Below are 57,671 nucleotides of genomic sequence, written 5' to 3' on the forward strand. Positions count from 1 at the left end.
CACCAGACCGAAGTCCGTGCTGCCGTTCGACTTGCATGTGTAAGGCATCCCGCTAGCGTTCAATCTGAGCCAGGATCAAACTCTTCAGTTTAATCTCTGTATTTGTTTCGTATTCTTGGTCTGAATAAATCCAAACCAGGTCATACGTCGCTACTCAAAGGAAGTGAGGTATGTTCTTAAACTTGACGTCTAAGGTACTTCACTTCTAGTGAGCACTTGATTTCTTGTGCTTGCGATCCAGGCCGAAACCCAAACCGCTGCACTCGCATCAAGCGCCCACACTTATCGGTTGTTTAATTGTTAAAGAGCGGTACTGCTAAATTCTGTACTACTGGTTTCTGCTTTCAACTTCGACCAACTTCGCTTTCGCGTCGTCGCTGTCGTTGCAGCAGAGAAACGAGATTATGAAGAAGTTTTTATCGCTTGTCAAGCCAGCTTCGCATTTTGCTTTGCTTTCTTGCTGCGACCTCTTTAGGTCTCGCCAGGACTTTCGTCCTATCCTAGTAGCTATCGAAACATCAGGGTAAACCCTAATTTTTCAGCAACTACCAAGCCCAAGACTATAGCACAATTTTTGCAGATCTTGCAACTGGCTTCTGCCTAATTTGCGTCGATCCTTGCAATAACCGCGAAGCGCTCATTTCTGATTGCCGTTGCGGCAGGCGATGCCGGGATGCCCCGCCTCGCCTGTTGCACTTGCTTGGCTTCGCGTCTCAAAAACTGTGTGAGCTGCGAAGGAGCGAGACTATAGCACAGAATTTTGCGCTGTCATGGCGGCGTCGCAAAATTGTTGTTGGCCTCTAAGGTTTCCAGCCGATCTGCCCTGCTCCGTCGACAGCGGCATGGCTTGCGAACGGTCTTCCCTATATATATAGAGGGCGGCAGCCCCTGATGGCGGACTAGCATGTACGTTTACTATTCGCCTATACGCCGCATCTCATTGGAGACAGACCCGTTATGCCCCCTGCGATCGCCATGAGCGAAGACATCCTGATCAACGTCACCCCGTTCGAAACCCGTGTTGCGCTGGTGGAACAAGGTTCGGTTCAGGAACTGCACGTCGAACGAAGCATTCAACGGGGCCACGTCGGCAACATTTATCTGGGACGGGTCGTCCGGGTGCTGCCAGGGATGCAAAGCGCCTTTATCGACATTGGGTTGGAGCGTGCGGCGTTCATCCATATTGCGGACCTTCGTGAGAATCGCGCCGAACGCAGTCAAGGGCTGACGCCCACGCCGATTGAAAAGCTGATTTTTGAGGGACAGACCCTGATGGTGCAGGTGGTCAAGGATCCGCTTGGCACCAAGGGCGCGCGGCTTTCCACGCAGATCAGCATGGCGGGGCGGATGCTGGTGTACCTGCCGCACGATCCGCATATCGGGATTTCGCAAAAGATCGATTCGGAGTCGGAACGCATCCAGCTCCGGGAACGTCTGCAAGCGTTGATGCCGTCTGATGAAAAAGGCGGGTTCATCGTGCGCACGCAGGCCGAGGGCGCCAATGACGCTGAGCTGACGGCGGACGTGGAGTATCTGCGCAAGCTGTGGACGAGTGTGCAAGCGTCGGCCCGCACGCAACCCGCCCCCGCGCTGTTGCACCAGGACCTGACGCTGGCGCAGCGCGTGCTGCGTGACATGGTCGGGCCCGATACCGGGTCGATTCTGGTCGATTCGCGGACGACGACTGCCGCGATGCTGGAATGGGCGCGAGTCTACACGCCGTCGGTGGTGGACCGCATCCAGCATTACAGCGGCGAACGGCCCTTGTTCGATACGGCGAATGTGGATGACGAGATTGCGCGCGCACTGTCGCGCCGGGTCGACTTGAAGTCGGGCGGCTATCTGATCATCGACCAGACGGAAGCGTTGACGACGGTGGACGTCAACACGGGTGGCTTTGTGGGCGGCCGCAATTTCGATGACACGATCTTCAAGACCAACCTCGAGGCGGCGCAGGCGATCGCGCGCCAGCTGCGTTTGCGGAATCTGGGCGGCATCGTGATCCTGGACTTCATTGACATGGAGGAACAGGAACACCGTGACACGGTGCTGGCGGAACTGAAGAAGGCGCTGTCACGCGATCGGACCCGCATGACGGTCAATGGCTTTACGCAGCTGGGTCTGGTTGAAATGACGCGCAAGCGCACGCGCGATTCGCTGGCGCATCAGCTTTGTGAGCCCTGCCCCATGTGCGAGTCGCGCGGCAATGTGCGCACGCCGCGCACGGTCTGCTACGAAATCCTGCGGGAGATTCTGCGAGAAGCACGGCAGTTCAACCCGAAGGAGTTTCGCATTCTGGCTTCGCAGGAAGTGGTCGACCTTTTTCTGGAAGAGGAAAGCCAGCACCTGGCGATGCTGGGTGACTTCGTGGGCAAGCGGGTGTCGCTGGAAGTGGAAGCGACGTACTCTCAGGAGAAGTACGACATCATCCTGGTATGACGGCATCAGATGAATGCCTAGTCATCGGACCGAATGAAGAGCCGCGCACGTTTGCGCGGCTTTTTTATTTCTTGCTTCACGAGATCCACGAGTTCACGCGGCGCAAACGTGACGCCGTTGAAGACCGCATCCTGGCCGGCGAGCCGGGCTGTGAACCGCACGGCGAGCCGTTCTTCACCGCGCTGCCCGTGCAATGCGATAGCGAATGTGACGAGGCCTACCTGATTCGCCCATACGCTTCAACTCGATATGTATGGATTTTGTGACTTAACGCTTCGTTTGCAATGAATTCTGAAACCGATGGCGGCGACTAAGGGTTATCGATAAGCTGCGGGCGCTTTGCCGGGTGGGTAACCGCCTCGGCGCTTTTCCCTAGTCAATCGGAGGTCATTGCAATGAAGTCCCTATTCCGTCCGTTCCTGGTGCTGATCGCGGCCCTGCCGCTGGTGCTGGCCGCCTGCGGCGACAAGGAGCCCGAACAGCGCGCCGCGTTCACGCAGTTCCTGCAAACGCGCATCGTGGACAAGCCGGGCGTGCGCGTCCCGAAACTGACGGATGAAGAAAAGAAGTCGTTTGGCGATTACGCGGCCCAATACGCGGTGATCACCGACTTCAACGCGGGCATGGACGCTTCGGTCAAGCCGTTGTCGGGGATCCTGCAGAAGGGTCAGGTGCGCTCGGTGAACGATATCGTGTCGCGTCGCGAGGACCTGAAGACGGTTCGTGCCGGTCTGAACGACATGAATGCGGCGCTGAAGGAACACCGTGCCAAGGCCGACGCGGCGCGCGCCCAGCTCAAGCAACCTGAAGACCTGAAGGTCGTGTACGACAAGGCTTACGAGAAGACCATCACCCTGCCGGCTGATACGTTTGCCGATGTGCTGCCGCAGATCAACGCCACCTACGACGTCGCCCTGAAGGTTGCCGATTACGTCGAAGCGAACAAGTCGAAGATCGAGATCTCCGGCAACAGCGTGTCCGTGACGGACCCTGCCGTGCAGGCCGAGCTGAACAAGCTGCTGCAAGAGATGAATGCGCAGGCCAAGAACGTGCAGCAGGCCCAGACCCGTTTGCAAGCCGTGGTGATGGGCCGCTAAGCGCCGCTTCAATACCCGACACTGCGCATCGCCCCGCCGCCACCTGAAGGTGCGGCGGGGCTTTTTCATGCCGGCGCGGTTATCACGCCGGACGCCGCAACCACGCGGTTGCGGCCGGATGCCTTCGCCTGGTACACCGCGGCGTCGGCGGCTTCCACAAGCGCCGCCGATCCATCGTCTCCCTGTGGCAAGGCCGTGGCCACGCCGATGCTGACGGTGACGATACCGCCTTCGTTGTCCTCATGCGCAACGGCCAGCTCCGCGACCGCGCGCCGGATGCCTTCGGCAATGTCCTGTGCTTGTTCGAGGCCGGTCTCGGGCAGCAGCACCACAAACTCCTCGCCCCCGTAACGGGCCGCCAGATCGCGCGGTCGGCGGGCCCTTTTCTGAAATGTGAGGGCCAGCGTCCGGAGCAGCACGTCGCCTTCCTGGTGACCATACCGATCGTTGTAGCGCTTGAAGTGGTCGGCATCCAGAAACAGCAGCGACAACGGCGTGCGATCGCGCCGCGCGGCCGCCCATTCCACTTGCAGCGTGTCGTCGAAGGTGCGCCGGTTGGCGATGCCGGTCAGCCCGTCTGTCTGCGCTTGACGCGCCAACTGTGCTTCGAATGCCTGCCGCCAGCGCATCTCGCGCCTGAATAGAACGATCTGCGCCATGACCGAGGCAAAGAGCGCCAACGTAATGGGCACGATCAGCGCGGCGCGCCGCACCCACGGTTCAAGCAGGTCATCGACGGCCAGCGCAACGTCGATCACGAGCGGCGTGCGCTCGATGGCGTCGAACGCGTAGAGCCGATTGACGCCGTCGTGCGACAGCACACCGACAAATGCGCCCTCGCGGCCGATCAGGTATTGCTGGAAGTCGAGCGGCACGTCGATGCCGCTGCCGGCGTCGGCGCTGGAGTACGGATTGCGCAAGAGAACGGCGCCGTCGTTGCGAAAGACCGTGATGGCATCGTGCGGACCGATGGACACTTCGGCAAAGCGGTCGCGGAAATATGCCGTGCGCAGGGACCCGGCCACCACGCCGCCAAAACTGCCATCGGGGTTGGTGATGCGCCGGCTGATGGCGATGCTTTCATCGCCGCCGCGCAAGCGGCTGTTGTACGGCCGGCTGACGAAGAGTCCCGTGTCGTCGGCGTCCCGGTGGACCTGGAAGTAATCGCGGTCAGCGAAATTGAGCTTGGGCGGCGTCAAGGCCAGCGAGTCGTAGCGTATGTTGCCTTGGGCGTCGAGCACGACGATGGCGCCCAGATACGCGGCCGTGGCTGAACGGTCGAAGAGGAACCGGTGCAGCGATTGCGGGTCGAGGTCGGCAATGCCGGGGTCTTGCAGGCGCTCGACCACGCCTTGCAGCGAAAGGTCGTAGACGTGCAACGTGCGGCCGATGTCCGCGGCGAGCACGCTGGCCAGGTTGCGGGCCGATACGTAGGCGGCTTCCCACGTGACGCGGCGATCCATCCATAACAGGGAAATGGCCGCTGCACAGATACCGATGGCGACGAGGCCGGCCAGCGCGTACAGCGTGCGGTGCACGATCCCGCGGGATTTCAATACGGCGCTCCTTCGCGATAGCGTTCGGGGTGGCGTAGTTCATCTGCAAGTTCTGCATGATGATGCCGGTGTCCGATGCCGGGCGCAAGGCATCGCCGCCCGGGGCACGGAACCGTGGGCGGCGATCAGCGCGGGTGGCGGTATTGATGGCGGGATGGGGCCGCAGGTGACGCGGCGCAAAGCTGGCGACGGGCGCGGCGCGAAGCTGGTGACGGGCGCGGCGCGAAGCTGGTGACGGGCGCGGCGCGCCCGAGCCGAATTTCAGGAGACTGCGGCGGCGATGCGGAAGGGAAAGGCCTTGGCGCCGCGCGCCTTGTCGGTTTCGCGGTGGGCGTTGATGGCCCATGCGGGCCCCACCGCGCCGGCCTGCGCCATCAACTGGCGCGTCAGCACCCCCGAGAACCCGCAGCGAAGCGTCATGGCCTGACGCCGGGCAAGCTCGATTCCGATGACGTGCGACGTGGTCGAATTACGGTCCGTTTGCAGCATGGCAGCCCCCTGGCAAAAAGCGCTTCCTGAGTGAAGCGTCATGCGGATTAATCTACCCTAGCCGTTTGATTTTGCGCGTGAAATCATGCGTAAAGTAATGCAAAGAAGCCGAAATGCGCGCCGAAAAACAACCGTCAGGCGGATGGACTTGCGGCGGCGTCGCCGGTTTCGCGGTCCGGCCGGTCGTTTATGCCATCCGGTTGACCAGTCATATTTCCGTAGAGCAATGAGCGGCCGGCGAACAGCCCGCCCGCCACCTCGAGGTCGAAGCGTTCGGTGTCGCGTTGCCGGACGTCCTGGATGACCTCCTCGGCCTCGTCCGGGGGCACGCCGATGGCGCGCAACGCCGCTTCGCCGAACACCAGCGCCGATTCCAGCGTTTCGCGGACCTGGAAATCCACGCCCTCGCGGGCAAGCGCCAGTGAATGAATGCGGTCGTAGGCCCGCACCACCAGGCGCACCAGCGGAAATTCGGACTTGATGAGTTGCACCATATGCGTGGCGGCTCGCGGGTCGTTGATGCACACGAGGATGGCGCAGGCATTCTCGGCGCCCGCCGAACGCAGCATGTCGGCACGCGTACCGTCCCCGTAATACACCTTGACGCCCCATTTCGCCGCAGCGCGAATCGCGTCGGTATCGGTGTCGAGGATGGATACCTTGACCCCGCGGGCCAGCATCGCCTGGGTCACGATCTGGCCGAAACGGCCAAAACCCACGATCAGCGCGCAACCGTCCAAGTCCCGCGCCACGTCCACGCCGTCCATGGAGGGCACGGGCTTGGGCAACAGCCAGCGCAGCGCCAGGACGCAGAGCGGCGTGAGCGCCATGGAAATGATGACGACCGCTGTCAGCACCGCGCCGGTATGCGCATCGAAGATGCCTTTTTCCGCCGCCGCGCTGTAGAGCACGAAGGCGAATTCGCCGCCTTGCGCCAGCAACGCGCACCGGGTGATCGCTTCGGCATGCGTCGCGCGAAGCAGCCGCGCCACGACATACACGCCCACGGACTTGACGGCCATGAAGACGACGACGCCCGCCAGGATGAGCGGCCATTCGCGCGCCACGGCCAACAGGTCCAGCGACATGCCCACGCCCAGGAAGAAAAGGCCCAGGAGGATGCCGCGAAAGGGTTCGATCTCTGCCTCGAGCTGATGGCGGAACGTGGACTCGGACAGCAGGACGCCAGCCAGGAATGCGCCCATGGCCATGGAAAGTCCGCCCAGTTCCATCAGCAGCGCCGCGCCCAGCACGACGAGTAATGCCGCCGCGGTCATGACTTCGCGCGCGTGCGCCGCGGCCAGCAGGCGGAACAGCGGATTGAGCAGCCACCGGCCGGCGGCCAGCAGCGCCAGAATGCAGCCGACCGCGATGGCCGCCTGCAACCAGGGATCGCCATCGCTGCCGCTGCCCGCGGGCGCCAGCAAGGCAGCCAGCGCCAGCAGCGGGACGATCGCCAGATCTTCGAGCAGCAGGATGGAGACGATGCGCTGGCCCTGCGCGCTGGTGGTCTCGTCGCGCTCGGCCAGGATCTGCATCACGATGGCCGTGGACGACAGCACAAAACCCATTGCCGCCATGAACGCGGCGGCGCCCGACAGGCCGGCCAGCAAGCCCACGCCCGTGAGCAGCGCGCCGCAGACCAGGACCTGCGCGACGCCCAGCCCGAAGATCTCGCCGCGCAACTTCCACAGGCGCGACGGCTGCATTTCGAGGCCAATGATGAACAGAAACATCACTACGCCAAGTTCCGCGACGTGCAGGATGGATTTGGGATCGGAGAAAAAGCCGATGCCGAAGGGGCCGATCGCCAGACCGGCGGCCAGATAGCCCAGGACCGAGCCCAGCCCGAGGCGCTTGAACAAGGGGACGGCAATCACCGCTGCGCCGAGCAGAACGACGACGTTAAGGACTTGATTGCCTTCGGAAGGCAGGGCCATGGAGCGCTCCTGGTTGCATGGCGGGCCGAAGCGCCTGGGACGCCGCCCAGCCCGCTACGCACGGGCTGGGGCCATTTTCCGGCAAACCACGGGATTGGCAAACAGGAACTTCGGCAATGAAAAACCGCCCCGAAGGGCGGCGGCTGGGGAACGACGCGCGACGGCTCAGTCTTCCCGGAACTGCATCTTGTACAGCGAGGCGTACAGGCCGTCGGCTGCCAGGAGTTCGGCGTGCGGCCCCTGTTCGACGATCCGTCCGGCGTCCAGCACGATGATGCGGTCGGCGTTCTGCACGGTGGACAGGCGGTGCGCGATGACCAGCGTGGTGCGGCCCTTCATCAGGCGCTCCAGCGAGGCCTGCACCTGGCGTTCGGATTCGTTGTCGAGCGCGGACGTGGCTTCGTCCAGGATCAGGATGGGTGCGTTCTTGATGAGCGCGCGCGCGATCGCCAGGCGCTGGCGCTGGCCGCCGGACAGGCGCGCGGCGTTTTCGCCCACCGGCGTGTTGATGCCCTGCGGCAGGCCTTCAACGAACTCGAGCAGGTTGGCGGCGGCGAGCGCGTCGCGCACTTTTTGCTCGCTGGACTTGCCCAGCGCGCCGTAGCCGACGTTAGCCGCGATGGTGTCGTCGAACAGCACGACGTCCTGGCTGACCAGCGACAGGTGCGAGCGCAGGCTGCGCAGCGTCAGGTCGTCGACGGGCACGTCGTCCACGAGGATCTGGCCACTATCGGCCAGCACGAAGCGAGGCAGCATGTTGACCAGCGTGGTCTTGCCACTGCCGGACCGGCCCACGAGGGCGACGGTCTGGCCGGGTTCGACCACGAAGGAAATGTCGTTGACCGTGTCGCGGTCGGCATCGGGAAAGCGATGCGACACGTTGCGGAATTCGACCTTGCCGCGCACGGGCTCGGGCAGTTCCTTGGTGCCGGTGTCGTTTTCCGGCACCTGGTCGATCAGCGTGAACACGCTTTCGGCCGACACCAGCATCTTCTGCATGCGGGCGGCCACGTTGGTGAGGCGCTTGATGGGGTCGAAGATCTGGGCCAGCGCGGCCATGAACGAGGCGAAGCTGCCCACGGTGAGCGAACCGCTGTTGGCCTGACTGAGCGCCACGGCGATGACCGCGCCCACCGAGATGGAGATGCAGACCTGGGTCAGCGGGGTCAGGGCCGCGTCGGCGGTGGCCGTGCGCATGGCGAAGCGGCGCAGGCGTCGGCTGACGAAATCGAAACGGCCGCGTTCGACTTCGTAGCCGTCGAACAGCTTGATGACGCGCTGGCCGTCGATGCCTTCGCCGACCACGCGGGTCAGCTCGGCATTCATGTTGACGGTTTCACGGTTGATGCGGCGCAGGCGCTTGATGAAGAAGCGCGAGATCATGACCGAGACCGGCAGCATGACCAGGATGATCAGCGTCAGCACCCACGACATATAGAGCAGGACGCAGATCAGGGCGATGACCACCAGGGTTTCGCGCACCAGCACCGTGATGACGTCGGTGGCGTAACCGGTAACGTTGCCGGCGTCGATGGTGAAGCGGTTCAGGAGGCGGCCGGTGTCGCCGCGCTTGAAGTCCGCGTCGGGCAGGCCCAGCAGGCGCTCGAACATGTCGCGCCGCATGCCGAGCAGCACGTTGTTGGCCACCCAGGCCAGCAGGTAGTCGCTGAAGAAGTTGCAGATGCCGCGCAGCAGGATCAGGCCGACGACCGCCAGCGGCAGCGCCCAGACGTAATACGGTTTGGCGCCCGAGAAACCGCCATCGAGCAGGGGCTTCATGATGACCGCCAGCACAGGCTGCGTGGCTGCGGCGCCCGCCATCAGCAGGACAGCCGCCAACAAACCCTTCCAATAGGAACCCACGCGGCTGTAGATCCGGGACCAGAGTTCGGATTTGACGGGTTGGGAGCCCGCTGGCGCATTCCGTGCGGCAGAATTCAAAGGGATCACTCGCTTTTATACAATTGTGCCCAGGATTGTACCGGCTGCGCGCGTGCGCGCCGTCCCCGCCCCCTTAGCCCTATCCGCGCCCGTGCGCCCTTCCATGTCCGATATCAGTTGCCTGTATGTCCGCCTGCCCAACTGGGTGGGCGATGTCTGCATGAGCCTGCCCAGCCTGCGTGCCCTGGCCGCAAGCGGTCTCCCCCTGGTCCTCTGCGCCCGTCCCTGGGCCCGCGATCTGCTCGATGGCGTGGACAAGCTGGATTTCATTCCCATGCGAGGCAAGGTGGGCCCGGACCGGGCGGCCGTCAGCGCGCACCGCCGGGGGCTGGGTGCGCAAGGCCGCCGCGCCCGCGGCCTGCTGCTGCCGGATTCCCTGTCCAGCGCGCTGGTGTTCCGCCTGGCCGGCGTGCCGTCGGCGGGCTATCGCGACGATGGGCGCAGCTTCCTGCTGCGCTGGCCGTTCGCCAAGCCCGCCCAGCCGATGCACGCCGTCGAGTCCTGGCATCACCTCACCTGCGAAGCGCTGACCCGGTGGAATCTGCCGAGCGGTCCGGCCAAGCCGGGGCCGACGCTGGACCTGCCGCTGACGGCGGCGCACGAGCGCGCGGCCGGCGAGGCGCTGGTCCAAGCCGGGCTGGACGGCCGGCCCTTCGTCCTGATCGCGCCGACCGCCACCGGCCTGCACAAGGGCCGGATCAAGGTCTGGCCGGGATTCGATACACTGACGCGCGCCCTGCAGGCCCGCGGCCATACCGTGGTAATGTGCCCCCCTCCGGCCGAAACCGACGAAGCCCGGCGCAATGCGCCCACGGCGCAGTTGCTGCCCCCGTTGGGACTGGGCGCCTTTGCGGCCTTGACCGCGCGGGCCACGCTGGTGATCTGTAACGATTCCGGCGTGTCGCACGTGGCGGCGGCGGCATCGGCCCGGCAGCTCACGCTGTTCGGCGTGACGCAACCGCAGCGCACCGGCCCCTGGTCCCCGCGCGCGGTGTGCGTCGGCTCCGACCAGGCGTGGCCGTCGCAGGAAGAAGTGACACGGCAGGCCGAGCGCCTGCTGGATGGTACGTAGTAATCAGGACAGTCTCGAAATGACCTTTTCCAGCTATCTCACGAATCTGATCATTCCCTTCAACTTGTGCATCACTCTGGTGGTCCTTGGCCTGGTGCTGGGACTGTTCCGGCTTCGCAAGATCGGCTTGACCCTCGTTGCCGCGGGTCTGCTCTGGGCCTTGGCCTGGTCCTTGCCCGCCACGTCGCTGTGGGCCGGCGGCGCCCTGGAGAACCGGTATCCGCACAAACCGCCCACCGAAATGCCAACGGCAGACGCGATCGTGGTGCTGGGCGGCAACACGGCAAACGGCCGCGCCAACTGGTTCCTGCCCTATGACAAGGACACGGCGATCGTACGCGTGGACGCGGCCGCCCAGCTGTATCTGGCGGGCCGCGCGCCCAAGGTCCTGCTGTCGGGCGGCGCCCTGGAAGGCGACGTCAGCGAAGCCCGCGGGATGGCGCACGCGATCCGCCAGCAAGGGGTGCCAGAGTCGGCGCTGATCCTGGAAAACGCCAGCCGCACCACTTACGAAAACGCCACGCTGACCGAGGACCAGCTCAAGTCCCGCGGCATCGGCAAGGTGCTCCTGGTCACGTCCGCGTTGCACATGCCCCGCGCGATGGCGGCCTTTTCCAAGCAGGGCGTGGAAGTGATTGCCGCCCCCGCGCCGCCGCAGATCGTGGCGCCGGCTGACGGCTCGCTGCCGTTGTGGCTGCCCGACGAACGTACGTTCGACGCCAGCCGCTCGATCGTGAAAGAATACGCCGGGCTCTTTGTCTATTGGTTGCGCGGATGGGTATGAGCTTGGCCGCCGCCGCGCTGGAATGCCGCGCGGGATGCGGCGCCTGCTGCATCGCGCCGTCGATCACGCGGCCCATTCCGGGCATGCCGCACGGCAAGCCCGCGGGCGTGCCCTGTATTCAGTTGCTGCCGGACATGCGGTGCGCCATCTTTGGGCAGCCTTCCCGCCCGGACTTCTGCGGCGGACTGCAGCCGGAACACGAGATGTGCGGCTCGGACCGCGAACACGCCATCCACTGGCTGGCCGACCTGGAACGGGCGACAGCGCCGCACCACTGAAAACGGGGCTCGCAGCCCCGTTTTTTTTCAGTTGCGCTCAAGCAGCACCTGTTCGTACAGCGCCTCGAAGCGCGACGCTACGGTCTCCCAGCTTTGGTCCCGGGCGATTTCCAGGCCGCGCGTCGTGAGCGCTGCGCGCAGCTCGGGGTTCGCCCCCAGGCTTTCCAGCGCCTGCGCCAGCTGGGCGCCATCACGCGGGTCCGACAGGATGAGCGCGTCAGTGCCCGCCGTCAGATACTGCGCGAATCCGCAATAGACCGGGGAGCTGACAATGACCGGCAGGCCATGCGACATGGCTTCCAGCGGCGCCATGCCGTAGCTGTCGTTCAGCGTCGGATGGGCGTAGATGTCGGCTGCGTTGAAATACTGGCCGACGTCCGACGTAGGATCGATCAAGGTGACACGGGAGGCGACGTCGCCCGCGGCGCGGACTCGATCGCGCGTGGGTCCGTCGGCGCCTACGACCAGCAGCTTGTATTGGGGTGGCAGCAGCGCCAGCGCATCCAGCAGCGCCGGCAGGCCTTTGCGCAGCGGATTGCGCGCCACCAGCAGACAGCCGATCGTGTCGGCATCCCAGCCCAGCCGCGCCCGCAGGGCGGCGCGGGCGCCGTTGCCATCCGGTGCCGGCAGTTTGACACCCGGAGCGATGATGTCCACGGGAAGCTGCTCGCCGTAGCTGCGGTGGAGCTGGTCCATGATGAGGCCGGACACCGCGACCACGCGGCGCCGGGGGGTCTTGCGCACGCGCAGCCATTCCAGCGTCAGATAGGTGGCAAGGCGCGGACTGAGCCAGGCGGTCAGGCGCTGCAGCGGCTTGACCCGGGTGACGTGGTTGTAGCGGACTGGCGTTACGTGCATGACCTGGATCTCGCCCGCCCAGCCGTTCATGTGCGAATGCACGATATCGAAGCGGCCGCGCGTGAGACGGTCAGCGCGCCAGGCAAAATACAGCACCCGGGTCCAGCTTGGCAGCCACCCTGGAAACCGCACGGGCAAGAAATCGAATGGCAGATCGCTGTCGAAATCCCGGGCGACCACGGTGACGTCGTGCCGCTTGCCCAGCACACGCATCAGCTCGACGCCATACGCCTCTGCGCCTCCGAAACGATTGCCGAAGCGGTCCACCAACAGCGCAATGCGAAGCCGCCGATTATGGGCGCCGGCGGCTGTCTTCATACCGGGTGAGGCACTTCTGGAGAAAACGGATGATGTTGGTGGAGCGCGCCACCGTCACCCGCGGCAGACCGAAGGGATCGTCGGACGCCGCCGCCAGGCCGCGCTTGGTGAGCGTGGCATTGTCGTATCCAGCCTCGCGCGCCATGGCCTGGTGCTCCGGGCCGTGGTCGCCGTACGGATAACAGAACGCGGTGACCGGCGCACCGAGCGCCTGTTCGAGCTCGTCCTTGGACTCGACGATCTGGCGCCGCGCTTCTTCGGGCGAGAGCTCGGGAAGATGGACGTGGTCAAGCGTATGCGAACCGACTTCGTTGCCCGCCTGCGCCCATTCCCGCATTTCCTGCACGGTCATCAGCGGCGAAAACGGGATGCCCTTCTGGAGGTCCCACACGTTGCCGCCGTCGAACTGCCGAGCCACGAAATAGTTGGTGGCGGTGAACCCCAATTCGCTCAATACCGGCATCGCGTTGTGATGCACGTTGCGAAATCCGTCGTCGAATGTGATGCCGAATACCTTGCCCTGGCGCTCGCCACGGACATACGGCATGACGTCGCGCATGGACAGCCCGCGGTAACCGAGCCGGCGCATCCAGCGCATCTGCCGAGCAAAGCTATCAGGATGTACCGTCAATCCGCGAAACGGCGTGCCCTTGGGGTTGGGCTCGCCGATCTGGTGATACATAAGGATTGGAATAGACATAGCTCGACATTATATGGGTCACTGTCCGCCAAGCGTACGCTGATACACATCCACCGTAGCCTGCGCGAAACGCTCCAGGTTGAAGTCGCGCAAACTTGTTTCACGGGCCTTGCTGCCCATCTGTCGGACGACTTCCGGATTGTCCAGCATGTAGCGCAGCTTGGCGGTCATGGCGGGCACGTCGCGCGCCCGCACGATCCAGCCGTCCACGCCGTCCGTTACGTTCTCCGGCAGGCCGCCGGCATCGCTGACGAGCGCGGGCAGGCCCAGCCCCATGATCTCGCGGCAGGCAAACGACAGCGCCTCGCGGTAAGAAAGGACGAAGCCCGCATGGCAGGACGCCAGCGCCGCGCGCACGTCGTCGAGCAGCCCCGGAAACTTGACCTGATCGATCATGCCGAGTTCGCGCACCCGTGCAAGCTTGGCCTCGGTGGGCGGATCGCCCGCCACCATCAGCAAGATGCGTGCCTTGTCGGCCGGCGGCAGCGCGGCCGCGGCGGCCACCAGGTCCAGCCAGCCCTTGTCGTAGTCGGTGCCCCCGGCGCTGCCCAGCAGCAGCTTGCCTTGCCAATCCGGACCAAAGAAGAGTTCGCGCAGCTTGTCCAGGCTTTCGGGCGGCGGCGGCGCGAAGAAATTGGTATCGATGCCGTGCCGGATGGTGGTGATGGGGCGCTTGCGGTACGGCGACTGCTCCATCATGCCGCGGATGTAGTCGCTGACGGCGATGCCGTGATCCGTCGCCAGCGCCACCCGCAGCTTGTGTCCAAAACTGGAAAGCGGGTGATCGTTGTGCTTGGTGAACACGATGCGCGGACGGCGCCGCATGCCCAGCGTGGCCAGCATGACCTGCTTGTGGTCGGCCGAGCCGTTGGCGTGGATGATGTCGAACCGGCCCTCGGCGATCAGGCGCTGCAGCCGGGCGCGGTCCTTGAACCAGGACGACGGGCGGGTCGTGTAGCGCATGTCCACCACCGTCACCCCGGGGATGGCCTTGGCGTAGCGGTACAGCCGGCTGGTGCCGGGCACCGCCACGGTGATGTCGTGATCGCGGGCCAGCGCCTTGGCCAGGTTGATGATGTAGGTGACGTGCCCCCCGCCGTTGCCGGCGTGGAAGTTCGTGTAGAGGATCTTCACTTTTTGTTTTCTGCCAGGAACATCAGCTTCGAGTAGCGGAAGAAGCTGCCCGCCGCCGCGGTGACGGCCAGCACGAGTCCGTGGCGGCCATCCAGGAAACCGCGCCGGATCAGGTAGATGCGCACGAAGGTCCAGAAGCCGTGGCCCAGCGCCCCGAAGACCGAGGTGCGCTTGCCCTTGGCATACATCATGGCTGCGGCGTCGGACGAGTAACGGTTGACCTTGTTGATCAGCGCGTCCAGGTTGTCGTACGGATAGTGGTTGAAGTAGCCGCGCATCTGCAGGGGCCGGCCGTTGGCCGGCACCACCCGCTCGTGGACGGCGGCGTCGGTGAAGCGCGCCGTGCCGCGCTTGAAGAGGCGCAGCACGTAGTCGGGCCACCAGCCGCTGTGGCGGATGTCGCGCCCGCAGAAATTGGACAGGCGCGCGATCTCGTAGGCGTCGGCGCGGGGCGCGCGCAGCACGTCCTGGATTTCCTGCGCCAACTCGGGGGTGACGCGCTCGTCGGCGTCGATAGACAGCACCCAGTCGCCCGTCGCCAGATCCAGCGCGCGGTTCTTTTGCGGACCGAAACCTGGCCAGTCGGCGGTGACTTCTACGCGGGCCCCAAGCGCCTGCGCCAGTTCCACGGTGCCGTCGGTGCTGCCCGAATCCACGACGATGAACTCGTCGGCGAACGACACGGACTTCAGGCAGGCGGCAATATTTGCCGCTTCGTTCTTGGTGATGATGATGACTGATAGCTTCATCCGCGATTCCTAAGACGCTTTTTCCAGGCCTTCCAGGCGTGATAGCGCGGTCCCCAGAACGGGTCGCGCGACAGCCAGATCCGGCGGTTCAGCCAGGACCCGCCCAGATTGCGCACCGCGAAGCGATAGATATGGCCGGGATCCGTGCCGGGCAGGTTCTGGCCGAAAGGGTCGGTAGTGTACAAGTGCCGGAAACCGGCCTGCCGCGCGGCGGCCACATAGTCGGCGTCGAAATAACCCTGCGGCCAGCACAGGTGATCGCTCACGCCGCCAAGCCGGCGGATCAGGGTGTCGCGCGAATCGTGCAGATCCTGCGCGATGCGTTCGCGCTTGGCGGCCACATCCGCGCCACAGACCTTGTCCCAGCGGGTGTGCGTGTTGGTATGGGAATGGAACTCGAAGGTGCCGGCGGCCTGCATGGCCTCGATTTCGCTCCAGCGCAGCATCGCCTCGTCGGCGCGGCCCGACGCCACGAGTTCCTTGCAGGCGTGGTGATCGGGGGTCGGGGGCAGCGCGCCGCCCTGCCCCGCATGCGGCCGCACGGGGCCGTCGCCGATCCAGCCGGTGATGGTGAACAGGACCGCGCGCATGCCGTGGCGGGCCAGGACGGGATGCGCGTGCACCCAATTGTTCAGGTAGCCATCGTCAAAGGTGATGAGCACAGAGCGTTCGGGCACGCTGCCGCCGGCCAGGTAGGCGGCGAACTGCGCGGTGGTGAGCGACTGGTAGCCGGCGCGCGCCAGGCGCGCGATCTGCGTTTCGAAGACGTCGGGCGTCGCGGCGATCATGCCACCCGCCGGCGTGATGTGGTGGTACATCAGCACCGGAACGTTGGGCGCGTTCATTTGCGGCGCTCCGCCAGCCAGCGCGTATAGATCGCCTCCGTGGTTTCCGCAAGGCGCGCGGGAGAAAACACGCCCTCTTCCCAGACCATCTTGCGGCCGGCCTCGCCCATGGTGCGGCGTAGGGCCGGGTCGTCGATCAGGCGCTCGAGTGCGGTGGTCAAGGCGAGCGAGTTCTTGGGCGGGACCAGAAAGCCCGTCACGCCGTCCCGGAACATCTCGGATACGCCGCCGACGTTCGTGCCGACGACCGGCAGCCCGCTCGCCTGCGCCTCGACATAGACCGTACCGGAGGCTTCCTGTTGGGTGGCCAGCGCGAAGAGGTCGAATCCCGCCAGCAGATTGGGGACGTCGCGCCGCGTGCCCATCAGGTGGATCCGGTCTTGCAGGCCGCGCTGAGCAATGTACGCCTGGGTCTGCTCGAAGACCGGCGAACCGGCGCCCACGAACACCAGATGCAGCTTCGGACGCACGGCCATCAGCGGCGCCATGGCGTCGATCAGGTCCTTGTGGCCCTTGGTGGCGCGCATGACGGCCACACAGCCCACGACGATGTCGTCGTCGGCCAGGCCGAGTTCGTCACGCAAGGTGGAGTGCTCGACGGGCGCGGGCAGCACGATGGGCGAATACACGGTCGCGATCTTCTCGGCCGGGACGCCGCGGCTGATCAGGTATTCGCGCACATGGTCGCTGACGGCGGTGACGCGGTGCGGCAGGATGGTGTAAGACCACATCGAGCCGACCACGTTGGACAGGTGGCGGGTGCGCACGATGAGGGGCGTACCTGCCATGCGCCCGGCCAGGGCGGCGATGACCGTGTCGCGCCGGCTGTGGGTATTGAGCACGTCAAAGCGCCCCGCCTTCAGGATCTGGCGGACGGCGGGGACGCCCTTCAAATAGGCCACCGTCCCCTTCATATCGACGGCATGCACGGTGAAACCGGCATCCCGCAGACGCTCAGTCAGTTGCGCGCGCGGCTGGCAGATCGCTTCGACATGATGCCCGCGCGCCCGCATGGCATGCATTTCCTTGAAAATTCGTCCTTCCTGTCCACCAAAGGCGGTGGCGGCTTCCGAATGCACGATACGTAGACTGGAAGACATCAGTACGTGACCTCCACGCCGTCCGGTTTGGTCCAGGCGTTCAGGTTGGCGAGCAGCGTGTCGGCCATGCGTACGCGCCATTCCTCGCCTAGCCTGACCGTGCACAGGAAATTGTTCTTGGTGTAGACGATGTCGACCGGCACGCCTGGAATGCCGTTCTCGGGTTCGGCGCGGAACGGGTTGAGCATCTGGCGCAGACGGGCCGCATCGGCGCTGCCGTTGAGCTTGACGCGCAGCGACTTGGCGCGGGCTTCGCGCGCCAGCTGCAGGTCATAGAGCTGCTCGGCGACGATGCGCATGCCGCCGGAATAGTCGTCGTTGCTGACCTTGCCCTGCACGATGACGAGCTGGTCTTCGCGCAGCCGGTTGCGGTGCTTTTCAAAGAGTTCGTTGAAGACCGAGATTTCCACCTGCGCCGTGCCGTCGTCCAGCACGGCAAAGACCATCTTGCCGCGGCGGGTCATCATGACGCGCACGCTGGCCAGCACGCCGCACATCCATTGCAGGTCGCGCTGCGGCTCCACGCGGGCCAGCTGCATCGGCACGATGCGGCGCACTTCGTCGCGCCACGCATCGAACAGGTGGCCGCTGTAGTAATAGCCCAGCGCGGATTTTTCTTCGGTAAGTTTCTTGTGCAGATCCCACGGCGCGACCTTGGCCAGCTCGCCCGCGACCACGTCGCCGCTGTCGTCGCCAAAGAGCGAGGCCTGGTTGGCGCTGCGCGCGGCCTGCTCGGCCGCTTCCATGGCGGTGGGCACGGAGGCCAACATCGCGGCGCGGTTCGGCTCGATGGTGTCGAACGCGCCGGCCTTGATCAGGGCCTCGATGGTGCGGCGGTTGACGGCCTGCTTGCTGACGCGGCGGCAGAAGTCGAACAGGTTCAGGAACGGGCCGCCTTCCTTGCGCGCACGCAGGATGTCCTCGACGGCGCCCTGCCCGGTGCCCTTGACCGCGCCCAGCCCGTAACGCATGGTGCGCGGCGGCTTGCCTTTTTCGGTGTGCTTGTCAGCGACGGGTTCGAACCGGTAGCCAGAATGGTTGACGTCGGGCGGCAACACCTCGACGCCGTTGTCCTGGGCGTCGCGGCAGAAGATCTGGACCTTGTCGGTGTCGTCCATGTCCGAAGACATGGTGGCGGCCAGGAACTCGGTCGGGTGGTAGGCCTTCAGCCAGGCGGTCTGGTACGAAATTAGCGCGTACGCGGCCGAGTGCGACTTGTTGAAGCCGTAGCCCGCGAACTTCTCCATCAGGTCGAAGAGCTTGACCGCCAGATCCGGATCGTGGCCCTTTTCCTTGGCGCCCTGTTCGAACAGTTCGCGGTGCTTGGCCATTTCCTCGGGCTTTTTCTTGCCCATGGCCCGGCGCAGCAGGTCGGCGCCGCCCAGCGAATAGCCCCCGATGATCTGGGAGATCAGCATCACCTGTTCCTGGTAGACGATGACCCCGTAGGTGCTCTTGAGGGTAGCTTCCAGGTCCGGGTGGAAATAATCGACCGCCGCGCGCCCGTGCTTGCGGTTCACGAAGTCGTCCACCATGCCCGATTCCAGCGGCCCCGGACGATACAGGGCCAGCATGGCGATGATGTCTTCGAACGTATTGGGCCGCAGCTTCTTGAGCAGCTCTTTCATACCGCGCGATTCAAGCTGGAACACCGCGGTGGTGTTCGCGTCGCACAGGATCTTGTAGGCCGCCGGATCGTCCAGCGACAGCGCCATGACGTCGAAGTCGCGCTTTTCGGCGTTGAACTGGCGCACGTAGCGCACGGCCCAGTCCAGGATGGTCAGGTTGCGCAGGCCCAGGAAGTCGAACTTCACCAGGCCGGCCGCCTCGACGTCGTCCTTGTCGAACTGCGAGACCGCGCTGTTTTCCTGGCCCGGCTGGCAATACAGCGGGCAGAAGTCTGTGAGCTTGCCGGGCGCGATCAGCACCCCGCCCGCGTGCATGCCGATGTTGCGGGTCAGGCCTTCGAGCGGCTTGGCCAGGTCGACCAGCGCGCGGACTTCTTCTTCCTGCTCGTAGCGGTCCTTGAAGGCGGGCTCGTCCTTGAGCGTGCGCTCCAGCGTCCACGGATCCATCGGATTGAACGGGATCAGCTTGGACAGGCCGTCGCAGAACATGTAGGGCATGTCCAGCACACGGCCGGCGTCGCGCACCACGGCCTTGGCGCCCAACGTACCGAACGTGGCGATCTGGCTGACGGCGGCGCGGCCGTATTTTTCCTTGACGTAGTCGATGACCCGTTCGCGGTTGTCCTGGCAGAAGTCGATATCGAAGTCGGGCATGGAGACCCGCTCGGGATTCAGGAAGCGCTCGAACAGCAGGTCATAGCGGATGGGGTCGAGGTCCGTGATGCCCAGCGCGTAGGCCACCAGCGAACCGGCGCCCGAGCCCCGGCCCGGGCCGACCGGCACGCCGTTGTTCTTGCCCCAGTTGATGAAGTCCTGAACGATCAGGAAGTAGCCGGGAAAGCCCATCTGGATGATGGTCTTGCACTCCCAGCGCAGCCGCTCGTAGTACTGCTCGCGCTTGGACTCGCGTTCGGCGACGTCCGGGAACAGGAACTCCATGCGCTTTTCGAGGCCCTCTTCGGAGAGCTGGACCAGATAATCGTCCAGCGTCACGCCGTCGGGCGTGGGGAAATTGGGCAGGCGCGGCTTGCCCAGCACCAGGCTCAGGTTGCAACGCTTGGCGATTTCGACCGTGTTGGCCAGCGCCGACGGCACGTCGGCAAACCGGCGCGCCATTTCCCCGGAGCTGAGCAAATACTGCTCTTTCGAGAACCGGCGCACGCGGCGCGGGTTGGCCAGGATTTCACCTTCGGCGATGCAGACGCGCGCCTCGTGCGCCTGGAATTCGAATTCGTCGAGGAACTGCACGGGATGGGTGGCGACCACCGGCAGCCCGGCTTCCGAGGCCAGCCGCATGGCGGCCTGGCAGTAGCCTTCGTCGCCGTCCATGCCGGCGCGCTGCAATTCGACGTAGTAGCTGCCGGGGAACATCAGCGCCCACTGGCGCGCCAGGGCCAGCGCCGACACGGCGTTGCCGGCCTCGAGCGCCTGCCCGACGTCGCCGGCGCGCCCGCCGGACAGGGCGATGAGACCAGCCTGTCCTTGCAGCCATTCGCGGCGGATTTCGGCCCGGCCCTTGCCCTGGTTCGTCAGGAACGCCTTGGACAGCAGTTCGCACAGATTCAGGTAACCCTGGTGGTTGCGCACGAGCAACAGCAGGCGGAAGGGCTTCGCCGGATCTTCGTCGTTGGAAATCCAGACGTCGCAGCCTGCGATGGGCTTGACCCCCGCGCCGCGTGCACCCTTATAGAATTTGATCAGTCCGAACAGGTTGGATAGATCGGTCAGGGCGACGGCGGGCTGGCCCAGCTTGGCCACGCGCTTGATGAGGTCGGGGATACGCACCGTACCGTCCACGACCGAGAACTCGGAGTGGACGCGCAGGTGAACAAATGGGGTCGGGGTCGTTACGGCTTCGGACATGGCGGAATTGTACCCAGCGGCCGACCGCCCTAGAACAATCCTTGCATCAGAATCCGCCAGTTGCATCCCGCCCTGACGGGATCCGCCCGGGAGGCTTGTGGGACAATACCGCCCATAACGCACTACCCCGTCGCACGACGAGACATACCTATGAAATGGTTAATACCTGGGATCTGGCTGGCCGCCATCCTGTTCGCGCACTTCCGAGGCCGCGTCAAACTGCCCCTGGGACGGCAATTCCTGGACCATTCGGTGCTGCTGGCGCCGATCAACGCGTTCATGGTGCTGACGTCCCGCGTGCCCACGACGCCGTACCTGACGACCAGCGAAATCGCCGAACTGAAAGTGCTGGACGACAACTGGGAGACGATCCGCGAAGAGGCCATGCAGATGGCCGAGCTTCGCCGGATCAAGGCGGCCGACACCCACAACGACATCGGTTTCAACTCGTTCTTCAAGTATGGCTGGAAGCGGTTCTACCTGAAGTGGTACGACGCCCGCCACCCCTCGGCCGAGGAACTCTGCCCCAAGACGGTCGCCATCCTGAAGGGCCTGCCCAAGGTCAAGGCCGCCATGTTTGCCGAGCTGCCGCCGGGCGGCCAGCTCAATCCGCACCGTGATCCGTTTGCCGGGTCGCTGCGCTATCACCTGGGACTGGTCACGCCCAACGACGACGGCTGCCACATCATCGTTGATGGCGAGCACTACAGCTGGCGCGATGGCGAAAGCGTGGTGTTCGACGAGACCTACGTCCACGAGGCCTACAACAAGACGGGCGAGAACCGGATCATTCTGTTCTGCGACGTCGAGCGTCCGCTGAAGTGGCGCTGGGCCGAGGCCTTCAACCGCTGGTTCGGCCGCAAAGTCATGTCGGCGGCCAGCTCGCCCAACGACGGCGGCGACCAGACGGGGGCCATCAACAAGCTGACGCACGCGCACTGGGTGATCGACCAGAAGCGCAAGGCGTTCAAGAAGTGGAACCGCACGGCGTACAAGGCCACGAAGTACGGGCTGATCGCGTTGGTGATCGTCGGGTTCCTGGCGCTGTAAAGACGCCGCAAAAAGAACGGGCCGCAAAGCGATTTGCGGCCCGTTTTGCATGCGGCGTCAGCTAGCGCTTAGCGTTGCAACGATTCCCAGCTTTTCATCAGCCGCTTGACCGACACCGGCATCGGCGTGCGCAGCTCCTGGGCGAAGAGCGCGACGCGCAATTCCTCGAGCAGCCACCGGAACTCGTCCAGGCGGGGATCGGCCGCGCCTTTCAGCGCCGCGCGGGCACGCTGGTATTGCGTGACCAGCGGCGCCATTTCCGACACCAGCTTCGCGTCCCGCGCCGGGTCGGCGCGCAGTTTGTCGATGCGTGCAACCGCCGCCTTCAGGTAGCGCGGAAAGTGCGACAACTGCGCGTACGGCGTGTCGCGGATGAACCACTTGGGCATCAACGCACCCAGTTGCTGCTGCAGATCCGCGTACGCAGCCGCGTGGGGCTTGGCCTGCGGCAGCTTGCGTTGAAGCGCCGCATATTCCGTCAGCACCGCGCCGGCCAGCCGCGCGACTTCCTGGGCCAGCAGACCCAACCGGCCCTTGCCCTCGGCGCGGCGGGCTTCGAACTGCTGCTCGTTCACCGGCCAGGGCTCGGCAAGACACGCCTGCCCCAGCGCGCAGTCAATGATCTGGTCGCGCAGCTCTTCCTGCGTACCCAGCGTCATGTACAGCATGCTGATCTTGGTGAGGTCGGTAAGGTTCTTTTCGAGGAACTTGACCTGCTCGCGCAGGCCCAGCCGGAAGAGTTTCAAGAGGCCCGCGCGATGGTGCTTGCGCGCCTCGTCGGGATCGTCGAACACGTCCAGGTCGCAATGCGCCCCTCGGTCCACCAGGGCCGGATAGCCGATGACGGACTGGCCGCGCCGCTTGATCTCCATGATCTCGGGCAAGGGCCCGAACGACCAGGAGGTCAGGTTCTCGTGCGCCAGCGCCTGCGCGACCTGCGTGTCGCTGGCCGCCAGTTGCTGGAAGGTGGCTTGAGCCTGCTTGCCGAATTCGGCGCGCAGTTGCGCCAGATTGCGGCCGGCGGCCAGCATGCGGCCGTGCTCGTCCACGACGCGGAAGTTCATGAACAGATGCGCCGGCAGGGTTTCCAGCTTGAAGTCCCCCACCGCCGGGCGGATCTGCACCTGGTCCCACATGTCGGCGATGATGGCATCCACCAACCCCGTCTGCGGGTCGGCCAGGCGCTCGAACCAGCGGTCGTAGAAGCCCGCGGCGTAGTCGGGCAGCGGCACGCAATGGCGGCGCAGCTTCTGCGGCAGCGACTTGAGCAGCAGGTGCACCTTTTCCTTCAGCATGCCGGGCACCAGCCACTCGCAGCGCGCGGGATCGATCTGGTTCAGCGCGAACAGCGGCACCGACAGCGTGACGCCGTCGCGCGGCGAGCCGGGTTCGAAGTGATAGTCCAGCGCCATCGACACGCCCTGCCATTCCACCTTCTTGGGAAAGACATCGGTCGTGACGCCGGCCGCCTCGTGCCGCATCAGCTCGTCGCGCGTCAGCATCAGCTTGGCGGCGGCCGCCTTGTCCAGGCCGCTCACCCACTTTTCCAGCGATGCGGTCTGCGAAATGTCGGCGGGAAGCTGCCGGTCGTAGAACGCGTAGATCAGCTCGTCATCGACCAGGATGTCCGGCCGCCGCGTCTGGTGCTCAAGCTTTTCGATACCCGCGATGAGCTTGCGGTTGTGCGCGACGAACGGCAGGCGCGTGTCGATCTCGCCGGGCACCAGCGCCTGGCGGATGAAGAGTTCGCGCGCATGGGTGGGATTCACACGGCCGTAGTGAATGCGACGGCCGGTGTAGATGGCCAGGCCGTAAAGCGTGGCCCGCTCGTTGGCCACGACCTGCCCGGCCTTCTTTTCCCAGCGCGGGTCCGACCAGTTCTTGCGGATCAGGTGCGCGCCGACCTTTTCCAGCCACACCGGGTCGATGCGCGCCACGCAGCGCGCGTACAGGCGCGTGGTCTCGACCAGTTCGGCCGCCATGATCCAGCGGCCGGCCTTCTTCACCAGGCGCGAGCCCGGATGGATGTGGAAGCGGATTTCGCGCGCGCCCTGGTAGCTGCCGCCTTCGTCGCTCTTGAAACCGATGTTGCCCAAAAGGCCCGACAACAGCGCCATGTGCAGCTGTTCGTACGTGGCTTCGGACTGATTGACGCGCCAGCCCTGCTCGCCCACCAGCGCCGACAGCTGCGTGTGCACGTCGTGCCACTCGCGCAGGCGGATGGGCGACAGGAAGTTCTGCCGCAACAGGCCCACCAGCTTGCGCTGCGATGCCTTGTGCTGCACCTGCTCGCCATACCAGCGCCACAGTTTCAGGAAAGAAATGAACTCGGACTTGTCGTCGCCGAACTTGGCGTGCGCGGCCTCGGCGGCCTCGCGCTCCTGCATGGGGCGGTCGCGCGGATCCTGCACGGACAGCGCCGAGGCGATGATCAGCATTTCGGCCAGGCACTGGTGTTCTCGCGCGGCCAGGATCATCCGGCCGATGCGCGGGTCCACGGGCAGCTTGGCCAGTTCATCGCCGGTGCGGGTCAGGACAAAAGACGCGCCTGTTCGCCCGTCGTCGGCGTCGTCGTCGGACGCCGACGCCAGTTCAATGGCGCCCAGTTCCTGCAGCAGGTGGTAGCCGTCGGCCACCGCCCGTCCCGGCGGCGCCTCGACGAAGGGGAATTGTTCGATGTCGTCGAGCTTGAGCGACTTCATCCGCAGGATGACCGACGCCAGCGACGAGCGCAGCACTTCGGGATCGGTGAAGGCCGCGCGGTTGTTGAAATCCAGCTCGTCGTAGAGCCGGATGCAGACGCCCGGCCCCACCCGGCCGCAACGGCCGGCGCGCTGGTTGGCCGAGGCGCGGCTGATGGGCTCGATGCGCAGCTGCTCGACCTTGTTGCGCCACGAATAGCGCTTGATGCGGGCCAGGCCGCTGTCGACCACGAAGCGGATGCCGGGCACCGTCAGCGAGGTTTCCGCCACGTTGGTGGCCAGCACGATGCGGCGCGCGTTGCCGCGCGGGCGGAAGATCTGTTCCTGCTCGGCCTGCGACAGGCGCGCGAACAGCGGCAGGACTTCGGTGCCGGCCGGGTGCCGCTTGCGCAGCGCTTCGGCCGATTCGCGGATTTCGCGTTCGCCGGGCAGGAACACCAGCACGTCGCCCGGACCATGCCGCGCGCATTCGTCGACGGCGTCGACGATGGCGTCGATCAGGTCGCGCTCTTCGTCGCCCGACATGCGCTCGCGATCGCGCCCGGCCTTGTTGGGCGCCGGCGCGTTGTCGTCGGCGGCAGGCTCTTCGCGCACGGGCCGGTAGCGCACTTCCACCGGGTAAAGACGGCCGGAGACTTCAATGACGGGCGCCGGCTTGTCTTCGGACGCGGCAAAATGCTTGGCGAAGCGCTCGGCGTCGATGGTGGCCGACGTGATGATGAGCTTAAGGTCCGGACGCCGCGGCAAGAGCTGCTTGAGGTAGCCCAGCAGGAAGTCGATGTTCAGGCTGCGTTCGTGCGCTTCGTCGATGATGATCGTGTCGTAGCGGCGCAGCAGCGGATCGCGCTGCGACTCGGCCAGCAGGATGCCGTCCGTCATCAGCTTGATGGACGCGTTGGGCCCGGTGCGGTCGTTGAACCGCACCTGATAGCCGACGACTTCGCCCATGGGCGTGTTCAGTTCCTCGGCGATGCGCTTGGCCACCGAGGTCGCCGCCAGGCGGCGCGGCTGCGTGTGGCCGATCATCTTCTGGCGGCCACGGCCCAGTTCCAGGCAGATCTTCGGAAGCTGCGTGGTCTTGCCCGAGCCGGTTTCGCCGCTGACGATCACGACCTGATGGCCGGCGATGGCGCGCGCGATCTCCTGCCGCCGTGCGCTGACGGGCAGGTCTTCGGGGTAGGTGACGGCCGGGATGGGCCGTTCGGGACGGGGCGCGGCGGAGCGGCCTTCGGGACGGGCCCGGGGGGCTTGCCGGGCGGCTTGCCGAGGGTCCGGCTGAGCACTTTGCCGGGCGTCTTCCGGGGTCTGCTCCCGGTCAGTGGCGCGCGGCGCCGGCTTCTTCGGCGCCCGCGGGCTGGAGGATTCAGGCATGTAGGATTTATCCGATTAGCCCGCCATTATAAATTTCTGGCGGACTTCGCGCGCGCGGCCCCTGGCTGCCCGCGCGCGGGGCTCCTACAGCAGCTTGCCGGGGTTCATGAGCTGATTGGGATCTAGCGCCCGCTTGATCATCAGCATCAGGTCCATTTCAACCGGCGACTTGTAGCGGCGCAGCTCGTCGCGCCGTAATTGGCCCACGCCGTGTTCGGCGCTGATGCTGCCGCCGCGCTGCGCCACGAGGTCGTGCACGCGGCGGTTCAGCGCCGCGGTCAGCCGGGCGTACTCGGCGGGCGCCACGTCCGGCGGCAGCAGCACGTTGTAGTGCAGGTTGCCGTCGCCGATGTGGCCAAAGTTGATGATGGGCAGTCCCGGAAAATCCGACACCAGCGCCAGATCCGCTTCCTCGACGAATGCGGCCAGGCGCGAGATGGGCAGCGCGATGTCGTGCTTGACCGCCCTGCCCGCGCGCACCTGCGCCTGCGAGATGCCTTCTCGCAGCCGCCACAGCGTCTGGACCTGCGTGTCGTTCATTGCGACGACGCAGTCCTGGATGACGCCGTCCTCCAGCGCCGCGCCGAGCGCCGCTTCCAGCAAGGCGGGCAGGCCGGCGGGCTCGGTGTCCGACAGTTCCAGAAGCGCGTGATAGGCATGGCGGGCGGCCAGCGGACTGGCCGCGCCGCTGACGTGCGCCACCACCAGATCCAGGCAATGCGCCGACATCATTTCGAACGCGGTCAGCCGTTCACCGCAGACGCCCTGCATGCGGCTCAATAACGCCACGATTTGCGCGGGCGTGTCCGCCCCCACCCACGCCGCCACGCGGCCCGCCGGCGCGGGGTACAGCTTGAGCACTGCGCCGGTGATGATGCCCAGCGTGCCCTCCGAGCCGATGAAGAGACTCTTGAGGTCGTAGCCGGTGTTGTCCTTGCGCAGGCCGCGCAGGCCGTTCCATACGCGGCCGTCGGGCAGCACCACCTCCAACCCCAGCGCCAGATCGCGCGTGTTGCCGTACCGCAGCACCGCGGTGCCGCCGGCATTGGTGGCCAGATTGCCGCCAATGGTGCAACTGCCCTCCGCGCCCAGACTCAACGGGAAAAAGCGCCCGACCTCGCGCGCGGCGGCCTGCACGTCGGCCAGCAGCACGCCAGCGTCGGCGCACAGCGTGTTGTTGACCGGATCCACCTCGCGGATGCGCTTCATGCGGTTAAGGCTCAGGATCACCTGCGCGCCGCTGCCGTCGGGCGTGGCGCCCCCGCTCATGCCGGTATTGCCGCCCTGCGGCACCACCGGCGTGCGCGTCTGATGGCACAGGCGCATGACGGCCGACACCTCGGTGGCGTTGCGCGGCCGCACCACCACCGGCGTGCTGCCGTGCCACTTGCCCAGCCAGTCGCGCACGTAAGGCCCCTGCCCCTCGGTGTCCAGCACCAGCCCGTTGTCGCCGACCAGATGCGACAGCCGTTCGATCAGTTCGTGGTTGCGCATGGTGGCCTCAGGCGCCGTGCCAGTTCAGCCGGATGCGGCCGATCGCCATCGCCGCGGCGGCCTGTGTCGGCTCGACGACGGGCAGGCCCAGCTCGGCCTGCAGCCAGCCGCGGTAGGCCGCCATGCCGGCGCAGCCCAGCACCAGCACGTCGGCCTGATGCTCGTCGCGCAACCGCGCGCCGACGTGCAACAGGCGCTCGCGGGTGCGCGCCTCGTTGGACAGCTCCACCACGCCCAGATCCAGCGGCACCTCTGCCGCCACGCGGCCCGACAGGCCGATCGCGCCGAACATGCGTCCGTGGCGCGGCAGCGACTGGCGCAGGATCGCGATCACACCGACGCGCTGCCCCAGCGTCAGCGCGGTCAGCATGCCGCATTCGCTGATACCCAGCACCGGCTTGCGCGTGGCTTCGCGCACCGCATGCAGGCCCGGATCGCTGAAGCACGCAATGACGTAGCCGGCGGCGGCCGCGCCGTGCTCGGCATCCAGCTTGCGAACCAGAGCGGCGAGCGGCAGTGTCACGCTTTCGACGTCGAGCTGCGTCTGGACGCCCGCGGGCCCTTCGGTCAGCGTCAGACATTGGATGCGCGGACCGCCGGCCATGCGCAGCGGTTCCAGCGCCGCGTCGAACGCGTCCGTCACGGCCTGGGTGGAATTGGGATTGATCACAAACAGGGTCTGTTCCATTCGTCCGTCCTGGTCGTCCGTCCTGATGGTGGCGGAGCCCGCGCCATGTTGAGGCGGGCCGGGGCAAGATACGGCGCCAGTCTATCTGCGGGCGGCCTGAGCATGTATTGTCAATTTGTGCGCTGCCCTTAACCCTTTGTTATGCTCGTCGCGTCAATTCGGAGCGGGCGCGCCATGCAACTGAATCTGCGGCAAATCGAAGTTTTCCGGGCGGTGATGACCACGGGTTCGATCAGCGGGGCGGCCAAGCTGCTGTTCGTGTCGCAGCCTGCGGTCAGCCGGTTGCTGTCGCACACGGAACAGCGGCTTGGCTTCGCGCTGTTCGAGCGCATCAAGGGCCGGCTGTATCCCACGCCCGAATCCCGGCAGCTCTTTCGCGAAGTGGAAACGGTCTATGCCGGCGTGCGGCGCGTGGAAGAACTGGCTTCGGAATTGTCCGAGCGCCGCAGCGGCATCCTGCATCTGGTGTCCAGCCCCAGCATCGGCCACATGCTCGTGCCCCTGACCATCTCCCGCTTTCGCGAAACGCACCCCGACGTCAAGGTCACCTTTCAGCCGCTGACGCAGCAGCCCCTGACGCAGATGCTGCTCGACAATCGCGCCGAACTGGGCGTGGTGATCCTGCCCGTGCAGCACCCGAATCTGCTGACGCAGCCAATCGGCCAAGCCCGGCTGGTCTGCATCTGCCCGTACAACCATCCGCTGGCCCATCGGTCGCTGCTGTCGATCGGCGACCTGCTGCCCTACCCGCTGATTTCGTACGGCGGCGACACGCCGTTCGGCATGCTGGTCGAGCAGATGTACCACGAGGCCGGGCAGGCCCGCCGGCTGGCCGTGGAAGTGAGTTCGCCACAGAACGCGTGCTCGTTGGTGCAAGCCGGCGCGGGCATCGCCATCGTCGATGAATTCTCGGTCAAGAGCCGCACGCAGGGCGACTTCGTGGTGCGCCCGATCGACCAGGCAAAGATCCTGACCGCGAGCCTGGTGCAGTCACGCTTCGAACCGCTGTCGCAGCTTGCGCAAGCCTTTGTAGAAGTGCTGCGCCACACGCTTTGCGAACAGGGTTTCGAGCTGTCCACAAACGTCCAGACAAACCCGGCCAAGGGTAAACCTTGACTTAACTGGCTGTTATACCAAGGCAATAAAAAAGCAAGTGGAGTTCTAAAACTTCCGCTTTAGGATGACATCGAAACGTCGCTTCCGATTTCGGTTTTCACGCATCCTGACGGAGAAAAGATGGCAGCCTCCCTCGACGCCAAAGGCGTCTTCACCATTTGCCCCACGCCCTTCGACGATGCCCTGCGGGTCGATGCCGACAGCATCCGCACGCTGGTCGATTTCCTGCTTGAAACCGGCGTGACCGGGCTGGCCATCCTGGGCTTTCTGGGCGAGTTGCACAAGCTGTCCAACGACGAGCGCCGGCTGGTGCTGGACACCTTCGTCAAGCACACGAACGGCCGCGTGCCGGTGTGGGTTGGCGTGCGAGCCCATGGCATCGCCGGCGCCATCGAGCAGGCCCGCGAAGCGCAGGAGCTGGGCGCATCGGCCGTGTTCGCGGCGCCCCTGGACAACGCCAGCGATGCCCTGCTGTTCGACTACTACAAGGCCGTGGCCGACGCCGTGAAGATTCCGATCGTGATCCACGACTTTCCGGATTCCTTCGGCACCGAGATCCGCCCCGAGGTGGTGGCGCGACTGGGCCGCGAAGGCGGCGTGCACATGATCAAGATGGAAGAGCCGCCGGTGGGGCAGAAGATCAGCCGCATCCGCGAACTCGTGCCCGACGCCGACATGGCCATCTTCGGCGGCTTGGGCGGCGTGTACTTCCTGGAAGAGCTGCAGCGCGGCGCGGTCGGCACGATGACCGGCTTTGCGTTCCCGGAGATCCTGGTCGCCATCTACGAACGCTACGCCAGTGGCGACCACGCCGGGGCTGCCGCGATCTTCGATCGCTACTGCCCGCTGATCCGCTACGAGTTCCAGCCCAAGATCGGGCTGGCGTTGCGCAAGTACGTCTATCAGCGCCGCGGCGCCATCAAGAGCCACGCGCTGCGCGCGCCCGGGATGCGGATCGATCCGGTGACCGCCGGCGAACTGGAGGCGACCGTCGCGCGCGTCGGGCTGTCGCTGGGCGCCACCGGCCGCCAACCCGTGCAGGGTTGAAAGGAGCAAACGCATGGACCTCGGAATCAAGGGCAAGCACGCGCTGGTGTGCGCATCGAGCAAAGGCCTGGGCTACGCCTGCGCACTATCTCTGGCGCGCGAAGGCGTGAATCTGGTGATGGCCGCGCGAACCACGACCACGCTGGACGCCGCGGCGGACGCGATCCGACGCGAGACCGGCGCGTCGGTTGTCACGGTGGCGGCCGACGTCACCACCGAGGCCGGCAGGCAGGCGCTGCTGGCGGCCTGCCCCGAACCCGACATCCTGGTCACCAACGCGGGCGGGCCAAAGCCTGGGGACTTTCGCGAGTGGTCGCGCGAAGACTGGATTGCCGCGCTGGACGCCAACATGCTGACGCCCATTGCACTGATCCGCGCCACGGTGGACGGCATGATCGCGCGCCGCTTTGGCCGCATCGTCAACATCACGTCCGCCGCCGTGAAGATGCCGATCGATATCCTGGGCCTGTCCAACGGCGCGCGGGCCGGGCTGACCGGCTTTGTGGCGGGACTGGCGCGTCAGACGGTACGACATGGCGTCACGATCAACAACCTGCTGCCCGGCCCGTTCCTGACGGATCGCCTGCGCCAGACCGCCGAACGCGGTGCGCGCGACAGCGGCAAGACGGTGGACGACGTGCTGGCCGCCCGGCTGGCGGGCATTCCTGCCGGACGCTATGGCGACCCCGCCGAATTCGGCGACGCCTGCGCCTTCCTGTGCGGCGCGCGCGCCGGCTACATGACAGGCCAGAACCTGGTGCTGGACGGCGGCATCTATCCCGGGACGCTCTGACCCATTACTTGCGCGGAACCCCTTACCCATGACCGATACCGCAGCATTTGACCTGACGATCCGCAACGGCCGCATCAGCACCGCCACCGACACTTTCCACGCCGACATCGGCGTGCGCGACGGCGTGATCGTCGCACTGGGACAGGGCCTGCCGCCGGGCGCCCGGGACATCGACGCCGCGGGGCGGTGGGTGCTGCCGGGCGGCATCGACAGCCACTGCCACGTCGAGCAGCTGTCGGGCATGGGCATCATGTGCGCCGATGACTTCTACAGCGCGACCGTCTCGGCCGCATTCGGCGGCACCACCACCATCATTCCGTTCGCCGCCCAGCACCGCGGCAACGCGTTGCCGGAAGTGGTGGCCGACTACGCCCGCCGCGCCGAAGAGAAGGCGGTCATCGACTACGGCTTTCATCTGATCCTGTCCGACCCCACGGAACAGGCGCTCAAGCACGACCTGCCCGAACTCATCAAGAACGGCATCACGTCCTTCAAGGTGTTCATGACGTACGACCGCCTGAAATTGGACGATTACCAGTTGCTGGACGTGCTGGAGGTCGCCGACCGTGAAGGCGCGCTGGTGATGGTGCATGCCGAAAACAACGACATGATCCGCTGGGTGGCCCGCCGCCTGGCCGAACGCGGCATGACGGCGCCGAAGTACCACGCCGTGGCGCACACGCCGCTGGCCGAAAGCGAGGCAACGAATCGTGCCGTGACGCTGGCCCGCATGATGGACGTGCCCATCCTGATCGTTCACGTCGCGGGGCTGGAAGCAGTGCGCGTGGTGCATTCGTCGCAAGCGCTGGGGCTGCCGATTCACGCTGAAAGCTGTCCGCAGTACCTATTCCTGACGGCCGATGACATCGACGCGCCCGGCCTGGAAGGCGCCAAGTTCTGCTGCAGCCCGCCCCCGCGCGATGCGGCCTCGCAGGAAGCCGTCTGGCAGGGCCTGATCGACGGCACCCTGCAAATCTATTCCTCCGACCACGCGCCCTACCGCTTCGACGCCAGCGGCAAGCTGCCCAAGGGCGACGCCACCACGTTCAAGGACGTGGCCAACGGCGTGCCGGGACTGGAAGTGCGCATGCCGCTGCTCTTCTCCGAAGGCGTGCTGGGCGGACGCATCTCGATTGAACGCTTCGTCGCGCTGACCGCCGCCAATCATGCCCGCACGTATGGCCTGTACCCGCAGAAGGGAACTATCGCGGTGGGCGCGGACGCCGACATCGCGATCTGGAATCCGGAACGGGAGGTCACGATCTCCACGTCCATGCTGCACGACAACGTCGGCTACACGCCCTACGAGGGCCGAACGGTGCGCGGCTGGCCCGAGGTGGTCATCAGCCGCGGCCGCATCGCTATTGAGAACGGCCAGCTGCATGTCGAGCGCGGCAGCGGCCGCTTCGTCAAGCGCGGCACGCCCGAGCCCGTATTGCGCCAGCGCCTGACCGGCAATCCCAACGCGCTGGTGCGCAAGTATTTTTCGGCCGATAGCGCCGCCTGAGTCATTGCGAAAGGAACCCGGCATGAGCAAACGTCCCTTCGGCCTGGCGGTCGCGCAGATGGGTCCGGTGCAACCGCAGGAGACGCGCCGGCAGGCGGTGGCGCGCCTGCTCGCGATGATGCGCGAGGCGCATGGACGCGGCGCGCGCCTGGTGGTGTTTCCGGAATTGGCGCTGACCACCTTCTTTCCCCGTTACTGGATGACGGAAGAAGAAGCGATGGCGCGCTACTTCGAAAAGGAAATGCCCGGCCCCGAGACCCGCGTGCTGTTCGACACCGCGCGGGAGCTGGGCATCGGCTTTTACCTGGGCTACGCCGAGATCGCCTCGGACGGCCGGCGCTTCAACACCAGCATCCTGGTCGACGCCAACGCGCGCATCGTCGGGCGCTACCGCAAGATCCATCTTCCGGGCCACAGCGACCACAAGCCCGAGGCGCCGTTTCAGCACCTGGAAAAGAAGTTCTTCGAAGTCGGCAACGACGGCTTCAACGTCTGGGAAACGCTGGGCACGCGCATCGGCATGTGCCTGTGCAACGACCGCCGCTGGACGGAGACCTGGCGCGTGCTTGCGCTGCAGGGCGCCGAGATCGTGGCGCTGGGATACAACACGCCGTCATTGAATATCCACTGGAACGAACCGGTCCACTTGCGCATGTTCCACCATCTGCTCAGTCTGCAGGCGGCCGCGTATCAGAACGCGGTCTGGGTGGCCGCCGCAGGCAAGGCCGGCAATGAGGACGGCAGCCACCTGATCGCCGGATCGGCCATCGTCGCGCCTACGGGCGAGATCGTGGCGCAGGCGCAGGGGGAGGAGGACGAGGTGATTTTCTGCCAGGCCGATCTGGCGCTGGGAGACACCTTCAAGCAGCACATCTTCAACTTCGCCGCCCACCGGCGCCCGGAACACTACGGCTTGATTCTCGAGCGCGTGGGGGCCGGCCCCGCCCTGGGCAAGACGCCTCTTCCCTAAAGGACCCGCCATGACCCGCCTTCTCCGCACCCTGACGTTTGCCGGCCGCTGCGGCCTCACGCTGTGCCTGGCCGGCGCCAGCCTGGCCGCTGCCGCCCAGCCGCTGACGACCGGCGTGGACGCCACGTTTGCCCCGCACGCCATGCCCAAGCTGGGCGGCGGGCTGGACGGCTTCAACATCGAACTGGGCCAGGCCATCGCCAAGCAGCTTGGCACCACCATCAAGATCGAGGGCACCGAGTATGCCGCGCTGATTCCGGGCCTGAACGCCAAGAAGTACGACTTCGTGCTGGCGCCCACCACCGCCACCGAGGAACGCGCCCGCGCGCTGCTGTTTTCCGAGGGCTATCTGAACACCGACTACACCTTCGTGATCGGCAAGAACGGCAAGGACATCAAGGGCCTGGATGACCTGAAGGGCAGGAAGCTGGCGGTCAACAAGGGGTCGGCCTATGAGAACTGGGCGCGCGACAACGCGGCCAAGTACGGCTTCACGTACGACGTGTACGCCTCCAATGCCGACGCGGTGCAGGCGGTGCAGGCCGGCCGCGCGGACGCCAACCTGGCGGGCAACACCGTGGCGGCCTGGGCCGCCAAGCAGAACCCGGCCGTGCGCACCAGCTACACGATCAAGACAGGTTTGGTCTGGGCGCTGGCGTTCCGGCTGGACGACAAGGCGGGCCGCGACCGCGTGTCCATGGCGCTCAAGTGCCTGAAGCAGGACGGCACGGTGTCCAAGTTGGCGCAGAAGTGGTTCGGCTTCACGCCTGCAGCCGGTACGGCGGCGGTCACGGTGACGCCGGGCCAGGGCGTGCCGGACCTGCCGGGCTACGACGCCAAGCCGGTCGAACTGCGCTGCAGCTGATTTTCCGACGCACCGCCAACGACAGGGGAGGAGCCGCTTCGAGGCCCCTGCCCGCGCTTTGAGGAGCTTTCGATGGAAACGCCGATCCTGAAAATCGCCGGGCTGCACAAGTCCTATGGCGACAACGCGGTCCTCAAGGGGATCGACCTGGACGTGAGCCGCGGCGAGCTGGTCTTCATGATCGGCCCCTCCGGCTCGGGCAAGAGCAGCCTCCTGCGCTGCTGCAACCGGCTGGAGGAACCGACCGCCGGCAGCATCCACGTCGACGGCGAGGAGATCACCGCGCCGTCGGCCGAGCTGAACCGCATCCGCCAGAACATCGGCATGGTGTTCCAGCACTTCAACCTGTACCGCCACATGTCCGTGCTGTCGAACATCACGCTGGCGCTGCGCAAGGTGCAGAAGCTGGCACGCGCCGAGGCCGACCGCCGCGGCCTGGAGGCGCTGGACCGCGTGGGACTGGCCGACAAGGCGCGCGCCTATCCCGACCAATTGTCCGGCGGCCAGCAGCAGCGCGTGGGGATCGCGCGGTCACTGGCGCTGCGGCCCAAGGTGGTGCTGTTCGACGAGCCGACCAGCGCGCTGGATCCGGAGCTGGTCGGCAGCGTGCTGAACGTGATGCGTGAACTGAAGCGCGACGGCATGACGATGATGGTGGTCAGCCACGAGATGGGCTTCGCCCGCGCGGCAGCCGATCGGGTGGTGTTCATGGACGGCGGGGTGATCGTCGAGCAAGGCCCGCCGCAAGACGTCTTTGGCGCCCCCCGACAACCCCGCACGCAGGCCTTCCTGGCCAGCATGGCGGAACATGCCGCGTAACGCGGTTTGAAGAGTGCTCCATGGATCTGAACGCCCTGCTGTTTTCGTTCTTCAACGTTGAGGTCGCCTGGCGCTACCTGCCCGACATCCTGGCCGGCATGTGGGTCACGCTGCAATTGGGCGTGGCGGTTGCCGCGACCGGCGTGGCGCTTGGCCTGGTGCTAGCCGTGGTGCGTGCGCTGCGTATCCGGCCGGTGAACTTCCTGATCATCTGCTTTGCCGACATCCTGCGCGCGCTGCCGCCGCTGGTGGTGATCATGGTGTTGTTCTTCGCGTTCCCGTACATCAACCTGTCGATGTCGGCGTTCATGGCGTGCTGGCTGTCGCTGTCGCTGGTGCTGGCCGCGTTCGCCGAGGAAATCTTCTGGGCGGGCATCCTGTCCGTGCCGCGCGGCCAGGCCGAGGCGGCGCGCTCCACCGGGCTGAACTGGCTGCAGAGCATGGTGTATGTCGTGATGCCGCAGGCGATGCGGCTGACGGTCGCGCCGCTGACCAACCGGGTCATCGCCATTACGAAGAGCACCGCGCTGGGTTCGGTCGTGGGTTTGAGCGAAGTGCTCAACAACGCCCAATCGGCCAGTAGCAACGCGGGCAACGCCACGCCGCTCACCTTGGCTGCGGTGGCGTGCCTGCTGATCTTTTTGCCGGTCGTGATTCTGGGGCGCTGGACCGAAACGCGCTTCAAGTGGAAGCACTGACCGGACGCATCTTTACGAATACATATCGGGCGGGAAGCAAGGCCGATCACACCCGCCCGGCACAACAAGGGAGCCCCGAACGGGCCCCAGGGGAACCGCATGGACGAAATCCTGCAGAATTTCTTCAATCTGAACATCTATGTCAGCGTCGCGCCGTACCTCTTGCAGGGGCTGGGGCGCACGCTAATGCTGTCGGCCATGGTGATTCCGGTGGGACTGGCCTCGGGTCTGCTCATCGGCGTGCTGTCCGTCACGCTGAAGGCCCGCTGGTCGCGCGTGCTGCTGGCCATCTACATCGATTTCTTCCGCGCGTTGCCGCCGCTGGTGCTGCTGATCTTCATCTATTTCGGTGCGCCGTTCCTGGGCCTGGACCTGCCCAAGCTGCTGGCGGTGGCCGTGGGCTTCATGCTGAACAATTCGTCCTATTACGGCGAGGTGTTTCGCGCCGGGCTGGAAAGCGTGCCGCGCGGACAGATCGAGGCGGCGCGCTCAACCGGCCTCTCCGCCTGGCAGACGATGTGGCACGTGCAGATTCCCCAGGCCACGCGCAACGTCATGCCGGACCTCATCAGCAACACGCTGGAAGTGGTCAAGCTGACCACGCTGGCCAGCGCCGTGGCGCTGCCGGAGCTGCTGCGGGTGGCCCGCGACGCCCAGTCGCTGGTCTACAACCCGTCGCCCATCGTGCTGGCAGCGCTTTTCTACCTGGCGCTGCTGTGGCCGGTGGTTCGGCTGCTGAGCCGGCTGGAACACCGTCAGCTATCCCGGCATTGAACCTGCCGGCGGGGCGGCCAGCGCAGCAACGAGCGCGGCGGCCGGCGCGTCTGCCCGGCCCGCGCGCGCAACATCCTGTGGGGCGCCCGCAACAATGCGTGCTGCGCACCGCGCGGACCGGGCCAGCGCGCGCCCTATAATTCCGCGTAGCGCCGCCCCCTGAGGCGGCGCTCTCCGCACGGCCTGCCGGCCTGCGCCGTCCCGCGACCCATAGGATTGTTAAGCAACTCACACCATGCCCGACCTGGAACCAGACACCGTCTCCGCCCTTGAAGCCCCTGAATTCGCCGCCGCGCAGTTTGTGCGATGGTTCCGAGACGTGGCCCCCTACGTGCACGCGTTTCGAGGCAAGACCTTCGTGGTGGCGTTTGGCGGCGAACTCGTGCAGGCGGGCGCGTTGAACGCCCTGGTCCAGGATCTGTCCCTGCTGTCGTCGCTGGGCATCCGGCTGGTGCTGGTGCACGGCTCGCGGCCCCAGGTCAACGAGCAACTTCGCCTGAAGGGCTACACGCAGCAGTTCGACCGGGGCCTGTCCCCCACCGACGCCGCCGCGCTGGAATGCGCCAAGGAAGCCGCCGGCGAGATCCGCCTGGACATCGAAGCCGCTTTCAGCCAGGGGTTGCCCAACACGCCCATGTCGCACGCGCACATCCGCGTGATCTCCGGCAACTTCGTCACCGCGCGTCCCACCGGCGTGCTGGACGGCGTGGACTACAAGCACACCGGCCAGGTGCGCAAGATCGACATTGAAGCGCTGAAGTTCGCCATCGAGAAAGGCTCGTCCGTCGTGCTGCTGTCGCCGCTGGGGTTCTCGCCCACCGGCGACGCCTTCAATCTGGCGATGGAAGACCTGGCCACCAGCGTGGCCGTAGGCCTGCGCGCCGAAAAGCTGATCTTCCTGTCAAGCTCGCAGGGCGTGCTGAACGACGATGGCACGCTGGACACCGAACTGGCGCGCGTGGATGCTGACGCGCTGCTGGCGGGCGGCGAGCTGGACGAAGAGACCCATTCCTTCCTGCAGTACGCCTCGCTCGCGGTCAAGCGCGGCGTGGCCCGCGCCCACCTGCTGCCGTTCGAGCTGGACGGCAGCGTGCTGCTCGAGATATTCACCCACGACGGCGTGGGCACCATGGTGGTCGAGGACACGCTGGATGACCTGCGCCCCGCCACCATCGACGACGTGGGCGCCATCCTCAGTCTCATCGAGCCCCTGGAAGCCGACGGCACGCTGGTGCCGCGTCCGCGCAGCGTGGTCGAGCGCGACGTCGAAAACTTCACTGTGCTGGAGCACGACGGCGTCATCTACGGCTGCGCGGCGCTGCATGACTTCCACGACGAGCAGATGGCCGAAATGGCCTGCCTGATCGTGCATCCCGAGTGGCAAGGCTCCGGCGAAGGCGAGATCCTGCTGCGCCACATGGAATCGCGCGCCCGCGCGCTGGGCGCCAAACGGCTGTTCGTGCTGACCACGCGTACCTCGCACTGGTTCATGAAGCGCGGTTTCGTGCAGGGCGGCATCACCGACCTGCCCCGCGAAAAGCAGAACAACTACAACCGCTCCCGCAACAGCCTGGTGTTCATCAAGAAGCTCTGACACCGGCCTGCGGCGCGATTCCGCGGTAAGCAAGAGGGGCTTGGCGCCCGACGCACGCCAAGCCCGCTAAAATGTGGCGTTATTCATTTTTCCGGCAGCGAACCATGGCCCGTATCGTCAACTGTGTGAAACTGAAACGTGAAGCCGAAGGGCTGGACTACCCGCCCTACCCCGGCGAAGTCGGCACCCGCATCTGGCAGAGCATTTCGAAGGAAGCCTGGGAAGACTGGAAAGGCGTGCAGACCCGCCTGGTGAACGAAAACCGCCTGAACCTGGCCGACGCCCGCGCACGCAAATACCTGCAGCAGCAGATGGAGCGTTTCCTGTTCGAAGACGGCAGCGTCGAAGCCGACGGCTACGTTCCTCCCTCGGCCTGATCCGCCCCCGCCGCGCCTTTGGGCATGCGGCACGGCAAAGCCCCTCGCACGCGAGGGGCTTTGTTTTTGCGGCGCGCCGATACGCGCCGCCAGCGTGCAGGCGAAGGCCTTAAGATTCAAGGTTGCAGACCGTATTAAAGCTGTCATGAAAGAAGAATCGCGCCCGCCCCTCCACCCGGACCCGTCCCCTGTCATTGCGCGCGCGTTGGCGATCGAACCCGACCGCAAGACCGGCACGCTGCAGGATGTGCGGCATGTCGTGATCCTGATGCAGGAGAACCGGTCCTTCGACCATTACTTCGGCACGCTGCCCGGCGTGCGCGGATTCGCCGATCCGCATCCCGTGCCCACGCGCGCGGGCACGGTGCTGACGCAGACCGATGGCAACGCGCATTGCCGCCCCTACGACTTGCAGACAGAGGTCGCCAGCGACAAGCCGGTCGGCTACATCACGCCGCACACCTGGGACGATTCGCAGCGCGCCTGGAACGACGGCCGCATGGATCAGTGGCTGTCCGCCAAGACCCGGCTGGGCATGGGAGCCTACCGCAGCGCCGACGTGCCGTTTCAGACCGCGCTGGCCAATGCCTTCACGTTGTGCGATGCCTATCACTGCTCGGTCCAGGCCGGCACCAACCCCAACCGGCTGTTCCTGTGGACCGGCACCAACGACCCGCAGGGCGCGGCCGGCGGCCCCGCGCTGGTCAACACCTACGACCGGCTGGGTCCGGCGGGTGAAGGCTATTCCTGGACCACATACCCCGAGCGTCTGCAGGACGCCGACGTGACCTGGTGCATCTACCAGGACATGGCGGACAACTACAACGACAATCCGCTCGCGGGCTTTCAGCAGTACCGACGACAGCATGCGGGCAACATGGGCAACGCCCCGCTGCGCGACCGCGCGCTGGCCACGCGCACGCTGGACGATCTGGCGCGCGATGTCGCGGACGGCACGCTGCCGGCCGTGTCGTGGATCATCGCGCCCACGGCGGATTCGGAACATCCCGAGGTCTCGTCCCCTCGCCAGGGCGGCGCCTACACCGAGCGCGTGCTGGACATTTTGACGGCGCATCCCGACACATGGAGCCGTTGCGTCCTGTTCGTCACCTACGACGAAAACGATTGCTTCTTCGACCACGTGCCCCCGCCCGCCCCGCCGGCGCGCCACCCGGACGGCGAGTCGGGCGGCCTGTCCACCGTGGAACTGGACGGCGAATACCACGACGCGCGCCGTGGTCCCAGCGCGTCCACGGCCGACGATCCGGCCGGGCTGTACGGACGCGCCTTCGGCCTGGGCCCGCGCGTGCCGATGCTGGTGGTCTCGCCCTGGAGCCGCGGCGGCTGGGTCAATTCGCAGGTGTTCGACCACACGTCGGTCATCCGATTCCTGGAAACGCGCTTTGGCGTGGCCGAACCCAACATCAGCCCCTGGCGCCGCGCAGTGGCGGGCGACCTGACGACGGCCTTCGATTTTGCCGGCGACAGATGTTCGCATCACCCCGACAGCCACCGCCACGCATGTCCTCTGCCCTATGTGCTGGAAGCCGTGGGCAAGACCACGGCCGACGGCCAGCATTACCGCCTGACGCTGCGCAACCCGGGCGGCGCGGGCGCCGTGCTGCATGTCTACGACCGCCTTGCGCTGGCGCATCCGCCCCGGCGCTACACGGTGGGCGCCGGCGCGCGTCTGGATGACGGATGGAGGCTGGCCGCGGGTGGCGCGTACGATCTCTGGCTGTTGGGACCGGATGGCTTTCACCGGGCGTTCCGCGGCGATGCGCAGGATGCGGGCACGCTTGAAGCGCAGCTCGTGCCCGTGACCTCGGGCCTGCGCCTGCGGCTCGTGAACCACGGCGACATGCCGCAGCCGGTCAGGGTGGAGTCGCGCATGAACGATGGCTGGCGCGCGATGGCCCACGTGCCCGCAGGCGGCGCGGTCGAGCTTAAATACGCCGGCTGCGAGGGCTGGTATGACCTGGAAGTGGGTGCGCCGGCGATGCCGGCCTTTGGACGCCGGCTGGCGGGCCGCATCGACGCGGGCAAGCCGGGGGTGCCGGATCCCCGGCTGTGCCAGGGAGCGGCGCTGCCGCTGTGAAGCGGCAGCCGGTCTTTCTGTTTACTGCTCCGAGGTGTCCTCGGTTTCTTCTTCACCGCGCGCCAGGCGCTCGGTGTTCTTCACGCCGGTGTGGCGCACGTCGGCGCCCTTGACCATGTAGATCACGCGTTCGGACATGTTCTTGGCATGATCGCCGATGCGCTCAAGCGCGCGGGCGATGAAGATCATGTCGATGGCGCGTGAGATCGTGCGCGGATCTTCGATCATGTACGTGATCAGGTGACGCAGCGCGCCCTTCCATTCCTTGTCGACTTCCTTGTCGCTGCGCACGACGGCGGCGGCCTGGATGGGGTCGAGGCGGGCAAACGCGTCCAGCGCCTGGTGCAGCATGTTGCGCACGTTGGCGGCCATGTGACGCAATTCGATCACCGGAATGTGGCGCAGTTCGCCTTCGTGGACACGACGGGCGACGGTGGCGACCTTCTCGGCTTCGTCGCCGGAACGTTCCATGTCGGTCAGCATCTTGGACACGGCCATCAGCATGCGCAGATCGATGGCGGTGGGCTGGTGCCGGGCCAGGATGCGGCTGATGCTTTCGTCGATCTCGACTTCGTGGCGGTTGACTTCCTTTTCCCGCTCGCGAACCTTTTCAACCAGCGACATGTCGCCGCTGGCCAGCGCGTCGATCGCTTCCTGGATCATGGCTTCCACCACGCCGCCCATTTGCAAGAACTGCGAACGGACGCTTTCCAGATCGGCGTCGAACTGCTTGTTTGTATGCTCCGTCATCCGGGCTCCCTGCGTGGTTGATCTCATTGCATTGCCCCGAAAGTAGAGAGGTTACGAGATGGGCCTGCACAACCCGCAAGGTTATGACCCAAGTGTGACAGGATTATGAATGCGGGCCTCGCGCCCCGCAAGACGGAGCGGCGGGACCCGCATCACAAACGGACTCAGGCGCGGCGGTCCAGGCGGCGGATGCCGTTCTGGGTGGCCAGCAGCGCCACGTCGGCGCCGGACAGCGCGAACAGGCCGCAGGTCACGACGCCCGGCAGGTTGTTGACGATGGCCTCGAACGCGGGCGCGTCAGTGATGGAAAGACCCGACACGTCCAGGATGATGTTGCCGTTGTCGGTGACGAAGCCCTCGCGCAGGCGGGGCTGGCCGCCCAGCGCGGTCAGTGCGCGGGCCACGGATTCACGCGCCATCGGGATGACTTCGAGCGGCAGCGGGAACTTGCCCATCGTCTGGACCAGCTTGGATTCGTCGGCGATGCAGATGAAGCGCTCGGCCACCGAGGCCACGATCTTCTCGCGCGTCAGCGCGCCGCCGCCGCCCTTGATCATGTGCAGGTCGGCATTGATCTCGTCGGCGCCGTCCACGTAGATGGGCATGGTCGAGACGTCATTCAGGTCCAGCACTTTGAGGCCGTGGCCGGCCAGGCGCGCCGCGCTGCGCTCGGAGCTGGCGACCGTTCCGCCGATGCGGCCCTTGAATCGCGCCAGGCCATCGATGAACAGGTCGGCGGTGGAACCGGTGCCCACGCCGATGATGACGTCAGGGCCGGCGACCTGTTCGACGAATTCCAGGGCCGCGTCGGCGGCTTGCTGCTTGAGTTCTTGCTGGGAGAGCATGGCGGTAGAAGTGCGGAAAAGTTGCTTGAGCCGGGAAATTTAGCACGCGGCGATGGCGGGCCAGGCGCGCGACAGGATGGCCTGCGTGTCGACGCCGGCGGCCAATTCGCCAAAGATGCCTGACGCTTCCTGCAGGCGGCTGCCGACGAAGGCCTGCGCCACCGCGCCGGGCGCGTGCTCGATGAGCAAGGCGGCCTGCCACAGGCGCGCCAGACCGGCGGCGATGCGACGCGCCTGGAATGGCGCCTGCTCGCCATCGGCCAGCAGCGCGCGCCAACGCGCCAGCGCCGCGTCGAACTCCCGGTGCTGGCCGGCGGCGCGGGCTAATTCCGCGTCCAGCGCGGGCAGCGCGTCGGGCTCGCGCTGCAGCGCCCGCAGCACGTCCAGCGCCATGACGTTGCCCGAACCTTCCCAGATGGAATTGACGGGCGTTTCCCGGTACAGGCGCGGCATCGGCCCTTCTTCGACGTAGCCGTTGCCGCCCCAGACCTCCATGCACTCGGCCACGGCGGCGACCGCGCGCTTGCAGACCCACAGCTTGGCGGCCGGCGTGCCGACACGCACCAGCGCGCGCGCGGCCGCGTCGCTGCGTTCGTCAACAGCCCGCGCCAGACGCAGCGCCAGAACCATGGCCGCTTCGCTTTCGAGCGCCAGGTCGGCCAGCACGTTGCGCATCAGCGGCTGTTCGATCAGCGGTTTGCCAAAGGCCTGACGATGCCGCGCATGATGCGCCGATTGCGCCAGCGCCTGGCGCAGCAGCGCCGCGCTGCCCAGCACGCAATCGAGCCGCGTGGTGCCCGCCATTTCCAGCAGCACGGTCAGGCCGCGGCCGGGTTCGCCGACCATCACGCCCCAGGCGTCTTCGAATTCGACTTCCGAACTGGCATTGCTCCAGTTGCCCAGTTTGTCCTTCAAACGCCGCACGCGCACGGCATTGCGCGGGCCATCCGGTATCCAGCGGGGGACGAAAAAGCAGCTCAGCCCCTCATCGGTCTGCGCCAGCACCAGATGGGCGTCGGCCTGCGGCACCGAAAAGAACCATTTGTGTCCGACCAGCTGATAGGCGCCGCCGCGCCCCGGCGCGCCAAGCGGCGAGGCACGGGTGGTAACGGCGCGCAGATCCGAGCCGCCCTGCTTTTCGGTCATGCCCATGCCGATCAGCGCGCTGCGCTTGGCGGTGAGCGGCGCATCGCTGCCATCGAAATCCCGCGCGTAGAGCGCAGGCAGCCACTGGCCCGCAAAGTCCACGACGCCGGCAGGCTCGCGTTGCAAGAGCGGAACGGCGGCAAAGGTCATGGTGGTCGGACAGAGCGTGCCGGCCTCGACCTGGCCCTGCATCAAGTAGGCGGCGGCACGCGCCACCTGCGCGCCCGGCGCGGGCTGCATCCACGCGCGGCTATGCAGGCCGCGCGCCATGATACCGCTCATCAGCACGTTCCAGGCGGGGTGAAAGTCGATGCGGTCCACCCGATGGCCGGCCCGGTCGTAACTGACCAAACGTGGCGGACAGCGGTTGGCCTCGGCGCCCGCGGCCAGCGTCTGCGCGCGGCCCAGCCAGGCGCCATGCGCGGCGAGGTCGCCCGCCCACGCTTCGGCGCCCTCGCGGCGCACGGCCTCGCGCAGCGCCGGATCGGTGTCGTACAGGGAATAGTCTTCCAGGGGCGGCACCTGGTTGAACACGGTATGCGTCGCGAACGATGACATGGAGTCTCCCTGGTTCGAACGGCCGCGGCGGCGCGGGTTGCCCGCAGCCGCTACCCGGCCATGGGCGCGGTCAAGGGCCAGGGCCGCAGCGCTTCGACCTGCGCCGCCAGTTCCAGCAGCTGCGCCTCGGCGCCCAGCGGTCCCATCACCTGGATGCCGATGGGCAGCCCGTCCGCGGACATGCCAAACGGAATCGAGATAGCGGGCATGCCGGTCAGGTTCGCCAACGGCGCGAAGGGCGAATAGCCGATGACGCCCTTCTTGCCCAGACGGTAGGCCAGATAATCGGCGTTGTCCATGGCGTAGCGGCCGATGGGCGCGGGCGGCAACGCCAGCACCGGACTCAGGAACAGGTCATAGCCCTGGGCGCCATCCCGATGCAGGAAACGCCCGATGCGGCGGGTGATCTCGTGGCAGGTGTCGACGCAGGCCACATACTGCGCACCGGAGATCGCGCGGGCATATTCACGCGCGCCGAGCGTGGTGGGCTGCAGTTCGTCAGCGGCCAGGCGCCTGCCGCGCGCGGCCACGAAGCTGTCGATGGCGTTGGCGGCCGCGCTGGCGATCAGCGGCAGCATCGGCGACAGGACTTCCTCGGAGCCGACGGGCGGCGCCTCCTGCACCAATTCATGCCCCAGCGAGGCAAAGAACCGGGCCGCCTCGTCCAGCGTCGCGGCAACATCCGGATGAATGGCCTCGCCTTCGTAGGTGGTGTTGATGAAGGCAATGCGCCGGCGCGGCGCCGCGCTCGGATCGGCGGCAACCCGGGCCACCACCCCGCGATAGGACGCCGCGGGCGGGACGGGCGCGGCATAGGGCGCACCCACGTCGGCGCCCGCGCTGATGTCCAGCGCCGCCGCGCAGTCGCGCACGGACAGAGTCATCATGTGTTCGGTGGCCAGGCCGCCCCAGCCTTCACCTTTTAGCGGACCGAGCGGCATGAGGCCGCGCGAAGGCTTCAGGCCCAGCACGCCGCAGCACGACGCCGGGATGCGGATCGAGCCGCCGCCATCGCTGCCATGCGCGATGCGCACCATGCCGCTGGCCAGCGCCGCCCCGGCGCCGCCGCTGGAGCCGCCCGCGCTGTGGCCCTTTTTCCAGGGATTCTGCGTGGCGGGGCCATAGACGGGCGACTCCGTCGTGGGGCTCAGGCCCAGCTCGGCGCTGGTGGTGCGGCCGAACGGAATCAGCCCGGCGCGCCGGTAACGTTTGACGATGTCCGCATCGAGGTTCCACGTGACCTGGCCATACAGTACGGATCCCATTGCGCTGGGCAGGCCGATGGCCGCCGTGGCGAGGTCCTTGAGCAGCGTCGGCACGCCGAGGAACGGCCGGTCGCGCAGCAGCGCGAGGCGCTGTTCGGACGTTAGCGACGCCAGTTCTTCGTCCAGGGACTGGGCCAGCCGCAGCCCGGCTTCGGCCTGCACGCCGCAGGCGGCATTGATGGACGGATTGCGCGCTGCGACGCGCTCGACCGCCTGCTGCATGGCGGTCAGCGCGGTGGTGGCGCCTTGGGCGATGTCGGCGCCCAGCGCCGTCGCGTCGAGAGAAGAGGAATCATGGCGTTCGGCGATGCTCATGCTGACGATGCTCCAGGTATCGACGGCGAAGTGCCGCATGCATGAGGATATCGGCAGTCAAGGCGGCCAACAAGCGCGCCCGGCGACGGACGTGCCCCAGCTTGCCTGTTCAGACGGCGCCGGCCGACGGCGCGCGGGGTTCCTCGGCGTCGTCGTCCTCGGGATCGGCAGCGTCCGCCGACGCCCCGCCCAGCAGGCGCAGCGCATCGGCTTCCGGCAGCGCTTCAACGCCCTTCAGGTTGCGCAGCATGGCGCGGGTGCGCACCTCGGTCTGGCCGATCTTGTTGCTGGCGGTGTCCAGGGTCTTCTTGACGCTGGCCAGCGATTCGCCGAACTTGCCGAACTCGGTCTTGACGGCCCGCAGCACCTGCCACACCTCGGAGGAACGCTGTTCGATCGCCAGCGTCCGGAATCCCATCTGCAGGCTGTTCAGCAGCGCGGCCAGATTGCTCGGGCCCGCCACGTTGACGCGCAGGTCGTGCAGCTTGTCCAGCAGGCCGGGGCGGCGCAGCACCTCGGCATACAGGCTTTCCGTGGGCAGGAACATGATGGCGAAGTCGGTCGTGTGGGGCGGCGCGATGTACTTGCCGGCAATCAGCCGCGCCTGGACCTCGACCGCGCGGCCCAGTGCGGCCCCGGCCACCTTGACGCCCTCGGCGTCGGCCGCTTCCTGCGCGTCCATCAGGCGCTCGTATTCTTCCTTGGGGAACTTGGCGTCGATCGGCAGCCAGACCGGATCGCCGCCGTCGCCACGCCCCGGCAGCCGGATGGCAAATTCCACGGCCGCGTCGCTGCCCGGCACCGGCTTGACGTTGCTGGCGTACTGATCGGGCGTCATGTTGTCTTCGATCAGGCGCGCCAGTTGCACTTCGCCCCACGTCCCGCGGGACTTTACGTTGGTCAGCACGCGCTTCAGGTCGCCCACTCCGGCGGCCAGCGCCTGCATTTCACCCAGCCCCTTGTGCACGGCTTCCAGGCGGTCGGACACCAGCTTGAAGGACTCGCCCAGCCGCTGCTCCAGCGTGGCATGCAGCTTCTCGTCCACGGTGCGGCGCATTTCGTCGAGCTTGGCGCTGTTGTCCGACTGCAGCGATTGCAGGCGCTGATCCACCGTGGCGCGCACTTCCATCAGGCGCCGTTCGTTGATCTGGATGAGGCCCTGCAATTGTTCAGAGAAGCCGGCGGCAAAGCGCGACAGCGATTCGGCGGATTCGGCCCGGGCGGCCTGCGCATCGCGCGACAGGCCGGCACGCAGATCCCCGTGCGACTGCGCCAGTTCCTGCCGCAGCGCGCGTGTGGATTCGGAAAACTCGCTGCGCAGGCCGCGCTGGCCTTCGGCGATGTCGGCGCGCAGCGCGCGCTCGGTGCGCTCCAGTCCTTCCAGCAGGGCGTCCAGCCGGGGATCGGTGGCGGACGGGCGCAGCCAGGCCAGCACGGCGGCCACGAAGGCCAGCACGGCGCCGCCGGCGGCGACCCAAAGCAGAATATCGTTCAAGAAAGGCGTCTCCAAAGCGCGAATTGTAGGTCCCATTCCGCCCCCCTTTCCAGCCTGCTCCGCCAGCGTGAAGGCGCGGCGGGAGCAAGAGGATTAAACTGGCGGCCATCTGCATGGATACCCCTCGCTTCTTTGAACTCCGCCGACCGCTCCGCCTGCACGCCTGCCGTCTCATTCCAGTCCGTGTTCGGACCGCTGAACCTGGATTCGGCAACGCCGCTTGCCACGGGCGGAGACCGGCACATTTTCCAGCACCCGCACTCCCCCGCTTTGCTCGTCAAGGTCATGGACATGCGCGCGCGGGCAATCTACCTGGAAGCACGGCCGTTCAAGCGCTGGTACAAGCAATATCAGCGCGAAAGCGCCTACCGCGTGTACCTGAACGAGATCTCGGAATACGTCACCACCACGACGCGCCCGTCCGGCGTGTGGCAGGTGCCCATGGCGCGCATCGTCGGGGTGGCGCAGACCTCGCTGGGCCTGGGGCTGGTGGTCGAAAAGATCACCGACGAAGCCGGTAACATGGCGCCGACCGTGACCGATCTGGCCATGAAAGGCCTGCTCGACGATGCGCTGAAAGCGCAGCTCGATGCGTTCTTCGATGACCTGGCCGATGCGCACGTCGTGGTGCACGACATGTCGACCAGCAACATCGCGGTCGGCCTGAACGCCGACGGCAAGAAGGGGCTGTACCTGATCGACGGCTTCGGCGTGCTGCCGCTGATACCGCTGTATGCGTGGAGCAAGCGCCTGAACCGCCGCCGCCTGCAGCGCAAGTACGCCGAACTGCGCGAATCGCTGGCCCGGCGCATGCGCGAAGCCGGCATCTAGCCGCCGGTCGGCGCCTCGGGCAGCACGATGCCCTGCCGGTCCACCCATACGTAATCCTGTCCCGCGCGCTGCCCGCGCCGCAGCGGGTTACGCGTGCAGAACGCGGCGTAGGCCGGGTCCACGAAACGGTAGCTCAGGTGTTCGTCGCGCCCCGCCGGAATGCCCAGCCGCGTGGTGCAGATGAGATACGGCGGCGACTCGCCCACGTCTTCCACGTACAAGGCGTCGGGATCGAAACGGCGGGCGTCCCATTCAGGCACTTTCAACCCGAGCGACCGGCACAGCAGCGTCTGGCCCGCGCAAAGCGCGCCCAGCGCCCGGGGCCGGCCTTGCGCATCGGGGTTCAGTTCGCGCATCCGTTCAAGCGACTCGGGGCCGGACAGCGCGTCGGTCCACGGATAAGCCGATTTGATCAGCACCGCATTGCCGGGGCCGCCCGCGCTGAAGTTCAGCGAATCGCCCCCGCGGGCGTAGTACATGTAGATGGTGCCGCCGTCCATGAACAGGGCACGGCGCTTGTGGGTGTACCCCAGCGAGGCATGGCTGCCCCGCTCTTCCAGGTAGTAGGCCTCGGTTTCGATGATGCGGGCCGACAGCCACAGGCCGCCGACCCGGTGGCGGATCACCTTGCCGGGCAACTCGCGCGCCAGCTGAGCCGCGTCGCGGTCAAAGAAGGCGTCCGGCAAGGCCTGTCCGGCCCCGCCGCGGGCCTCAGGCGAAACGTTCGCCGTAGCGCTTTTCACTGAAACCAACACTCACCTCGCCATCCGGCGTGACGGTGACCGGACGGCGCACCAGGGCCGGGTACTCGGCGATCAGCTTGGTCCACTGGGCGTCGGTATGGGCGGTCTTGCGGTCCTCGGGCAGGTTGCGCCACGTCATGGAGGCGCGGTTGACCAGCTTTTCCCAACCGCCGACCTGCTCGGACCAGGATTTGAGCGTCGCGCCCGGCACCGGCTCGTCGCGGTAATCGACGAAGGCGTGGTCAACGCCATGCTCGGTCAGCCAGTCGCGCGCCTTTACGCAGGTGCTGCACTTGGTCAGGCCATACAGGGTGGTTTGCGTCATTTGGATTCGGACTCCTTGCGCCATTGCATGCGGTTGGCGAGGATCACGCACGTGCCCACCGCCAGGATGAACAGGGTGGCCAGCGCGTTGATCTCGGGCTTGAGGCCCAGCCGCACCCGGGAGAAGACCTCCATGGGCAGCGTGCTGGAGCCGGGGCCGGACAGGAACGACGCGATGACGACGTCGTCCAGCGACAGCGTGAAGGACAGCAGCCAGGCCGACGCCAGCGCCGGCGCAATCAGCGGCAGCGTGATCTTGAAGAACACGGTGATCGGCGTGGCGCCCAGGTCCAGCGCGGCTTCTTCCAGCGAGCGGTCCAGGTCGCGGATGCGGGTCTGGATGACGACGGCCACGAACGCCATGCACAGCGTCACGTGCCCCACCCAGATCGTGAACATGCCGTTCTGCTCGGGCCAGCCCAGCGCACCGCGCACCTCGACGAACATCAGCAGCAGCGAGATGCCCAGCACCACTTCGGGAATCACCAGCGGCGCGCTCAGCATGCCGACGTACAGCGCAAAGCCGCGGAACCGGCCCATGCGTCCCAGCACATAGCCCGCCCAGGTGCCGATGACGACGGCCGCGGTGGCCGTCAGCACGGCAATGCGGAAGGACAGCCAGGCGGCGCGCAACAGCGCGTCGTCATTGACCAGCGAGTGATACCAGCGGAACGAAAACCCGGTCCACGACGTGACCGAGGGCGACTCGTTGAACGAAAACACCATCAGGCTGAGGATGGGCACGTACAGAAAGAAGTAGCCCAGCCCCAGCACCACGGCGCGCAGCGTCTTGTTCGGACCGTTCATTTGCGGTCTCCGCCCTGCTGCTTGACCTGGCTGTACTGGAAGTACACCAACGGCACGAGCAGCAGCAACACCATCACGCACGTCACGGCCGACGCCATCGGCCAGTCGGCGTTGTTGAAGAATTCATTCCACATCACGCGGCCTATCATCAGCGTGTTCGCGCCGCCCAGCATTTCGGGGATCACGTATTCACCGACGGCCGGAATGAACACGAGCATCGCGCCCGCGATCACGCCCTGGCGCGACATCGGCACCGTGATCTGCCAGAACGCCTGCCACGGCCGGGCGCCCAGGTCATAGGCGGCTTCGAGCAGGCGCAGGTCCATCTTCACCAGCGTCGCGTACAGCGGCAGGATGAAGAACGGCAGGTAGGCATAGACCATGCCGATGTACACGGCCAGGTCGGTGCGGTAGATCTCGAGCGGACTGGAGATCAGGCCCAGGCCCTGCAGCAGGTTGTTCAACAGGCCATCGTTGCGCAGGATGCCCACCCAGGCATACACGCGCAAAAGCAGCGACGTCCAGAACGGCAGGATCACCGCCAGCAGCAGCAGGTTGCGCACGCGCGCCGACGACCGGGCGATGTAGTACGCAATGGGGTAACCCATCAGCACGCAGACGAGCGTGGTGATGCCGGCGATCTTCACCGAGCTGAGGTACGTGCGGAAATACTGGTTTTCCGTGAACAGCAGGATGTAGCCGCGCAGGTGCAGGCTGAACTGGATCGCCTCGTCCTGAAACTGCGCCAGCGACGTGTACGGCGGAATGCCGAACTTCATCTCGGCAAAGCTGATCTTCAGCACCAGGAGGAACGGCAGCAGCAGAAACAGCACCAGCCAGGCGAACGGCGGCACCACCGCCAGCGCCCTGCCCGACGGGAGCCACTCGCGGGGCGAAAAGCGGATCATGACGCAAGCACCGTCGCGCTGTCGGCGTCCCAGCTCACGAAGATTTCTTCGTCGATGCCCGGCGCGTCCATCTGGGCCAACAGGCGGCTGGGCACGCTGGCCTCGACCGTCTTGCCGGAGTCCAGGCGGATCTGATAGAGGGCATAGCTGCCCATCCAGGCCATGTGGCTGACCATGCCGTGGGCCCAGTTGTATTCGCCGTCCGGTTGTTCACGCGAGACCAGCAGGCGCTCGGGCCGGATGGAGACGTGCACTTCCATGCCCAGGGGTTCGCTGACCCCGTGGTTCACGAAGAGCGGACGGGTCAGTTCGTCGCATTCAATGGCCACATGATCGGGCTCGTCGACGACGATGGTGCCCGTGAACATGTTGGTCGACCCGATGAAGCTGGCGACAAAGCGCGAGTTCGGGAAGGCATACACGTCCTGCGGCGTGCCGCACTGGACGATCTGGCCTTCGGTCATGACGGCCAGGCGGTGCGCCATGGTCATGGCTTCTTCCTGGTCGTGGGTGACCATGATGCAGGTCACGCCGACCTGTTCCAGGATCTTCACGAGTTCGATCTGCGTCTTCTGGCGGATCTGCTTGTCCAGCGCCGACATGGGTTCGTCAAGCAAAAGCAGCTTGGGACGCTTGACCAGGCTGCGCGCCAGCGCCACGCGCTGCTGCTGCCCGCCCGAAAGCTGGTTGGGCTTGCGGCGCGAATAGCCCGCCATCTGCACCAGGTCCAGCGCCTCGAACACGCGGTCATGGATTTCGGCGCGGTCCACGCCTTCCTGCTTCAGGCCGAAGGCCACGTTGGCCTCGACCGTCATGTGCGGGAACAGCGCGTACGACTGGAACATCATGTTCACGGGCCGGCGGTACGGCGGCACGCTGGTGATGTCCTCGCCGTCCAGCAGGATCTGGCCCGAAGTCACTTCCTCGAAGCCCGCCAGCATGCGCAGCAAGGTGGACTTGCCGCTGCCCGAGCTGCCCAGCAGCGCGAAGATTTCGTTTCGCTTGACGGACAGGTTGACCGAACGCACGGCAACCACATCGCCAAAGATCTTTACCACATCGGAGACCCGGACGAACTCGTCCGGGTCCGCCGCGTGCTGCGCCGAGTAACGGCTATCGTTCATGATGACTAATTTCCCAACTTCAGCTCGGACCACAACTTGTTCTGCAGCCGTGAAATGTTCAAGGGCAACGCCTTGATCACGTACAGGGTCTTGGAGACCTCGGCGGGCGGGTAGATCATGGGATTTTCAGCCACATCCTTGTTCACGAACTGCCGCGCTTCCTTGTTGGCGTTCGGGTAGAACATGGTGTTGGTGATGGCTGCGTGGACCTTCGGCGTTTCGATGTAGTTGATGAACGCGTGGGCCTCTTCGGGATGCGGCGCATCCTTGGGGATGACCATCAGGTCGAACCACGCCGGCGCGCCGCCCTTCGGAATGAAGTAGTTCACTTCATAAGGCTTCTTGGCGTCCTGCGCGCGCTTGCGGGCAATCATCACGTCGCCGGAGAAACCGTAAACCATGCACAGGTCGCCCACGGCCAGTTCGTCGATGTAGCCCGACGAGCTGAACTGGCGGATGTACGGACGGATCTTCTTCAGCACTTCCATCGCGGCCTGGTAGTCGGCGCTGTTGGTGCTGTTGGGGTCCTTGCCCAGGTACTTGAGCACGGCCGGGAACACCTGCGCGGCTTCGTCCAGCATGGAGATGCCGCATTCCTTCAGCTTGGCGGCGTTCTCGGGCTTGAAGATCATGTCCCAGCTGGCCAGGTCCACGTCGTCGCCCATGATCTGCTTGACCTTGGTGACGTTGTAGCCCAGGCCATTGGTGCCGTAGCCCCACGGGATCGCGTGTTCGTTGCCGGGATCGACCGTGGCGACCAGCGCCATGACTTCGGGATCCAGGTACTTCCAGTTGGGGATCTTGGACTTGTCCAGCTTCTGGAACAGGCCGGCTTCGATCTGGCGCGAGGCGTAATGGGTGGACGGGACAACGACGTCGTAACCCGACTTGCCGGCCAGCAGCTTGGCCTGCAATGCGTCGTTGCTGTCGTACACGTCATAGCGGACCTTGATGCCGGTTTCCTTTTCAAAACCCGGGATCGTGTCCGGGGCCGTGTATTCGGCCCAGTTGTAGACGTTGACGACCTTGTTCTGCGCCATCGCAGCCGACGTGGCCGCCGCGACCAGCACCGCCCCGAGCGCCCAGCGCATTCCCGCCTTCAGTTCCATTATGTCCAGCCCCCTTGCTCTATGCCGTTTATGACAGGAGTACCAAAAGGCGAAATGATAAAGCCATTTTGCGATGACCTGCCCAACTTTGGGGGGTAATTGGCGCAATTGCTGCCTTGGCGGGCCGCGGCGGGCGGGCCAACGGTCAGGGCTGGATTCCGATGCCCCAGGCCGTCCAGTAGCTGTCGCGCAGGCGCATCCAGAACCGGTCGCCGGCCTCGCCGGCCACCTTGCGCAGCGACCGGCGCAGGCGGTCGAGATTGGCCTGGCGCTGCCGCTCCGACAGCCCGCCCTGCGTGCCGCGGTCAAAGTCGATGAGCCAGACCCGGCCATCGTTGCCGATAAGGATGTTGAACGCGTTCAGATCGGCATGCCAGACGCCCGCCCGGTGCATGCGCACGATGGCATCGGCCACCGGCTGCCACAGGGGCTCGGAAAGCGCCTGCGCCAGGGGCCGCACGCCGGGAATGCGCTCGACCACGATGGCGGCGCGGTAGATGGGGCCCTGGCGCCAGTAGGCGGCCGCCAGCGGCGCCGGCACCGGCAGCCCTTGCGCGCGCAGGGCGGCCAGCAGCCGGTATTCGCGAAAGCTGCGCGTGCGCGACTCGCCGTTCCACAGATACGCGTCGCGGCTGATGCGGGCGATCATGCCGCCGCGGCGGTAGCGCCGCAGCACACCCTGCCAGCCCTGCCCCTCCACGAACCACGCGGCCTGGCGTCCGCCGGCGTCCACCGGCCGCGCCCGGTCGCCATAGTGACCGGGGTTGAAGACTTCGGGGCCCGCGTCGGCAAGGCGCCGGGCATCGCTGAGCATGGCGCCGGCCAGCGGGCCATCCCAGGTGGTGCGCCGCGCGCCGGATTGATCGTCAGCCTTCACGGTTGCGCATCCAGTCGGCCACGCCGTAGAACGATTCGAGCAGACGCTCGACCAGGACGGGCTCGATGCCCTCGTCTTCCATTGCGCGGCCGATACAGGTCACCCATTGGTCGCGCTCGACCTCGCCGATGGAGAACGGCAGATGACGCGCCCGCAGGCGGGGATGGCCGAAGCGTTCGATGTAGTGGTCCGGACCGCCGAAATAGCCGCAGAGGAACCAGAAGAGCTTGTCGCGCGCCTCGTCCAGGCTGGGGCCGTGGGCGGCGCGCAGTTCCTTGAGGTCGGGCTCCATGTCCATCAGGTCATAGAAGCGGTCGACGAGGGCGCGCACGCCGGCTTCGCCGCCAAGAAGGTCAAACATGGTGCGGGAGTTTTCCACGGGTTCTGTAATGGTGTGGACGCGGGACGTCATCAGGTTTCTCGAAGGGTGACGAGCGGCGGCGTGCGCAGGACGCCGCGCAGGGCAAGCGCGCCGCCCGCCCAGGCGCCCAGCATGCCGGTGCCGATGCCGGCCAGCCACGGCCAGAGGCTGAGGGTAATGGTGAAGTCGAACACCTGGGTTGATAAAGCCCAAGCGATCGCGGTCGCGCCGGCCGCCGCAAGAAAGCCTGCCAACCCGCCCACGGCCCACAGCTCGATGCGCTGCGAACGGGCAAGCTGACGGCGCGTGGCGCCCAGCGCGCGCAGCACGGCCGCCTCGCGCATACGCTCGTCGCGCGTGGCGGTCAGCGCCGCGGACAGCACCAGCACGCCGGCGGCAAGCGTAAACAAGAACAGCAGCTGCACGGCGCGGCCCACTTCATTCAGCACGGACTGCAACTGCTGCAGGATGGCGCCCACGTCGAACACCGTCAGGTTCGGAAACTCCCGCACCAGGGCGGGCAACACCGCCGCCTTTTCGGGCGGCAGGTAGAAGGACGTGATCCAGCTCTGGGGCATGTCGGCCAGTGCGGCGGGGGTCAGGATGGCGAAAAAATTGACGCGCATCGTATCCCAATCCACCCGGCGGATGCTCGACACCGCCACCTCGACCTGCTGGCCGGCCACGTCGAACGTCATCTTGTCGCCCAGCCCGATGCGCAGCGACTGCGCCAGCCCGGCCTCCAGCGAGACCTCCGCGGAACCCGGCGTCAGCCAACGGCCCTGCTCGATGCGGTTGGACGACGGCATCTCGTCGCCATAGGACAGGTTGAATTCGCGGTCCACCAGGCGCTTGGCGCGCGGCTCTTCATAATCGTCCGGTCCCACCGGCTTGCCGTTGACGGCAATCAGCCGCCCGCGGACCATCGGCGACAACGTAATGCGGCCCAGGCCTTCGCGCGTCAGCGCGTCGGTCACGGCCTGGCGCTGGTCCGGCTGCACGTTGATCAGGAAGCGGTTGGGCGCGTCCGGCGGCATGGTGCGTTGCCAGCCCTGGATCAGATCGGTGCGCGTCATGGTCAATAGCAGCAGCGCCATCAAGCCGACCGCCAGTGCGCAGACCTGGGTGATCGTGGCGGCCCGGCGGCGCACCACGCCCGCCAGCGCAAAGCGCAGCGCGGGCAGGCCGGCGGCCAGCCGGCGCACGCGCGCCAGGCCCAGGATGCACAGCCAGGCGACCAGCGCGAACACGCCAAAGGCGCCCAGAAAGCCGCCCGCCACCACGCCGCCCAGCTTGGCATCGCCCGCGAACCACCAGATCAGCAGCGCAAAACCCGCCGCACCCAGCACGTAGCCGAACGCGCTGCGCGCGCTGATCGTGTCCGCATCACGCCGCAGGACGCGGGCGGGCGGCACGTGGCGCAACTGCGCCAGCGCGGGCAGCGCGAACCCCAGAAGCAGCAGCAATCCGGTCAGGACGCCCTGCAACGCCGGAATGGCAGACGGGGCCGGCAAGGTCGTGTCGATCAGCGAGCCCAGCAGCATGACGAGCACCTGGTGCACACCAAACCCCAGCAGGCAGCCGGCGGCGGACGAGAACAGCCCGACCAGTGTGAATTCCAGCGTCAGCATGCGCGCGACCTGCGATTGCACGGCGCCCAGGCAGCGCATGACCGCGATGCCATCACGATGCCGCGTCATGTAACGCCCCGCCGCCAGCGCCACGGCCACGGCCGAGATCAGCACGGCCAGCAGCGCGACCAGCGACAGGAAACGCTGCGCGCGGTCCAGCGTGCGGCGCACTTCCGGGCGGCCCGATTCCAGGGTGGCGATCTTCTGGCCGCGCTTCAGGTTCTGGTTCAGCCAGGCGGAATATCCAGCCACGGCGTCGGGCTGGCCGGCGACCAGCATGGCATAGCCGATGCGGCTGCCCGGGGCGATGAGGCCCGTGGCCGGCAGATCGCTGGCGCGCAGCAGCACGCGCGGCGCGACGTTGACAAACTGCATGCCCTTGTCCGGCTCATAGGTGATGACGCGGTCGATGCGCATGTGGGCGTCGCCCACGCTCAGCGTATCGCCCACCTTCAGGTTCAAGAGCGCCAGCAACTGCGCGTCGACCCACACCGCGCCTTCGGGCGGGATGTCGCGCGTGGGCGCGTCGGGTGCGAACGGCGCCTCCGCCACCCGCAAGGCCCCGCGCAGCGGATAGCCGGGCTCCACCGCTTTCAACGCCGCGAGCTGCGCGCCGTCCCCGGCGCCCACCATGGAGGGAAACTGCCACGTGCCGGAAACGGTCAGGCCGCGCTCGCGCGCCTGATCCTTGAAGGCGGCGGGTACGGGTTCGTCGGCGTCCAGCACCAGATCGGCCCCCAGCATCTGGCCGGCGTCGCGTTCCAGCGCGCGGCCGACGCGGTCGGCCAGAAAGCCCACACTGGTGACGGCGGCCACCGCCACGACCAGCGCCAGGACCAGCAAACGGAGCTCGCCGGCCCGCGCATCGCGCATCATCATCCGGGCGCCCAGGCGCAAGGTTGACCAGAAACCAGGGCGCCTGGCCTGTGACATATCAGGGAAATCCATCATTCGTCCATGTTAACTAAGCGCCTGTAGGGCGTCCGAATCCCGATATCATCCCGGGGCGGGAGGCAAAGCCGCCCATAAAGATAACCAATTCCGGAGAAGACAATGCGTAAAACCTGGCTTGCGGCCACGATTCTGGCCGCCTGCGCGGCCGCCACCTCGCTGCCCGCGGCAGCGCAGACCACCCTGAAGATGGCCTACGCCCTGTCGACGTCGTCGCACTACGGCGCCGGCGCCGACGCGATGGCCAAATCCATCGAAGGCTCGACCAACGGCAAGTTCAAGGTCCAGCAGTTTGCCAACAGCGCGCTGGGCGGCGAACGTGAAGTGATCGAAGGCCTGCAGATCGGCACCATCGATCTCGCGATCGTTTCGACCGGTGCAACCCTGAATTTTGTTCCCGAGACCGGCGTTTTCGACATCCCGTTCCTGCTGCGCGACCTGCCGCACGCCCGCGCGGTGCTGGACAGCAAGATCGGCCAGGACATGCTGGCCAAGTTCCCCAGCCGCGGCATCGTGGCGCTGGCGTGGGGCGAACAGGGCTTTCGCCACCTGACCAACAACGTGCGCCCGGTCAAGACCCCGGCGGACGCCAAGGGCCTGAAGATCCGCACCACCGAAAACCCGATCCACATCACGGCCTTCCGCCAGATCGGCATCCTGCCCACGCCGATGGCCTGGCCCGAAGTGGCCACCGCGTTGCAGCAGGGCACCATCGACGGCCAGGAAAATCCGCTGTCCGTGATCACGTCGGCCAAGCTGTCGCAGATGCAGAAGTACCTGTCGCTGACCGGCCACGTGTACGGCCCGGCCCTGGTGCTGATGTCCGCCAACGTCTATGAAGGCCTGTCGGCTGCCGACAAGGCCAACTTCGACAAGG

49 protein-coding genes and 1 rRNA gene (1 of these 50 running past the window's edge) are annotated in these 57,671 nt (G+C 66.2%); 21 read left to right on the plus strand and 29 right to left on the minus strand.

All coding sequences use genetic code 11. The features are described from left to right. Positions 1-91 (minus strand): 16S ribosomal RNA (locus tag MHZ91_RS01715); the annotation flags it as partial. An 884-nt stretch (positions 92-975) separates the two neighbouring features. On the opposite strand from MHZ91_RS01715, the gene rng reads away from it, so the two are divergent. The 3 genes from rng (at position 976) to MHZ91_RS01730 (ending at position 3,536) form a co-directional block, all read left to right on the plus strand. Next, entirely contained in the window at positions 976-2,439 is a 1,464-nt protein-coding gene (rng, locus tag MHZ91_RS01720; protein ID WP_218345251.1) for a ribonuclease G, read from the plus strand. Beyond that, complete coding sequence (locus MHZ91_RS01725) at positions 2,436-2,705, plus strand: hypothetical protein (protein ID WP_175138721.1); 270 nt, start codon at positions 2,436-2,438, stop codon at positions 2,703-2,705. Before rng ends, MHZ91_RS01725 begins: the two co-directional genes overlap by 4 nt. Positions 2,706-2,834: 129 nt before the next feature. After that, positions 2,835-3,536, plus strand: a complete 702-nt coding sequence (locus MHZ91_RS01730; protein ID WP_175125690.1) for a DUF3053 domain-containing protein — start codon at positions 2,835-2,837, stop codon at positions 3,534-3,536. Between the two features lie 65 nt (positions 3,537-3,601). On the opposite strand, the gene MHZ91_RS01735 is transcribed toward MHZ91_RS01730, so the two are convergent. The 4 genes from MHZ91_RS01735 to msbA form a co-directional block, all read right to left on the minus strand. Further along, entirely contained in the window at positions 3,602-5,092 is a 1,491-nt protein-coding gene (locus tag MHZ91_RS01735) for a sensor domain-containing diguanylate cyclase (RefSeq protein WP_239212012.1), read from the minus strand. Positions 5,093-5,353: 261 nt separating this feature from the next. After that, positions 5,354-5,581 (minus strand): hypothetical protein, encoded by a 228-nt coding sequence (locus tag MHZ91_RS01740; protein ID WP_175125694.1) that lies wholly within the window; start codon positions 5,579-5,581, stop codon positions 5,354-5,356. Positions 5,582-5,715: 134 nt separating this feature from the next. Further along, the gene (locus MHZ91_RS01745; RefSeq protein WP_218345051.1) at positions 5,716-7,521 is read right to left on the minus strand and encodes a monovalent cation:proton antiporter-2 (CPA2) family protein; all 1,806 of its coding nucleotides are present in this window, start codon (positions 7,519-7,521) and stop codon (positions 5,716-5,718) included. A gap of 165 nt (positions 7,522-7,686) precedes the next feature. Next, positions 7,687-9,462: a lipid A export permease/ATP-binding protein MsbA gene (msbA, locus tag MHZ91_RS01750; RefSeq protein WP_191576494.1), complete on the minus strand. Its 1,776-nt coding sequence runs from the start codon at positions 9,460-9,462 to the stop codon at positions 7,687-7,689. A 103-nt stretch (positions 9,463-9,565) separates the two neighbouring features. Here msbA and MHZ91_RS01755 point away from each other — a divergent pair, with 103 nt between their 5' ends. From MHZ91_RS01755 to MHZ91_RS01765, 3 genes are read left to right on the plus strand one after another with little or no spacing between them, the layout of a single operon-like run. After that, positions 9,566-10,534 carry a glycosyltransferase family 9 protein gene (locus MHZ91_RS01755; RefSeq protein ID WP_175138725.1) on the plus strand — a complete coding sequence of 323 codons (969 nt, stop codon included), beginning with the start codon at positions 9,566-9,568 and terminating at the stop codon, positions 10,532-10,534. A 19-nt stretch (positions 10,535-10,553) separates the two neighbouring features. Next, positions 10,554-11,318 carry a YdcF family protein gene (locus MHZ91_RS01760; protein ID WP_175125700.1) on the plus strand — a complete coding sequence of 255 codons (765 nt, stop codon included), beginning with the start codon at positions 10,554-10,556 and terminating at the stop codon, positions 11,316-11,318. Further along, positions 11,315-11,596, plus strand: a complete 282-nt coding sequence (locus MHZ91_RS01765) for a YkgJ family cysteine cluster protein (protein ID WP_370647774.1) — start codon at positions 11,315-11,317, stop codon at positions 11,594-11,596. The genes MHZ91_RS01760 and MHZ91_RS01765 overlap by 4 nt, the downstream gene beginning before the upstream one ends. Before the next feature lie 27 nt (positions 11,597-11,623). Here MHZ91_RS01765 and MHZ91_RS01770 read toward each other — a convergent pair whose 3' ends face one another. From MHZ91_RS01770 to dnaE, 7 genes are read right to left on the minus strand one after another with little or no spacing between them, the layout of a single operon-like run. After that, positions 11,624-12,772 carry a glycosyltransferase family 4 protein gene (locus MHZ91_RS01770; protein WP_218345054.1) on the minus strand — a complete coding sequence of 383 codons (1,149 nt, stop codon included), beginning with the start codon at positions 12,770-12,772 and terminating at the stop codon, positions 11,624-11,626. Continuing rightward, positions 12,747-13,472, minus strand: coding sequence for a polysaccharide deacetylase family protein (locus MHZ91_RS01775; protein ID WP_218345055.1), 726 nt, complete (start codon positions 13,470-13,472; stop codon positions 12,747-12,749). Before MHZ91_RS01775 ends, MHZ91_RS01770 begins: the two co-directional genes overlap by 26 nt. 18 nt (positions 13,473-13,490) lie before the next feature. Further along, positions 13,491-14,606, minus strand: coding sequence for a glycosyltransferase (locus MHZ91_RS01780; RefSeq protein ID WP_239212024.1), 1,116 nt, complete (start codon positions 14,604-14,606; stop codon positions 13,491-13,493). After that, the gene (locus MHZ91_RS01785) at positions 14,603-15,355 is read right to left on the minus strand and encodes a glycosyltransferase family 2 protein (RefSeq protein ID WP_105238097.1); all 753 of its coding nucleotides are present in this window, start codon (positions 15,353-15,355) and stop codon (positions 14,603-14,605) included. The genes MHZ91_RS01780 and MHZ91_RS01785 overlap by 4 nt, the downstream gene beginning before the upstream one ends. Beyond that, positions 15,352-16,200, minus strand: a complete 849-nt coding sequence (locus MHZ91_RS01790; protein WP_175125711.1) for a polysaccharide deacetylase family protein — start codon at positions 16,198-16,200, stop codon at positions 15,352-15,354. The genes MHZ91_RS01785 and MHZ91_RS01790 overlap by 4 nt, the downstream gene beginning before the upstream one ends. Further along, positions 16,197-17,300 (minus strand): glycosyltransferase family 4 protein, encoded by a 1,104-nt coding sequence (locus tag MHZ91_RS01795; RefSeq protein WP_175138732.1) that lies wholly within the window; start codon positions 17,298-17,300, stop codon positions 16,197-16,199. The genes MHZ91_RS01790 and MHZ91_RS01795 overlap by 4 nt, the downstream gene beginning before the upstream one ends. Beyond that, positions 17,300-20,791: a DNA polymerase III subunit alpha gene (dnaE, locus tag MHZ91_RS01800; protein ID WP_239212034.1), complete on the minus strand. Its 3,492-nt coding sequence runs from the start codon at positions 20,789-20,791 to the stop codon at positions 17,300-17,302. Before dnaE ends, MHZ91_RS01795 begins: the two co-directional genes overlap by 1 nt. Positions 20,792-20,941: 150 nt before the next feature. Between dnaE and lpxO the strand changes: the two genes are divergently transcribed. After that, positions 20,942-21,841, plus strand: a complete 900-nt coding sequence (gene lpxO, locus MHZ91_RS01805; protein WP_175125717.1) for a lipid A hydroxylase LpxO — start codon at positions 20,942-20,944, stop codon at positions 21,839-21,841. A 68-nt stretch (positions 21,842-21,909) separates the two neighbouring features. Here the strand turns inward: lpxO and hrpA are convergent, their stop codons facing one another. From hrpA to MHZ91_RS01820, 3 genes are all read right to left on the minus strand, one after another. Then, on the minus strand, positions 21,910-25,914 hold the full coding sequence (gene hrpA, locus MHZ91_RS01810; protein ID WP_239212037.1) for an ATP-dependent RNA helicase HrpA: 4,005 nt from the start codon (positions 25,912-25,914) through the stop codon (positions 21,910-21,912). Positions 25,915-25,998: 84 nt separating this feature from the next. Beyond that, entirely contained in the window at positions 25,999-27,408 is a 1,410-nt protein-coding gene (locus MHZ91_RS01815; protein WP_239212039.1) for an FAD-binding oxidoreductase, read from the minus strand. 7 nt (positions 27,409-27,415) lie between these two features. Next, entirely contained in the window at positions 27,416-28,096 is a 681-nt protein-coding gene (locus tag MHZ91_RS01820; protein ID WP_239212047.1) for an aspartate/glutamate racemase family protein, read from the minus strand. 174 nt (positions 28,097-28,270) lie between these two features. Between MHZ91_RS01820 and MHZ91_RS01825 the strand changes: the two genes are divergently transcribed. From MHZ91_RS01825 to MHZ91_RS01880, 12 genes are all read left to right on the plus strand, one after another. Beyond that, on the plus strand, positions 28,271-29,212 hold the full coding sequence (locus MHZ91_RS01825) for a LysR substrate-binding domain-containing protein (protein ID WP_191576507.1): 942 nt from the start codon (positions 28,271-28,273) through the stop codon (positions 29,210-29,212). Positions 29,213-29,332: 120 nt separating this feature from the next. Further along, complete coding sequence (locus tag MHZ91_RS01830; protein WP_239212049.1) at positions 29,333-30,259, plus strand: dihydrodipicolinate synthase family protein; 927 nt, start codon at positions 29,333-29,335, stop codon at positions 30,257-30,259. A 13-nt stretch (positions 30,260-30,272) separates the two neighbouring features. Continuing rightward, on the plus strand, positions 30,273-31,052 hold the full coding sequence (locus tag MHZ91_RS01835; RefSeq protein WP_175138737.1) for an SDR family oxidoreductase: 780 nt from the start codon (positions 30,273-30,275) through the stop codon (positions 31,050-31,052). Positions 31,053-31,080: 28 nt separating this feature from the next. After that, positions 31,081-32,559, plus strand: a complete 1,479-nt coding sequence (gene hydA, locus MHZ91_RS01840) for a dihydropyrimidinase (protein ID WP_175138738.1) — start codon at positions 31,081-31,083, stop codon at positions 32,557-32,559. A 22-nt stretch (positions 32,560-32,581) separates the two neighbouring features. Beyond that, entirely contained in the window at positions 32,582-33,529 is a 948-nt protein-coding gene (locus MHZ91_RS01845) for an N-carbamoyl-D-amino-acid hydrolase (RefSeq protein ID WP_175125726.1), read from the plus strand. A gap of 10 nt (positions 33,530-33,539) precedes the next feature. Further along, positions 33,540-34,394, plus strand: a complete 855-nt coding sequence (locus MHZ91_RS01850) for a transporter substrate-binding domain-containing protein (RefSeq protein WP_056567081.1) — start codon at positions 33,540-33,542, stop codon at positions 34,392-34,394. A 72-nt stretch (positions 34,395-34,466) separates the two neighbouring features. Continuing rightward, the gene (locus MHZ91_RS01855) at positions 34,467-35,213 is read left to right on the plus strand and encodes an amino acid ABC transporter ATP-binding protein (protein WP_255808632.1); all 747 of its coding nucleotides are present in this window, start codon (positions 34,467-34,469) and stop codon (positions 35,211-35,213) included. 20 nt (positions 35,214-35,233) lie between these two features. Then, entirely contained in the window at positions 35,234-35,911 is a 678-nt protein-coding gene (locus tag MHZ91_RS01860) for an amino acid ABC transporter permease (protein ID WP_056567089.1), read from the plus strand. A 99-nt stretch (positions 35,912-36,010) separates the two neighbouring features. Then, positions 36,011-36,685 (plus strand): amino acid ABC transporter permease, encoded by a 675-nt coding sequence (locus MHZ91_RS01865; RefSeq protein WP_062838418.1) that lies wholly within the window; start codon positions 36,011-36,013, stop codon positions 36,683-36,685. 235 nt (positions 36,686-36,920) lie between these two features. Then, positions 36,921-38,279, plus strand: coding sequence for an amino-acid N-acetyltransferase (gene argA / locus MHZ91_RS01870; RefSeq protein ID WP_175125729.1), 1,359 nt, complete (start codon positions 36,921-36,923; stop codon positions 38,277-38,279). 104 nt (positions 38,280-38,383) lie between these two features. Further along, complete coding sequence (locus MHZ91_RS01875; RefSeq protein WP_105238082.1) at positions 38,384-38,656, plus strand: oxidative damage protection protein; 273 nt, start codon at positions 38,384-38,386, stop codon at positions 38,654-38,656. 145 nt (positions 38,657-38,801) lie between these two features. Beyond that, positions 38,802-40,754 (plus strand): phosphocholine-specific phospholipase C, encoded by a 1,953-nt coding sequence (locus MHZ91_RS01880; RefSeq protein ID WP_239212051.1) that lies wholly within the window; start codon positions 38,802-38,804, stop codon positions 40,752-40,754. A 21-nt stretch (positions 40,755-40,775) separates the two neighbouring features. Here the strand turns inward: MHZ91_RS01880 and phoU are convergent, their stop codons facing one another. From phoU to rmuC, 5 genes are all read right to left on the minus strand, one after another. Beyond that, positions 40,776-41,504: a phosphate signaling complex protein PhoU gene (gene phoU / locus MHZ91_RS01885; RefSeq protein WP_175138741.1), complete on the minus strand. Its 729-nt coding sequence runs from the start codon at positions 41,502-41,504 to the stop codon at positions 40,776-40,778. 164 nt (positions 41,505-41,668) lie between these two features. Next, entirely contained in the window at positions 41,669-42,349 is a 681-nt protein-coding gene (gene rpiA, locus MHZ91_RS01890) for a ribose-5-phosphate isomerase RpiA (protein WP_175138742.1), read from the minus strand. Between the two features lie 39 nt (positions 42,350-42,388). Then, positions 42,389-44,053, minus strand: a complete 1,665-nt coding sequence (locus tag MHZ91_RS01895) for an isovaleryl-CoA dehydrogenase (protein ID WP_239212063.1) — start codon at positions 44,051-44,053, stop codon at positions 42,389-42,391. A 50-nt stretch (positions 44,054-44,103) separates the two neighbouring features. Then, entirely contained in the window at positions 44,104-45,672 is a 1,569-nt protein-coding gene (locus MHZ91_RS01900; protein ID WP_239212066.1) for an amidase, read from the minus strand. 70 nt (positions 45,673-45,742) lie between these two features. Continuing rightward, positions 45,743-47,128 carry a DNA recombination protein RmuC gene (gene rmuC / locus MHZ91_RS01905; protein ID WP_175125740.1) on the minus strand — a complete coding sequence of 462 codons (1,386 nt, stop codon included), beginning with the start codon at positions 47,126-47,128 and terminating at the stop codon, positions 45,743-45,745. Positions 47,129-47,260: 132 nt separating this feature from the next. Between rmuC and MHZ91_RS01910 the strand changes: the two genes are divergently transcribed. Continuing rightward, on the plus strand, positions 47,261-47,959 hold the full coding sequence (locus MHZ91_RS01910) for a PhoP regulatory network YrbL family protein (RefSeq protein ID WP_239212068.1): 699 nt from the start codon (positions 47,261-47,263) through the stop codon (positions 47,957-47,959). Here MHZ91_RS01910 and MHZ91_RS01915 read toward each other — a convergent pair. The 9 genes from MHZ91_RS01915 to MHZ91_RS01955 all read right to left on the minus strand — a co-directional run bounded on the left by MHZ91_RS01915 (position 47,956) and on the right by MHZ91_RS01955 (position 56,794). Continuing rightward, positions 47,956-48,645, minus strand: a complete 690-nt coding sequence (locus MHZ91_RS01915; RefSeq protein WP_239212070.1) for a DNA-3-methyladenine glycosylase — start codon at positions 48,643-48,645, stop codon at positions 47,956-47,958. The genes MHZ91_RS01910 and MHZ91_RS01915 overlap by 4 nt on opposite strands. Positions 48,646-48,670: 25 nt before the next feature. Then, entirely contained in the window at positions 48,671-49,027 is a 357-nt protein-coding gene (locus tag MHZ91_RS01920) for a Spx/MgsR family RNA polymerase-binding regulatory protein (RefSeq protein ID WP_239212072.1), read from the minus strand. Continuing rightward, positions 49,024-49,833, minus strand: a complete 810-nt coding sequence (locus MHZ91_RS01925; RefSeq protein ID WP_056567137.1) for an ABC transporter permease subunit — start codon at positions 49,831-49,833, stop codon at positions 49,024-49,026. Before MHZ91_RS01925 ends, MHZ91_RS01920 begins: the two co-directional genes overlap by 4 nt. Continuing rightward, a complete protein-coding gene (locus tag MHZ91_RS01930) occupies positions 49,830-50,741 on the minus strand; it encodes an ABC transporter permease subunit (RefSeq protein ID WP_175125746.1) in 912 nt (303 codons plus the stop codon). The genes MHZ91_RS01925 and MHZ91_RS01930 overlap by 4 nt, the downstream gene beginning before the upstream one ends. Then, positions 50,738-51,865, minus strand: a complete 1,128-nt coding sequence (locus tag MHZ91_RS01935) for an ABC transporter ATP-binding protein (RefSeq protein ID WP_175138744.1) — start codon at positions 51,863-51,865, stop codon at positions 50,738-50,740. The genes MHZ91_RS01930 and MHZ91_RS01935 overlap by 4 nt, the downstream gene beginning before the upstream one ends. A 5-nt stretch (positions 51,866-51,870) precedes the next feature. Then, the gene (locus tag MHZ91_RS01940) at positions 51,871-52,974 is read right to left on the minus strand and encodes a polyamine ABC transporter substrate-binding protein (protein ID WP_175184402.1); all 1,104 of its coding nucleotides are present in this window, start codon (positions 52,972-52,974) and stop codon (positions 51,871-51,873) included. 145 nt (positions 52,975-53,119) lie between these two features. Continuing rightward, positions 53,120-53,851, minus strand: coding sequence for a 3-deoxy-D-manno-octulosonic acid kinase (locus tag MHZ91_RS01945; protein WP_175138746.1), 732 nt, complete (start codon positions 53,849-53,851; stop codon positions 53,120-53,122). Continuing rightward, positions 53,841-54,263 carry a group II truncated hemoglobin gene (locus tag MHZ91_RS01950; protein ID WP_082578979.1) on the minus strand — a complete coding sequence of 141 codons (423 nt, stop codon included), beginning with the start codon at positions 54,261-54,263 and terminating at the stop codon, positions 53,841-53,843. The genes MHZ91_RS01945 and MHZ91_RS01950 overlap by 11 nt, the downstream gene beginning before the upstream one ends. Further along, positions 54,263-56,794: an ABC transporter permease gene (locus tag MHZ91_RS01955; protein WP_239212083.1), complete on the minus strand. Its 2,532-nt coding sequence runs from the start codon at positions 56,792-56,794 to the stop codon at positions 54,263-54,265. The genes MHZ91_RS01950 and MHZ91_RS01955 overlap by 1 nt, the downstream gene beginning before the upstream one ends. 102 nt (positions 56,795-56,896) lie before the next feature. On the opposite strand from MHZ91_RS01955, the gene MHZ91_RS01960 reads away from it, so the two are divergent. Further along, positions 56,897-57,671, plus strand: partial view of a TRAP transporter substrate-binding protein gene (locus MHZ91_RS01960; RefSeq protein WP_239212086.1) — the 5' portion only. 200 nt of this gene lie beyond the right edge of the window; the window shows 775 of its 975 coding nt (coding positions 1-775); its start codon is at positions 56,897-56,899; the stop codon falls past the right edge of the window.

Origin of the sequence: Achromobacter sp. ACRQX, assembly GCF_022346505.1 — a bacterium.
In the GTDB taxonomy this organism is placed as follows: Bacteria; Pseudomonadota; Gammaproteobacteria; order Burkholderiales; family Burkholderiaceae_B; genus Achromobacter; species Achromobacter animicus.

Excerpts from the sequence above, each read along its gene's own strand:
- MHZ91_RS01725 (WP_175138721.1), top strand. The coding sequence starts at position 2,436 with ATGACGGCATCAGATGAATGCCTAGTCATCGGACCGAATGAAGAGCCG.
- MHZ91_RS01955 (WP_239212083.1), bottom strand. The coding sequence starts at position 56,794 with ATGATGGATTTCCCTGATATGTCACAGGCCAGGCGCCCTGGTTTCTGG.
- MHZ91_RS01795 (WP_175138732.1), bottom strand. The coding sequence starts at position 17,300 with ATGTCTTCCAGTCTACGTATCGTGCATTCGGAAGCCGCCACCGCCTTT.
- MHZ91_RS01845 (WP_175125726.1), top strand. The coding sequence starts at position 32,582 with ATGAGCAAACGTCCCTTCGGCCTGGCGGTCGCGCAGATGGGTCCGGTG.
- MHZ91_RS01820 (WP_239212047.1), bottom strand. The coding sequence starts at position 28,096 with ATGGAACAGACCCTGTTTGTGATCAATCCCAATTCCACCCAGGCCGTG.
- phoU (WP_175138741.1), bottom strand. The coding sequence starts at position 41,504 with ATGACGGAGCATACAAACAAGCAGTTCGACGCCGATCTGGAAAGCGTC.
- MHZ91_RS01850 (WP_056567081.1), top strand. The coding sequence starts at position 33,540 with ATGACCCGCCTTCTCCGCACCCTGACGTTTGCCGGCCGCTGCGGCCTC.
- MHZ91_RS01785 (WP_105238097.1), bottom strand. The coding sequence starts at position 15,355 with ATGAAGCTATCAGTCATCATCATCACCAAGAACGAAGCGGCAAATATT.
- MHZ91_RS01880 (WP_239212051.1), top strand. The coding sequence starts at position 38,802 with ATGAAAGAAGAATCGCGCCCGCCCCTCCACCCGGACCCGTCCCCTGTC.
- MHZ91_RS01815 (WP_239212039.1), bottom strand. The coding sequence starts at position 27,408 with ATGCGCAACCACGAACTGATCGAACGGCTGTCGCATCTGGTCGGCGAC.
- MHZ91_RS01855 (WP_255808632.1), top strand. The coding sequence starts at position 34,467 with ATGGAAACGCCGATCCTGAAAATCGCCGGGCTGCACAAGTCCTATGGC.
- hrpA (WP_239212037.1), bottom strand. The coding sequence starts at position 25,914 with ATGCCTGAATCCTCCAGCCCGCGGGCGCCGAAGAAGCCGGCGCCGCGC.
- argA (WP_175125729.1), top strand. The coding sequence starts at position 36,921 with ATGCCCGACCTGGAACCAGACACCGTCTCCGCCCTTGAAGCCCCTGAA.
- dnaE (WP_239212034.1), bottom strand. The coding sequence starts at position 20,791 with ATGTCCGAAGCCGTAACGACCCCGACCCCATTTGTTCACCTGCGCGTC.
- MHZ91_RS01935 (WP_175138744.1), bottom strand. The coding sequence starts at position 51,865 with ATGAACGATAGCCGTTACTCGGCGCAGCACGCGGCGGACCCGGACGAG.
- MHZ91_RS01900 (WP_239212066.1), bottom strand. The coding sequence starts at position 45,672 with ATGCGGCACTTCGCCGTCGATACCTGGAGCATCGTCAGCATGAGCATC.
- MHZ91_RS01950 (WP_082578979.1), bottom strand. The coding sequence starts at position 54,263 with ATGACGTCCCGCGTCCACACCATTACAGAACCCGTGGAAAACTCCCGC.
- MHZ91_RS01865 (WP_062838418.1), top strand. The coding sequence starts at position 36,011 with ATGGACGAAATCCTGCAGAATTTCTTCAATCTGAACATCTATGTCAGC.
- MHZ91_RS01765 (WP_370647774.1), top strand. The coding sequence starts at position 11,315 with ATGAGCTTGGCCGCCGCCGCGCTGGAATGCCGCGCGGGATGCGGCGCC.
- MHZ91_RS01895 (WP_239212063.1), bottom strand. The coding sequence starts at position 44,053 with ATGTCATCGTTCGCGACGCATACCGTGTTCAACCAGGTGCCGCCCCTG.
- MHZ91_RS01775 (WP_218345055.1), bottom strand. The coding sequence starts at position 13,472 with ATGTCTATTCCAATCCTTATGTATCACCAGATCGGCGAGCCCAACCCC.
- MHZ91_RS01925 (WP_056567137.1), bottom strand. The coding sequence starts at position 49,833 with ATGAACGGTCCGAACAAGACGCTGCGCGCCGTGGTGCTGGGGCTGGGC.
- MHZ91_RS01830 (WP_239212049.1), top strand. The coding sequence starts at position 29,333 with ATGGCAGCCTCCCTCGACGCCAAAGGCGTCTTCACCATTTGCCCCACG.
- rpiA (WP_175138742.1), bottom strand. The coding sequence starts at position 42,349 with ATGCTCTCCCAGCAAGAACTCAAGCAGCAAGCCGCCGACGCGGCCCTG.
- MHZ91_RS01920 (WP_239212072.1), bottom strand. The coding sequence starts at position 49,027 with ATGACGCAAACCACCCTGTATGGCCTGACCAAGTGCAGCACCTGCGTA.
- lpxO (WP_175125717.1), top strand. The coding sequence starts at position 20,942 with ATGAAATGGTTAATACCTGGGATCTGGCTGGCCGCCATCCTGTTCGCG.
- hydA (WP_175138738.1), top strand. The coding sequence starts at position 31,081 with ATGACCGATACCGCAGCATTTGACCTGACGATCCGCAACGGCCGCATC.
- MHZ91_RS01730 (WP_175125690.1), top strand. The coding sequence starts at position 2,835 with ATGAAGTCCCTATTCCGTCCGTTCCTGGTGCTGATCGCGGCCCTGCCG.
- MHZ91_RS01760 (WP_175125700.1), top strand. The coding sequence starts at position 10,554 with ATGACCTTTTCCAGCTATCTCACGAATCTGATCATTCCCTTCAACTTG.
- MHZ91_RS01745 (WP_218345051.1), bottom strand. The coding sequence starts at position 7,521 with ATGGCCCTGCCTTCCGAAGGCAATCAAGTCCTTAACGTCGTCGTTCTG.
- MHZ91_RS01755 (WP_175138725.1), top strand. The coding sequence starts at position 9,566 with ATGTCCGATATCAGTTGCCTGTATGTCCGCCTGCCCAACTGGGTGGGC.
- MHZ91_RS01875 (WP_105238082.1), top strand. The coding sequence starts at position 38,384 with ATGGCCCGTATCGTCAACTGTGTGAAACTGAAACGTGAAGCCGAAGGG.
- MHZ91_RS01860 (WP_056567089.1), top strand. The coding sequence starts at position 35,234 with ATGGATCTGAACGCCCTGCTGTTTTCGTTCTTCAACGTTGAGGTCGCC.
- MHZ91_RS01740 (WP_175125694.1), bottom strand. The coding sequence starts at position 5,581 with ATGCTGCAAACGGACCGTAATTCGACCACGTCGCACGTCATCGGAATC.
- MHZ91_RS01825 (WP_191576507.1), top strand. The coding sequence starts at position 28,271 with ATGCAACTGAATCTGCGGCAAATCGAAGTTTTCCGGGCGGTGATGACC.
- MHZ91_RS01835 (WP_175138737.1), top strand. The coding sequence starts at position 30,273 with ATGGACCTCGGAATCAAGGGCAAGCACGCGCTGGTGTGCGCATCGAGC.
- MHZ91_RS01790 (WP_175125711.1), bottom strand. The coding sequence starts at position 16,200 with ATGAACGCGCCCAACGTTCCGGTGCTGATGTACCACCACATCACGCCG.
- MHZ91_RS01770 (WP_218345054.1), bottom strand. The coding sequence starts at position 12,772 with ATGAAGACAGCCGCCGGCGCCCATAATCGGCGGCTTCGCATTGCGCTG.
- rng (WP_218345251.1), top strand. The coding sequence starts at position 976 with ATGAGCGAAGACATCCTGATCAACGTCACCCCGTTCGAAACCCGTGTT.
- MHZ91_RS01940 (WP_175184402.1), bottom strand. The coding sequence starts at position 52,974 with ATGGAACTGAAGGCGGGAATGCGCTGGGCGCTCGGGGCGGTGCTGGTC.
- MHZ91_RS01930 (WP_175125746.1), bottom strand. The coding sequence starts at position 50,741 with ATGATCCGCTTTTCGCCCCGCGAGTGGCTCCCGTCGGGCAGGGCGCTG.